46 protein-coding genes and 1 tRNA gene (1 of these 47 running past the window's edge) are annotated in these 57,671 nt (G+C 48.9%); 41 read left to right on the top strand and 6 right to left on the bottom strand.

The window, feature by feature from the left end; all coding sequences use genetic code 11:
* The 17 genes from CHK_RS12880 to CHK_RS12805 form a co-directional block, all read left to right on the top strand.
* Positions 1 to 2, top strand: partial view of a MerR family transcriptional regulator gene (locus CHK_RS12880; RefSeq protein ID WP_046444483.1) — a 2-nt sliver only. Its footprint begins 742 nt before the window's first position; only 2 of the gene's 744 nt are visible here; its start codon lies beyond the left edge, outside the window; only part of the stop codon is in view: it crosses the left edge, with 2 bases visible at positions 1 to 2.
* 188 nt (positions 3 to 190) lie between these two features.
* On the top strand, positions 191 to 1,261 hold the full coding sequence (locus tag CHK_RS12875; RefSeq protein ID WP_046444482.1) for a Gfo/Idh/MocA family protein: 1,071 nt from the start codon (positions 191 to 193) through the stop codon (positions 1,259 to 1,261).
* A gap of 43 nt (positions 1,262 to 1,304) precedes the next feature.
* Entirely contained in the window at positions 1,305 to 2,357 is a 1,053-nt protein-coding gene (locus tag CHK_RS12870; RefSeq protein ID WP_046444481.1) for a sugar ABC transporter substrate-binding protein, read from the top strand.
* A gap of 110 nt (positions 2,358 to 2,467) precedes the next feature.
* Positions 2,468 to 4,297, top strand: a complete 1,830-nt coding sequence (locus tag CHK_RS12865; protein WP_046444480.1) for a sensor histidine kinase — start codon at positions 2,468 to 2,470, stop codon at positions 4,295 to 4,297.
* Positions 4,275 to 5,864 (top strand): response regulator, encoded by a 1,590-nt coding sequence (locus tag CHK_RS12860; protein ID WP_046444479.1) that lies wholly within the window; start codon positions 4,275 to 4,277, stop codon positions 5,862 to 5,864. Before CHK_RS12865 ends, CHK_RS12860 begins: the two co-directional genes overlap by 23 nt.
* Positions 5,865 to 6,035: 171 nt before the next feature.
* Positions 6,036 to 6,869: a chemotaxis protein CheW gene (locus CHK_RS12855; RefSeq protein WP_046444478.1), complete on the top strand. Its 834-nt coding sequence runs from the start codon at positions 6,036 to 6,038 to the stop codon at positions 6,867 to 6,869.
* 245 nt (positions 6,870 to 7,114) lie between these two features.
* Positions 7,115 to 7,603, top strand: coding sequence for a complex I 24 kDa subunit family protein (locus tag CHK_RS12850; protein ID WP_046444477.1), 489 nt, complete (start codon positions 7,115 to 7,117; stop codon positions 7,601 to 7,603).
* A gap of 186 nt (positions 7,604 to 7,789) precedes the next feature.
* On the top strand, positions 7,790 to 9,664 hold the full coding sequence (locus CHK_RS12845; protein ID WP_046444476.1) for an NADH-quinone oxidoreductase subunit NuoF: 1,875 nt from the start codon (positions 7,790 to 7,792) through the stop codon (positions 9,662 to 9,664).
* A gap of 29 nt (positions 9,665 to 9,693) precedes the next feature.
* Positions 9,694 to 11,412: a [FeFe] hydrogenase, group A gene (locus tag CHK_RS12840; protein ID WP_046444475.1), complete on the top strand. Its 1,719-nt coding sequence runs from the start codon at positions 9,694 to 9,696 to the stop codon at positions 11,410 to 11,412.
* Positions 11,409 to 11,651: an NAD(P)H-dependent oxidoreductase subunit E gene (locus CHK_RS12835; RefSeq protein ID WP_046444474.1), complete on the top strand. Its 243-nt coding sequence runs from the start codon at positions 11,409 to 11,411 to the stop codon at positions 11,649 to 11,651. Before CHK_RS12840 ends, CHK_RS12835 begins: the two co-directional genes overlap by 4 nt.
* Before the next feature lie 158 nt (positions 11,652 to 11,809).
* The gene (locus CHK_RS12830) at positions 11,810 to 13,528 is read left to right on the top strand and encodes a [Fe-Fe] hydrogenase large subunit C-terminal domain-containing protein (RefSeq protein WP_046444500.1); all 1,719 of its coding nucleotides are present in this window, start codon (positions 11,810 to 11,812) and stop codon (positions 13,526 to 13,528) included.
* The gene (locus tag CHK_RS12825) at positions 13,512 to 14,684 is read left to right on the top strand and encodes a SpoIIE family protein phosphatase (RefSeq protein ID WP_046444473.1); all 1,173 of its coding nucleotides are present in this window, start codon (positions 13,512 to 13,514) and stop codon (positions 14,682 to 14,684) included. The genes CHK_RS12830 and CHK_RS12825 overlap by 17 nt, the downstream gene beginning before the upstream one ends.
* Positions 14,685 to 16,253, top strand: a complete 1,569-nt coding sequence (locus CHK_RS12820; RefSeq protein WP_046444472.1) for a hypothetical protein — start codon at positions 14,685 to 14,687, stop codon at positions 16,251 to 16,253.
* Positions 16,254 to 16,488: 235 nt separating this feature from the next.
* Positions 16,489 to 16,614: a hypothetical protein gene (locus CHK_RS17015; RefSeq protein WP_268904089.1), complete on the top strand. Its 126-nt coding sequence runs from the start codon at positions 16,489 to 16,491 to the stop codon at positions 16,612 to 16,614.
* A gap of 213 nt (positions 16,615 to 16,827) precedes the next feature.
* Positions 16,828 to 19,464 carry a response regulator gene (locus CHK_RS15855; RefSeq protein ID WP_052740588.1) on the top strand — a complete coding sequence of 879 codons (2,637 nt, stop codon included), beginning with the start codon at positions 16,828 to 16,830 and terminating at the stop codon, positions 19,462 to 19,464.
* Positions 19,465 to 19,491: 27 nt separating this feature from the next.
* Complete coding sequence (locus CHK_RS12810; RefSeq protein WP_052740587.1) at positions 19,492 to 19,830, top strand: Hpt domain-containing protein; 339 nt, start codon at positions 19,492 to 19,494, stop codon at positions 19,828 to 19,830.
* 14 nt (positions 19,831 to 19,844) lie between these two features.
* The gene (locus CHK_RS12805; RefSeq protein WP_046444471.1) at positions 19,845 to 20,897 is read left to right on the top strand and encodes a response regulator; all 1,053 of its coding nucleotides are present in this window, start codon (positions 19,845 to 19,847) and stop codon (positions 20,895 to 20,897) included.
* Positions 20,898 to 20,954: 57 nt separating this feature from the next.
* Here the strand turns inward: CHK_RS12805 and CHK_RS12800 are convergent, their stop codons facing one another.
* A complete protein-coding gene (locus CHK_RS12800) occupies positions 20,955 to 21,668 on the bottom strand; it encodes a hypothetical protein (RefSeq protein WP_046444470.1) in 714 nt (237 codons plus the stop codon).
* A gap of 164 nt (positions 21,669 to 21,832) precedes the next feature.
* On the opposite strand from CHK_RS12800, the gene CHK_RS12795 reads away from it, so the two are divergent.
* The 5 genes from CHK_RS12795 to CHK_RS12775 all read left to right on the top strand — a co-directional run bounded on the left by CHK_RS12795 (position 21,833) and on the right by CHK_RS12775 (position 27,027).
* Positions 21,833 to 23,074, top strand: a complete 1,242-nt coding sequence (locus CHK_RS12795; protein WP_046444469.1) for a deoxyguanosinetriphosphate triphosphohydrolase family protein — start codon at positions 21,833 to 21,835, stop codon at positions 23,072 to 23,074.
* Positions 23,075 to 23,382: 308 nt separating this feature from the next.
* Positions 23,383 to 24,315, top strand: coding sequence for a hypothetical protein (locus CHK_RS12790; RefSeq protein WP_046444468.1), 933 nt, complete (start codon positions 23,383 to 23,385; stop codon positions 24,313 to 24,315).
* On the top strand, positions 24,312 to 25,745 hold the full coding sequence (locus CHK_RS12785; RefSeq protein ID WP_046444467.1) for a VanW family protein: 1,434 nt from the start codon (positions 24,312 to 24,314) through the stop codon (positions 25,743 to 25,745). Before CHK_RS12790 ends, CHK_RS12785 begins: the two co-directional genes overlap by 4 nt.
* Positions 25,746 to 25,780: 35 nt before the next feature.
* The gene (locus CHK_RS12780) at positions 25,781 to 26,476 is read left to right on the top strand and encodes a PRC-barrel domain-containing protein (protein ID WP_046444466.1); all 696 of its coding nucleotides are present in this window, start codon (positions 25,781 to 25,783) and stop codon (positions 26,474 to 26,476) included.
* Positions 26,477 to 26,643: 167 nt separating this feature from the next.
* On the top strand, positions 26,644 to 27,027 hold the full coding sequence (locus CHK_RS12775) for a desulfoferrodoxin (RefSeq protein WP_046444465.1): 384 nt from the start codon (positions 26,644 to 26,646) through the stop codon (positions 27,025 to 27,027).
* A 172-nt stretch (positions 27,028 to 27,199) separates the two neighbouring features.
* Here the strand turns inward: CHK_RS12775 and CHK_RS12770 are convergent, their stop codons facing one another.
* The 4 genes from CHK_RS12770 to CHK_RS15850 form a co-directional block, all read right to left on the bottom strand.
* Positions 27,200 to 27,763: an acetate uptake transporter gene (locus tag CHK_RS12770; protein ID WP_046444464.1), complete on the bottom strand. Its 564-nt coding sequence runs from the start codon at positions 27,761 to 27,763 to the stop codon at positions 27,200 to 27,202.
* An 81-nt stretch (positions 27,764 to 27,844) separates the two neighbouring features.
* Positions 27,845 to 28,498, bottom strand: a complete 654-nt coding sequence (locus tag CHK_RS12765) for a class I SAM-dependent methyltransferase (RefSeq protein WP_046444463.1) — start codon at positions 28,496 to 28,498, stop codon at positions 27,845 to 27,847.
* A complete protein-coding gene (locus CHK_RS12760; protein ID WP_046444462.1) occupies positions 28,495 to 29,106 on the bottom strand; it encodes a hypothetical protein in 612 nt (203 codons plus the stop codon). Before CHK_RS12760 ends, CHK_RS12765 begins: the two co-directional genes overlap by 4 nt.
* 14 nt (positions 29,107 to 29,120) lie before the next feature.
* Positions 29,121 to 29,747 carry a DUF4004 family protein gene (locus CHK_RS15850; protein WP_052740586.1) on the bottom strand — a complete coding sequence of 209 codons (627 nt, stop codon included), beginning with the start codon at positions 29,745 to 29,747 and terminating at the stop codon, positions 29,121 to 29,123.
* Between the two features lie 329 nt (positions 29,748 to 30,076).
* Between CHK_RS15850 and CHK_RS12750 the strand changes: the two genes are divergently transcribed.
* The 6 genes from CHK_RS12750 to fliB all read left to right on the top strand — a co-directional run bounded on the left by CHK_RS12750 (position 30,077) and on the right by fliB (position 38,344).
* The gene (locus CHK_RS12750) at positions 30,077 to 31,567 is read left to right on the top strand and encodes a sugar ABC transporter ATP-binding protein (RefSeq protein ID WP_046444461.1); all 1,491 of its coding nucleotides are present in this window, start codon (positions 30,077 to 30,079) and stop codon (positions 31,565 to 31,567) included.
* A 17-nt stretch (positions 31,568 to 31,584) separates the two neighbouring features.
* The gene (locus tag CHK_RS12745; protein ID WP_046444460.1) at positions 31,585 to 32,595 is read left to right on the top strand and encodes an ABC transporter permease; all 1,011 of its coding nucleotides are present in this window, start codon (positions 31,585 to 31,587) and stop codon (positions 32,593 to 32,595) included.
* Positions 32,596 to 32,672: 77 nt separating this feature from the next.
* Complete coding sequence (locus tag CHK_RS12740; protein WP_046444459.1) at positions 32,673 to 33,845, top strand: substrate-binding domain-containing protein; 1,173 nt, start codon at positions 32,673 to 32,675, stop codon at positions 33,843 to 33,845.
* Positions 33,846 to 34,154: 309 nt separating this feature from the next.
* Entirely contained in the window at positions 34,155 to 35,912 is a 1,758-nt protein-coding gene (locus CHK_RS12735; RefSeq protein ID WP_046444458.1) for an L-fucose isomerase, read from the top strand.
* Between the two features lie 115 nt (positions 35,913 to 36,027).
* A complete protein-coding gene (locus CHK_RS12730; protein ID WP_052740585.1) occupies positions 36,028 to 36,813 on the top strand; it encodes an SDR family oxidoreductase in 786 nt (261 codons plus the stop codon).
* A gap of 256 nt (positions 36,814 to 37,069) precedes the next feature.
* Positions 37,070 to 38,344 carry a flagellin lysine-N-methylase gene (fliB, locus tag CHK_RS12725; RefSeq protein WP_046444457.1) on the top strand — a complete coding sequence of 425 codons (1,275 nt, stop codon included), beginning with the start codon at positions 37,070 to 37,072 and terminating at the stop codon, positions 38,342 to 38,344.
* 9 nt (positions 38,345 to 38,353) lie between these two features.
* On the opposite strand, the gene CHK_RS12720 is transcribed toward fliB, so the two are convergent.
* A complete protein-coding gene (locus CHK_RS12720) occupies positions 38,354 to 39,007 on the bottom strand; it encodes a DUF2271 domain-containing protein (protein ID WP_082103554.1) in 654 nt (217 codons plus the stop codon).
* A 363-nt stretch (positions 39,008 to 39,370) separates the two neighbouring features.
* Here CHK_RS12720 and CHK_RS12715 point away from each other — a divergent pair, with 363 nt between their 5' ends.
* The 13 genes from CHK_RS12715 (at position 39,371) to CHK_RS12655 (ending at position 57,516) form a co-directional block, all read left to right on the top strand.
* Entirely contained in the window at positions 39,371 to 44,362 is a 4,992-nt protein-coding gene (locus tag CHK_RS12715; RefSeq protein WP_131925039.1) for an FILTED domain-containing surface protein, read from the top strand.
* Between the two features lie 173 nt (positions 44,363 to 44,535).
* Complete coding sequence (locus CHK_RS12710) at positions 44,536 to 45,606, top strand: DNA recombination protein RmuC (protein WP_052740584.1); 1,071 nt, start codon at positions 44,536 to 44,538, stop codon at positions 45,604 to 45,606.
* Between the two features lie 90 nt (positions 45,607 to 45,696).
* A tRNA-Pro gene (locus CHK_RS12705) sits at positions 45,697 to 45,773 on the top strand.
* Between the two features lie 234 nt (positions 45,774 to 46,007).
* Positions 46,008 to 47,612 carry a phosphoenolpyruvate carboxykinase (ATP) gene (gene pckA, locus CHK_RS12700; RefSeq protein ID WP_046444454.1) on the top strand — a complete coding sequence of 535 codons (1,605 nt, stop codon included), beginning with the start codon at positions 46,008 to 46,010 and terminating at the stop codon, positions 47,610 to 47,612.
* Positions 47,613 to 47,832: 220 nt separating this feature from the next.
* On the top strand, positions 47,833 to 48,339 hold the full coding sequence (locus tag CHK_RS12695) for a hypothetical protein (RefSeq protein ID WP_046444453.1): 507 nt from the start codon (positions 47,833 to 47,835) through the stop codon (positions 48,337 to 48,339).
* A gap of 177 nt (positions 48,340 to 48,516) precedes the next feature.
* Positions 48,517 to 49,566, top strand: coding sequence for a site-specific integrase (locus CHK_RS12690; protein WP_046444452.1), 1,050 nt, complete (start codon positions 48,517 to 48,519; stop codon positions 49,564 to 49,566).
* 536 nt (positions 49,567 to 50,102) lie between these two features.
* Positions 50,103 to 51,071: an ABC transporter permease gene (locus CHK_RS12685; RefSeq protein ID WP_046444451.1), complete on the top strand. Its 969-nt coding sequence runs from the start codon at positions 50,103 to 50,105 to the stop codon at positions 51,069 to 51,071.
* Positions 51,068 to 52,009, top strand: coding sequence for an ABC transporter permease (locus CHK_RS12680; RefSeq protein WP_052740583.1), 942 nt, complete (start codon positions 51,068 to 51,070; stop codon positions 52,007 to 52,009). The genes CHK_RS12685 and CHK_RS12680 overlap by 4 nt, the downstream gene beginning before the upstream one ends.
* A 55-nt stretch (positions 52,010 to 52,064) precedes the next feature.
* Positions 52,065 to 53,087: a sugar ABC transporter substrate-binding protein gene (locus CHK_RS12675; protein ID WP_200896538.1), complete on the top strand. Its 1,023-nt coding sequence runs from the start codon at positions 52,065 to 52,067 to the stop codon at positions 53,085 to 53,087.
* A gap of 120 nt (positions 53,088 to 53,207) precedes the next feature.
* Positions 53,208 to 54,731: a sugar ABC transporter ATP-binding protein gene (locus tag CHK_RS12670; protein WP_131925034.1), complete on the top strand. Its 1,524-nt coding sequence runs from the start codon at positions 53,208 to 53,210 to the stop codon at positions 54,729 to 54,731.
* A gap of 14 nt (positions 54,732 to 54,745) precedes the next feature.
* On the top strand, positions 54,746 to 55,567 hold the full coding sequence (locus tag CHK_RS12665) for a sugar phosphate isomerase/epimerase family protein (RefSeq protein WP_160295677.1): 822 nt from the start codon (positions 54,746 to 54,748) through the stop codon (positions 55,565 to 55,567).
* Between the two features lie 22 nt (positions 55,568 to 55,589).
* Complete coding sequence (locus CHK_RS12660; protein ID WP_046444448.1) at positions 55,590 to 56,630, top strand: LacI family DNA-binding transcriptional regulator; 1,041 nt, start codon at positions 55,590 to 55,592, stop codon at positions 56,628 to 56,630.
* Positions 56,631 to 56,721: 91 nt separating this feature from the next.
* The gene (locus CHK_RS12655; protein ID WP_046444447.1) at positions 56,722 to 57,516 is read left to right on the top strand and encodes an SDR family NAD(P)-dependent oxidoreductase; all 795 of its coding nucleotides are present in this window, start codon (positions 56,722 to 56,724) and stop codon (positions 57,514 to 57,516) included.
* Positions 57,517 to 57,671 lie beyond the last annotated feature (155 nt).

Raw genomic sequence — 57,671 nt, 5'->3', positions numbered from 1 at the left:
AGCGCGTTGGCATGGTAAAATTACAGGATTGAAAAAACAGGTTGGGATTCCGGCCTGTTTTTTGTTTGATCAAAATCCATCCGCGTGTAAAAATAGTTCTTTTTTATAAGAATTCTTTTTTTATTCTATGTATTGCGGGAAAACAAATTTTTATAATAAAAGCATCAAAACACGAAAAGGAGAATGACGGATGGGGAAAGTAAAACTGGCGCTTGTCGGCTGTGGATTTATTTCCGACGTTCACGAAAAAGCGTTTCGTGAGTTGCAGGATAAAATTGAAGTGGTGGCGTGCTGTGATATTGTAATCGAACGCGCACGGAAAATGGCGGAATTTTTGGATTGTCCGCTGGCTGTTGAGGATTACAGGGAGCTGATGGATGTAGCGGACGCTTTCCTGCTGGCACTGCCGCATGACCTGCATTACGAAATTGGTATGGACTGCCTGAACCATAAAAAGCACGTGCTGATGGAAAAACCGCTGGCGCTCAGCGAGGACGAGTGCCTGGGGCTCATCCGGGCCGCGGAAGAAAACCACGTAAAGCTGATGGTCGCCTATATCATGCGGTATCATCCGATGATCGCAAAGCTCAAGGAAATCATTGACCGGAAGGAGTACGGGGAGCTGTTCCAGATGTCGATCTGGACGGAACAGTACACCTATTATGAGGATGAGTGGACAACCTCGGCGGCACGCCTTGGGGGCGGGCAATTTTTCAGCCACGGCTGTCATTACGTAGACCTTTTGCTGTGGTATCTCGGCAAACCAATAAAGGGCGCGCATATGGGAACAAACCTGTGTACGCCATGGATGGAAATGGAGGGCACCAGCAATGCGATCTTTGAGTTTGAAGGAGGCAGGCTCGCCTATCATTTCGGGACATGGGGAGCAAAAGGGACGCGCCACAGTTATGCAATTAATACATTTTTTGAAGATGGTATGGTAGAATGTTGTTTAAACGAAGGTAAAATGTATCTGCACAAAAGCAGTAACCTTACGAAATATTTCGAAAAATCAGATCAGGAAATCCTTATTTTTGAATGCGAACCCACAAGCCATCTTCCCAAATATGAAATTGAACATTTTGCGGATTGTATCCTTGAAGACAAGGAACCGCTTACTTCAGGCGCGGCAACCTTACAGGGGCATCGCGTAATCTGGCGTATGTATGAAGCGGAAAAAAAGAATGTAATCGCCGACCTGCGGGGCTTGGCGCTTGACGATCCATGGGACAGGACAGGAGCGGGAAAGCTCCCTGTGTGAAGAAAAGCAAACCGAACAGGAAGGGAAAGTGAGGAAAATAGATATGAAAAGAATTGGTGTATTGCTGCTTGCCGTTTTGATGGCAGCTATGTTATTTGCGGGCTGCGCGCAGCCCGCAGCGGAAGCCTCCGCGAGTGAGCAGGCGCAGTCCTCCGCGGACGGAGCAAAGGAAAGCGCCTCTGAAAACAGCGGCGGCGAAACGGACGGAAAACGGCTCAAAATGGGGCTGTCGCTTTATTACCGTACGGATGAATATTATACGGATATCGAAAACTGCATGAAGCTGGAGGCAGACAAACTTGGGATTGATTTGATTGTGCAGGATGCGAACGCAGACCTTTCCAAGCAAATCCAGCAGGTGGAGGATTTTATTTCGGAAGGCGTGGACGCGATTATTATGTCGCCTGTAGATCCGGTTGGGAGCGTAGCGTGCGTGGAAGCCGCCAAGGCGGCGGGAGTGCCTGTTTTCACCTATGACGGCATTATGGAAGACAATACGGACGTTACCGCGTATACCATCTGCGATTTTTACGCGGACGGATACAGCATGGGCGAATGGGCCGCCGATTATATCACCGAGAACCTCGATGGCAAGGCAAACGTAGCGATACTCGACTATCCCACGTCGCCGGTTGTCTGCGGAGAGCGCGCCAATGGATTCTCGGATGCAGTTTCAAAGCTTGAAGGCGTGAACGTCATTTCCCGTCAGGATGGCAAAGCGACCAGGGCGGACAGCATGGCGGTAGCGGAAAATATTTTGACCGCAAACCCGGACAATGTAGATTTGTTCTTTGCAATCAATTACGAGTCGGGAGCGGGCGCCGCCGCTGCGATCGAGTCTATGGGATCGGATGCTGTGGTAACGTGCGTAGGCTGGGGCAAGGAAGCGCTTGAAAAGCTTTCCTCCGGCGATAAGCTGATGAAAGCATACCTGCTTGGCAATCCGATGGACCATGCAAAGATTTTGGAGGTCGCCAAGGATTTCATTGAAGGCAAAGAGATTGAACAGGAAGTAACCTATCAATATATCGCTGTGGACAGCGAAAATCTGGACAGCAAGGTGGACTGGAAGAGCATTATTGAATTACGCCAGTGATTTTTCTTCCTCCTGGGGGCGGGGCGGACGCGCTGCCTCCGGGGGAAACTCCTATGGTTCCGGAAGCAAAGTGGGTTCGTAAAACAGAATAAGGAAAACGCACAGGGTGAATGGATTTATTTCTGTCGCCCTGTTCGGCTATGATCGAAATGGGTGGGGAAAACATGCGAAAAATTCATACCTGGTATAATAATCTGGAGTTCCGTAAAAAGCTTGTTATTTGGTTTTTGCTGCTTGCGTTGCTGCCGATTTTATTTCTTGGCGCGTTTACCTTTCAAAATTCCCTCCAATCAGGGGAAGAGCGTTATATGAAGGACATGGCTTTCGACCTGCGGCAGGTGCAACAGCAGGTGCAGGAACAACAACGCGGGATTGAGCTGCGGGCTATTGGGCTGGGCAGCAATAAACGCATGATAGAAGTTTTGTCGGAGGCGGACGCAGGGACGGAATACATGAATGTCAATTTCCAGGTGGAGAAGATGCTCTATGAGGATTCTGTAACTTCCGTAATGGATGCGGCTTATATTTTTTCGCGCGGGGAAGCTTATACGAACCAATCCGGCCGTAAATATGAGGAGGCCCTTGCGGGCAATCTTGGGGAATACCAATTAAGGCTTGCAAACGGGGAAAACGGCTTTTGGGGAAAACCGATTGACGCGGGCGGCGCCTATACCCTTCCGTTTATACGCGGAATCAAAGATTATGGCACAAAAACGCAGCTTGGGCTTGCAATAGCAAATTACGATGAAAGCAGGATCAGCGGCATTACTTCAAACGGAGTACGGTTTGCGGATAATGTCCTTGTGGTAGGCCCGGATGGAACCGTTTTATCCTCCTGGGATAAAGCTCTCATTGGAAGCAACGTGCAGGAGCTGTTTGGTTTTTCCATGCCGGATGAGGAAGAGAGCTCCTTTTACCAAACCGTAGACGGACGAAAAAAATTATTCTCCTATTATGCCGCGCCGCCGTCGGGATGGAGATATTTGGGCGTTGTGGATTACGCGAGGGTAATTGCCGCGAGCGATTCCATCATCGTCATAACGATAGCCGTCCTGATTTTTGCGGTATGCCTGTGCGCGCTGCTTGCATTTGTGGTATCCAAAAACATTACAAAACCGATCAAAAAGCTGATTCGTATTATGGACGCGGTAGAGGATGAAAACCTCACGCCGCGTTTTATCCCGCTTTATACGGACGAGATCGGCAGGCTGACGCAGAGCTTTAACAATATGACGCAAAGGCTGCGGGTATCGCTCGCGAAAACGATCGAAATGCAGCTGCAGCACCAGAAAGACCAGTACGACGCGCTTACCTCACAAATCAATTCCCATTTTTTCTATAATACACTGTCCTCCATTATCTGGCTTACCAACAGGGGCAAAAAAGAAGAAGTCATTGAACTCGTGAACGCGCTTTCCCGTCTTTTCCGTATTACGGTCAGCGAAGGTGCGGAATTTATCCGCGTGCGGACGGAGGTGGAATGCGTCAGGAGCTACCTCGAGATACAGCAGATACGGTATCAGGACCGTTTTAAATTTATATTTGATGTAGAAACAGGCGTGCAAAACGGCTTTATGATCAAAACCGTGCTGCAGCCTCTTGTGGAAAATGCGATCTACCATGGAATCAAGGACGCCGGAGGGAAAGGAACGATCCGCGTGATTGGCAAGGCGGAAGGAGAGAACCTCGTTTTCGAAATCTGGGATAACGGCAGGACGGCGAAGGAGGCCGGATTTGAACGGATCAATTATAATCTGGAGCACGGGCTTCCGATTGAAGGAGACCACGGGATCGGACTGAAAAATGTCAACGACAGGATACGGTTCCATTTTGGCCGGGGATATGGCGTTACACTGCACCGTGTGGACAACCAGACGGTTTGCATGGCGCGCATGAAGCAAAGAAAGGGGGCGCCGGATGTACAGGATATTGGTTTGTGACGATGAATGGCTGGTAAGAGAGGGGATTGTAAAGGAGGCCGAAGCGTTTCCTGAACTGGAAATATCCGCTGTAGAAAACGGGGAGGAGGTGCTTTCGGTTCTCAGGGAAAAGCAGGTGGACGGACTGATTCTTGATATTTGTATGCCAAAGGTGAGCGGAATCGACGTCCTGCGTGAAATGAGCAATATGCAGGGGAACAATACGGCAGTTATTATCCTGAGCGGCCATGATGAATTTGAATACGCACAGGCGGCGATGGCATACGGCGCAAGCGAATACATTCTAAAGCCCGTAACGCCGCAGGCAGTAAAAAAAGCCCTTCGGACGCTGGTACGCCAGATTGAGAAGCGCAGGGCTCTACAGGAAGAAATAATGACGCTGACACAGCAGTTACAGAAGATACGGCCGGCTATCCGCGACCGGTTTTTCCAGGATTTGTTAGACGGAAAGATCGAAATGGAGCGTATTGCAAATGTAAAAAGCTTTCTTGGAATTGACGAAGACGCGGCGCAATACCAGGTGGTTTTATTAGGTGCGGCAATCGAAAACGGAAGTGATTCCAAGGGGGAGGAAGAATACCAGTTAAAACTTTTTGCGCTTGGAGAGATCATTGAAAAGAAGCTTTCCGGGCTCAGGGAATGTATTCTTTTCCATATTTCAACAAAGCTGTTTGCATTGCTTGTTACGGACTGCGGCGGGATCGCTGCGCTTATGACTGAGGTGGAGGCGCTTCAGGAAACCTTTGGAACGGATTACGGTGTGTTGCTGCGCGCGGGCATCGGCAGCAGTGTGGAAGACCTGCGAAATTTAAGGCAATCATATTCCGACGCGCAGCAGGCACTTTTTTATGCGGAGGAGATCGATGCGGGCAGCATCGTTGGAATCAAGGACATCAAAACCAACCCCGATCCTTTGTCCTTCCAGATTGACCGGGAAAATATCATGACTCAGATCAAATACCAGAATATTCCGGAGGCAATCACAATCCTGGAGAAAATTGGCAAAAGGCTTCAAAGCGAGGCGGGCTTTGTTTCCTTTGACGCGCTGCAGCTTTTATGTGTGAACGCAGTTGCGGGCGCATTGGGCGTTTTGGAGGAAGTATGCGGGAATCTGGAAAACTATTACAAAGCGTCGGGCGGTTATCCAGTCGCGGTTTTGGCGGATCAACTCACTGCGCGCGAGTTGATGAAAAAAACGACGGAATACCTTCTTGAAATTCAGCAGTATACGAAAACGAATACAAGGCAAAAAAACAGGGCGATCATCGAAAAAAGCAAGGCCATACTTGCCGAAAGATGCTGTGAAGCGCTTGGCGTTGGAGATGTGGCGGAAGCGCTTGGCCTGAGTAAAAACTATTTCGGACAGCTCTTCAAGAGCGAGACGGGCAGCACGGTAAGCGAATACCTGAACCTGCTGCGTATCGATCAGGCAAAAAAGCTTTTAAGGCAGACCAATTTGAAGATTTATGAAATTGCTTATAAAATTGGCTTTTCCGACCACTTTTATTTCAGTATCGTATTTAAAAAGCTTGTCGGAATCTCGCCTAAGGAGTACCGCGAGATGTAGCCGCGGGTAACGCTGCCCAATAAATGACGCGCGTTACCCGAAAAAAGTAAGAAAAAATCAAAGCCGGAGCTTAAGTTTCTATTGTGTTCAGGCGCTACAACGACTATAATAGAGAAAATAATACCAAACATAACAGGTAAATATAGAATAAAACCGCAGGAAGGATACGCGATGGAAACATATGATGAAAACAAGCTATGGGTCACATTTAAGCTGAACAATGCGGATTACTGCATTACCAGTGAATTTGTCGATTCGATTGTGATTCCGGAAAAGATTACGGAGATGCCGGGAAACCCGCCGTATCTTCTGGGCGTGACAAATTATAATCACCGAACCATTCCGGTGGTGGAGATGCGTACGCTGTTCAATATGATGAACCTTACGGAATATGTCAATCGATTTGCTGAAATGAAGCAGATGCACGTGGATTGGATCGAAGCGCTGGAGGAAGCTGTGGAAAAGCGGGTAACCTTTACAAAGGCAGTTGATCCGCATAAGTGCAAATTTGGCATATGGTACGATCAGTTCCATACGGATAATATCAGCCTGAATTTTGTGCTGAAAAAGATTGCCGCGCCGCATGAGTTTATCCATTGCTGCGGCGGGGAGATCAACCAGCTTATGGCCAGGAAGGAATGGGAATCGGCAGAAAAAAGGCTGGAGGACGCAAAGCGCACCTGCTATAACGAGGTCATCCCGCTGCTTGATCAGCTGATCGAGACGTATAAGGAAGTAAACCGCGGAGTTGTAATCGTGCTCAACAGGAACAACCAGTATACAGGTATTATGGTGGATGAGATCACAACGCTTGTCGCTTACTCCAAGACAGAGCTGCAAAGTATTCCAAGCGGGGTTGAGCGCAGCGAATATGTTGATTTTATCGTGCTGTATGACTCCAAAACAATGATGGGCGTGGATGCGGAGCGTATTTTGGATATCACCGTTTCCGAAGAAGAAAAAGAGCAGCTTCGGGAAGCGGCTCTTGCAGAAAACGCAGGATAATCAAAAAGGATTGGAATATGGCCGGTTTTCGCAATTTGCGAAAACCGGTTTTTTGTTGTTAATCGGCTTTTTGGGAGGCGTCTGCAAATGGAAAAAACTCCAGAGTATAATTTAACAAAAAGTTCTTAGAAATTCCTATAATAATGATTGAATATTTCCCGTAAAACAGATACAATATAATAGTATGTGTTAAATATTTAACAAAGTATGTAAAATCGTTTTGCAAGAATACAGTATCTGGGAGGATGGGACACGTGGAGAACGCGGAAGTAAAGCAGACAGTTGACAGGATTTTGTCAGAGTACACCAAAAAATCGGAGGTTATACCGATTTTGCAGGAAATTCAAAAGGAATACCGTTATTTGCCTGTGGACGCGCTTTGTTATGTGGCGGAGAAGCTTGGCGTAGGAGAGGCCAAGGTTTTTTCAATCGCTACATTCTATGAAAATTTTTCTTTGGAACCCAAAGGGAAATATGTAATCAAAATTTGTGATGGAACTGCATGCCATGTCAGGAAATCGATTCCGATTCTGGAAGCGCTGCGAAAAAAGCTGGGGCTTACGGAAAAGAAAAAGACGACGGAGGATATGCTGTATACGGTTGAGACCGTTTCGTGCCTCGGAGCATGCGGGCTGGCGCCTGTCCTTACCGTAAACGACAAGGTATACCCGGCAATGACGCCGGAATCGGCGTGCAAATTGATAGACGATCTTGTAAATAGCGAACCTGCTTAATAGATGTCGTCAGGAATAAATTGGTTTCGTGAGCGGGAACGCGAAACGAAACATCTTTAAACGGGGGGATGCCCAAAGGGGGAACGTATTTCCCCCTTTGGAAGCACCGGCAGGTGCGCTATTCAGAGGATACGCTGAAATAGGCCGTCGCGCCGGATCGATGAATGCAAGGGAGCTTAAATAGATATGATACAAAATATAAAGGAATTAAATGATTTTAAAGATCAATATAAAAAGTCGCTCGACGCGCAGTACAAGAAGGTGCTGGTATGCGCGGGTACAGGCTGCGTCGCCGGCGGCTCGCTGGAAATCTACGAGCGCTTGAAAGAGCTTGCCGAGGAGCGTGGATTGCCGGTTTCGGTGGAGCTCAAGGAAGAGCCGCACGAGGAGATCGCTTTTAAGAAAAGCGGATGCCACGGTTTTTGCGAGATGGGGCCGTTGCTGCGGATCGAGCCGCATGGATGGCTGTACCTGAAGGTGAAGCCGGAGGACTGCGAGGAGATTCTCGAAAAAAGCCTTGTGGGCGACGAAGCGGTAGAGCGTTTGCTATTCACACGTGATGGGAAAGCATATGCGGCGCAGGAGGACATTCCCTTCTACAGCAAGCAGACGCGGATGGTGCTTTCCAACTGCGGGCATACGGATACGGAATCAATCGAGGAATATATTGCGCGCGGCGGCTACCAGGCTGTTGCGAAGGCGTTGTTTGAAATGCAGCCGGAGGAAATCATACAGGAGATACTTGACAGCGGCCTGCGGGGCCGTGGCGGCGGCGGTTTCCCCACAGGGAAAAAGCTGCAGCAGGTAGCCCGCCAGAAGGAGCCGCAGCGTTATGTGGTGTGCAACGGCGACGAGGGAGATCCGGGCGCGTTTATGGACCGCAGCATTATGGAAGGCGATTCGCACCGTATGATCGAAGGAATGATGATCGCGGGAATCGCCGCAGGGGCGCACGAGGGATATATTTACGTGCGTGCGGAATATCCGCTCGCGGTAAAGAGGCTGCAGGTGGCGATTGCGGCAGCGCGCAGGCTCGGCCTTTTGGGCGACGACATTCTGGGAAGCGGCTTTGCGTTCGACCTCAAAATCAACCAGGGAGCGGGCGCGTTCGTGTGCGGCGAGGGAAGCGCGCTCACAGCTTCTATCGAAGGAAACCGCGGTATGCCAAGGGTAAAACCGCCGCGCACGGTGGAGCATGGGCTGTTTAATAAGCCGACGGTGCTTTCCAACGTGGAAACCTATGCAAATGTGCCGATGATCATTTTGGAGGGCTCCGGGGAGTACCGTAAAATGGGAACGGAAAACAGCCCGGGAACGAAGGCTTTCGCACTCACGGGGAACGTAAACAATACGGGCCTGATCGAGGTGCCGATGGGTACGACGCTCCGCGAGATCATATTCGATATCGGCGGTGGTATTAAAAACGACAAGAAATTCAAGGCTGTGCAGATCGGCGGCCCGTCGGGAGGATGCCTCACGGAAGAGCATCTCGATCTTCCGCTTGATTTTGATTCGCTTAAAAAAGTTGGCGCAATGATTGGCTCCGGCGGCCTTGTGGTGATGGACGAAGACACCTGCATGGTTGAGGTTGCGCGGTTCTTCATGAACTTTACGCAGAACGAATCCTGCGGGAAGTGCGTTCCCTGTCGCGAGGGTACGCTGCGGATGCTTGAAATTTTAGAGCGCATCGTTGCAGGCAAGGGAGAAAAAGAAGACCTCGATATGCTGCACGAGCTTGCGGATACGATTTCCAAAACGGCGCTTTGCGGACTTGGGAAAACGGCTCCGTCGCCGGTAATCAGTACGATGAAGTACTTTGAGGACGAATACATGGCGCACGTTGTGGATAAAAAGTGCCCGGCGAAAAACTGCCAGGCCATGAAGCAATATGTGATCATAGAAGAAAAGTGCAAGGGCTGTAGCAAATGTGCGCGCCAATGCCCTGTAAACGCGATCACAGGCGTGGTGAAGAGCCCTTATACGATTGATGCTGAAAAGTGTATCAAATGCGGCGCATGCGAAGAGGCGTGCAGCTTCGGCGCAATCGCAGAGCAGTTTTAATTACCGGCAAACGAAAGGAATTTAGTGTGATGACAGATAAAAAGCACATGATTATAGATGGTCAGATTGTAGAGTTTGACCAGGAACAGAATATTCTCGCGGTGATCAGGAAGGCGGGAATCGACCTGCCAACCTTCTGCTATTATTCGGAGCTTTCCATCTACGGTGCGTGCCGTATGTGCGTGGTGGAAGACGAATGGGGCGGAGTAATCGCATCCTGCTCTACGCCTCCGCGCGATAAAATGAAGATCAAAACCAATACGCCGCAGCTCTTCCGTCACAGGAAAATGATTCTGGAGCTATTGCTCTCGAGCCATTGCCGCGACTGCACCACCTGTCCGAAAAACGGCAAGTGCCGCCTGCAGGAGCTGGCGCTGCGGTTTGGCATCGATAACGTCAGGTTTGAAAACACCAAAAAGCAGACGGAGATCGACGATTCGTCGCTGTCTATTATCCGGGATGCGTCCAAGTGCATTCTCTGCGGAGACTGCGTGCGGATGTGCACGGAAATACAGAATGTGGGCGCGATTGACTTTGCGTACCGCGGCTCGGAGATGACGGTCTCTACTGCGTGGAACAGGCCGCTTGCGGAGACAAACTGCGTGAACTGCGGACAGTGCGCTTCTGTGTGCCCGACAGGCGCAATCGTGATCAGGAACTGTACACAGAAATTCTGGGATGCGATTTACGACGACACCAAGCGCGTTGTGGTACAGTTTGCACCGGCGGTTCGCGTGGCACTGGGCGATGAATTCGGCCTCGAACCGGGGACGAACGTCGCGGGCAAGATTGTCGGCGCGCTGCGGAAAATGGGCGTGGATGAGGTTTACGACACCACAATGGGTGCAGATCTTACCGTTATGGAGGAATCCAAGGAGTTTTTGAAGAAATACAAAGAGGGCAAAAAGCTGCCCCTCTTTACATCCTGCTGTCCGGCATGGGTGAAATATGCGGAGCATAAGCATCCGGAGCTGATGGAGCAGGTTTCCACCTGTAAATCGCCGATGCAGATTTTTTCCGCAGTCATCAAAGAGCACTTCAAGCAGGTACAGGAGGTGGACGGTAAGGAAACGGTCGTATTTGCGATTATGCCGTGCACAGCCAAAAAAGACGAACAGGTCCGTCCGGAATTTGTCCGCAGCGATGGCGTGCGCGATACGGACGGCGTTATCACAACGCAGGAATTTGCCAGTATTCTGAAGCAGGCGGGTATCGTATTTGACGATATCGATCCTGAAGCTGCGGATATGCCGTTTGGTATTACATCCGGTGCAGGCGTAATTTTTGGCGTAACCGGCGGCGTTACGGAAGCTGTTATTCGCCGTGTGGTGGACGATAAGAGCAACAATATGCTGCATAATATCGCATATACCGGTGTGCGCGGCATGGAAGGCATAAAGGAAGCGAGCCTTCCGTTCGGGGATGGAAGACTGCGGATTGCCGTTGTAAACGGCCTTGCAAATGCGGAAAAGCTGATTGAAAAGCTGGAGAGCGGAGAAGCGGAATACGATTTTGTAGAAGTAATGGCATGCCCCGGGGGATGTATCGCGGGCGCGGGCCAGCCGTTTGCGCGCAAGCAGGAAAAAGAGGACAGGGCTAAGGGCCTTTACGATGCGGATAAGCTTTCGCAGGTGAAGCGTTCTGAAGAAAACCCTGTAATGATGGCGCTTTATGGCGGTGTTTTGAAGAATAAGATTCATGAGCTGTTGCACGTGGATTATAATAAAGGGGAGGAAACAGTAAAATGATGGTGATCAATGTATGTATTGGGAGCGCTTGCCATTTAAAGGGGAGCTACAATATTGTCAGCGAGCTGCAGGAGATGATCGAGGAAAACAAGCTGGGCGACAAGGTGGAGCTTACGGGCGTATTTTGTCTCGGGCATTGCACGGACGCGGTTTCGGTGCAGATCGGTGAAGAGATTTTTTCCGTCAACACAGATAATGTAGGCGAGTTTTTCAAAAACCAGGTGCTGGCAAAGGTTTGACACTGCTTGAGAGATAGTATTATTTTCTGAATTATGATAACCGTGGCGGAGCGGCAAGCTCTGTCGCGGTTTTGGTCTATTTTTTATTACTGACAGGGAGAGTCCACGAGAGGGAAGTAATCCCTTTCGTGAAGCGACCGAAGGGAGCGCTGTATAAAGTGAGTATTATTCAATTTAAAGAAGCAAATTGTAAAAATTGCTATAAATGTATCAGAAGCTGCCAGGTGAAATCGATCGCCTTCAAAAACGAGCAGGCAGAGATCACGGAAAAGGAATGTATTTTGTGCGGACACTGCTTTCTGGTTTGCCCGCAAAATGCGAAATATATCAACAGCAGCATCGAAAAGGTAAAGGGTTACCTCAAAAACGGGGATAAAGTATACGTTTCGGTTGCGCCTTCGTTTGCAAGCTGCTATAAAGACGCGACGTTTCCGAAGATTTCATCCGCGCTCAAAAAGCTTGGTTTTGCCGGTGTAGAGGAAACATCCATTGGCGCCGCGCAGGTGTCGCGGAATTTTGGCGAGCTGATGAAGGAACACAAGATGAAAAACATCATCACCACCTGCTGCCCGACGATTGTTTTGCTGGTGGAAAAGTACTATCCGGAGCTTGTGCCATACCTTGCGCCGGTGGACGCGCCCATGACGGCGCATGGCAAGATGATGAAAGAGGTCTATGGGAGCCGTATCAAAACGGTTTTTGTCGGCCCGTGCATCTCCAAAATCCATGAAGCGCAGGATGAAGCGGGCGGCGGCGCGATTGACGCAGTATTGCTTTTTGACGAGCTGATGAAGTGGCTGGAAGACGAAGGGATCGACCTTGAAGCGGAGGATCCGGACGTACGGGAAATGAAAGCGACGATCAACAGGCTGTATCCAATTCCGGGCGGTATCATCAAAACCATTGATAAGCCGGTCCGCAAAAATTATAAATGCGTGGCGGTGGATGGAGTAGACCGCTGCATGGAAATACTGGATTCGTTGAAATCCGACGATATGAAGGACTATTTCCTTGAAATGAACGCATGCACCGGCAGTTGCCTTGGCGGGCCGGGGCTAAAGGAAATCAACCATCCGTTCCTTCAGGTAAAGGACCGCACGTTGCGTTATGCCAAAAACCGCAGCACGCCGCATGCGCCGGTTTCGGAGGATGTAAAGCTTGATTTTTCGCATCCGTATAAAGACCGCAGCGCGCACAAGCGCCAGCCCTCGGAAGAGGAGATCGAGCAGATTTTTGTCAAAATGGGCAAAACGTCTGAGGATAAGAAGCTGAATTGCGGCGGCTGCGGATACCCGACCTGCCGCGATAAGGCGATTGCCGTGCTGCAGGGAAAAGCGGACATCAAAATGTGCCTGCCCTTTATGCGTGAGAAGGCGGAAAGTATTTCCAACGTGGTGATCGACAATACGCCGAATGCGATTGTAATACTGGACAGCGACTTTAACCTGATGGAATACAACAGCATGGCTGCGGAGCTTTTTAAGCTGAATGAGAAGAACTATGTGGGCAGGCCTGTTTCCATGATCATCGACTGCGACGACATCGACGAGGTGAAACAGAGCGGGGAAAATATTTACGACCGTAAGGTGTACTATAAGGATCTTGGCATCACAGTGGAGCAGTCCACCATCTATGTGAAGGAAAACTCGATGTACCTGCTGCTCATCAAGGATATCACCGAGGATGAGAACCAGCAGAAAAAGATCAATGAGATGCGTGCGGAGACGGTAGAGGTAACGCAGGAGGTTATCAACAAGCAAATGCGTGTGGCACAGGAGATCGCGAGCCTCCTGGGAGAGACGACGGCGGAAACAAAACTGGCGCTTACCAAGCTGAAGAATTATATTCAGGAGAGCGAAGATGAGCGTATATATTGAAACCAGTAATGAAAGCCTGTTCAAATACGGCGAAGAGCTGTGCGGGGATAAGGTGGAGATTATTCGTAAAGGAAACTTTACGACCATCGTACTGGCGGATGGCCTGGGCAGCGGGGTAAAAGCGAATATCCTTTCCACGCTTTCGAGTAAGATTGCGGCAACGATGATCTCCGAGGGCGCGGATATCTATGAAACGGTGGAGACAATGGCATCCACACTGCCGGTATGCGCGGTGCGGGGGCTCGCGTATTGTACCTTTACCATTCTGCGCGTACATGAAAACGGCGAAGCTCACCTGATGGAGTTCGATAATCCGCAGGTTATCATTTTACGTGACGGAAAAGAACTGCCGGTTGATAAAACGGAAATTGAAATCGGTGACAAAAAGATACTGGAAAGCCATTTTGTGATGAAGGAAGGCGATATGTGCATTGCCTTTTCGGACGGGGCGATTCACGCGGGCGTCGGACAGACGCTGAATTTTGGCTGGCAGCGCGATAATATTGTGGAATATGCCTGCCGTGCTTACCGCAAGGAGATGCCCGCACGGGCAATGACCAAGCTGATGCTTTCGGCCTGCAACTCGCTTTACGATAATAAGCCCGGCGACGATACGACCTTTGTAACCACGCGGGTGCGGCATTCCTGCCCGGCGCACATCATGGTCGGGCCGCCGGTAGACTGCGGGCGCGACGAAGAAATCGTGGGACGGTTGCTTGATGTGGATGGTATCAAGGTGGTGTGCGGGGGGACGACCTCGCAGATCGTAAGCCGTATTTCCGGCAGGGAGCTGCGTGTTAAGATTGACTATAAAGATCCGGGAGTCCCTCCAATCGGCATGATCGACGGCATCGACCTTGTGACAGAGGGCGTGGTTACGCTCGCGAAAACGTTTGAGATCATGCAGACATATCTTTCCGAAGAAAGTAAAATGGAAGAGATATTCGATATTTTTAAACAGGACGGAGCGTCAAAGCTTGCAAAGCTGCTTCTGGAGGATTGCACAAAGGCACACTTCATTGTAGGGCGCGCTGCAAATCCGGCGCACCAGAACCCGGACCTGCCAATAGATCTGAGTCTGAAGCTTCGTATGGTAAAGGATATTTCAAGGCTTCTGAAGAAAATGGGAAAAGATGTGGAGATTGAGTACTGCTAAATGGTGATCAAGACGGTTGTCCTGAAACTGCATAATCTTTCGGGCGCGAAAAAAGCGGTAATCGACGATGCGATAAGCCGCTATAATCGTGCGCTTACCTACCTGTTCGGGCATACAAGGGAAAACGTCGGGCCAATCGCCAGCGAAATGAAGTCCGGGAGCGGGTTCCTGACGCGGCGTATTACGGCGCTGCTCAAAAAGGAAGTCATGGATGAGTTAAACCAGTTTGGAGTACAGCCTTTTAAGGATGCGCTGAAGCTTGATTATGCGATGACAATGGTTGGCTGGCTCTCCCTGCGTAAAACGCAAAAGACGGCTCGCTACCCGCATGGGGCATTGGACGAGGAGGCGTTTCAGGAGCGATTTACAGAGCTTGTGGGGGAGTTTGACGAACGGAAAATATGCCGAAAGGAATTTGAAGCCCAACTGGGAAGGCTGTATTCCTCGCTGCATATGCAAAAGCCGATCCTGTTTGGCCGTTATGCGAAAAACAGGGATTACTGTTTGCTTTATGATGAAGAGTCCGGCCGGTTTTATGCAAAAATATACCTGATGAGCGTTAAGGACAAGGCGCGCAGGGGCGGCATAGCGCGCGGTGATACAAAACTGAGGTATGTGTATGCGGGCAATGAACCCCTCGAAACAGACAACCGGCAGGAGCGGTATCTTGTCGTTCCGCTTTCCTTTGGCAAAAGGCAGCACGAGATTTTGCTCCAGGGCCTTAAAAATCCAAAAATGTTTAAAACAGCACGTTTGTCCTGTAAGGAAGGCGAGTATTATCTTTCTGTCAACGTGGCCTGCGAATATCCGCAGACAATCAGGAGCGAAACTTATCTTGGCATTACGCGCGGTCTCAGCTGTGCGGTATGTTACGCGGTCACGGACCGTGACGGGACGCTTGTTGCGGAAGGAAGGATACCAAAAGGGAAAAGCTTTCGCAGTAAAAACGGCATGCACGCCCTTGCAAATGGTCTTGTAGGCATTGCGCAGCAGTATAAAAGCACGGTAATCACCTACAAGCTGGGGAGCATCGGCGACAGGCTCACAAGCGGTGAGGAGCATGCACAGCTGACCTCCGGGGAATTTAACAAGCTTGTGGCTGTGGTTTTGTATAAAACGGAAGCGGCAGGACTGGAAAAGCCCGTGCTCGTAAGCCCGCGTGGGATATTTTACACTTGTCCGCGCTGTGGCAGGAATTCCTTCCGGAACCGTTTTTTTGGAGGCAGGATGATTTGCCTGAAATGCGGCTTTTCGGATACGCTCGAGCATATTGGGCCGCGGAACGCCGCCCGGCGCCTGATACAGTACGGATCGGCGGCACTTGTCTTCTATGCAACGCAGGGAAAGGACGATATCCTGATTGAAAATAAAATGCTGGAGGTAAAATACCACGCAAAAGCTTCTCGTGAGGCGGTGGAGCATTTTTATGATTATGTGGAGCAGCTGGCTTGTGATATGCGTGAGGGAAGGCTGCCGCTTGCAAAGAGGGATTCCAAAAAAATAAGTTACCAGAAGCGCTTTATGCAGGTAAAAGACGCGCGCAGGGAAGTTGTAATTATTGATCGATAAGGTTTACGGTGCATTTTGCTGCCGCATCGTCACGCTGGCGCTTGCCATATGACAAGCGCCGGGTGGACATCCGCCGAGCGGAACGCTATTGCGTAAAAGAGCAGCTATCTGACTCGAAGACACAGGTCTCCTGTGTCTTCTTTTATTGTAAAATAATAAAAAAATGTTTTTTATTCATTGCGACGGTTTACAAATATCTTGGCATTGTATTTATTTACCTGTCAAAGAGGGAAAGATGAAGCATTTTATTGCGGGATCAACAGGAAAATCAGCAATAATGGCGGTAACCATTATACCGGCCTTTCAGGTTGTTGCACAAAAAATTATACAGGGGAAACCCACGGTTTGGAAAACAGAATAAGCAGGCATATCCTGGCGCAGGGCCGGAAGTGTCTGCTTTTATTTTTTTAAAAAACAGGAACCAAACAAACATGTCTCGAAATAAAATGATATGGGGTGAATTTTGCACGGCTGGTCACAATAAAATGCAAAATTCAAGATTTTTTATGAAAATACGACTGAAATGGGAATATTTATTGAATCCAGAACATATATACATTAATAGAGGGAAGTTATGAAGCAAAAGAAACAGTGGAGCCCCAAAAATATTAATGCGCTTTTGGTCATAACAGTGATCATAATATCAATCCTGGTCACAGCTTTTGCATATATGACGATTGGAAACACAGATAATCTGGCAGAGTATACCAGCCAGATTTACCAGAAACCGTATGCAGTAAACGATGCCGCGTGGAGGATGCGGCTGGAAATATTATATGCGCGTAATACGATGCTCGATTTGCTCAACTCGGATGGAAACCGCCAGCAGCAACAGGATGCGCTTGATAACATGTATCGGTACAGGGCGTTGCAGCAGGAACTGAAGAACACCCTGATGACGCAGTATGAGGGCGATAAAGCCACGGTAGAAAAGCTTTATGAGGATTTTGACCAGATACAGGCTCTTCACGACCAGGGAATTGCGTTGATTAAAGCCGGTCAAAAGGATGCTGCCACCACATTGCTGATGGATGAAGCATATCCGTTGTACCTTGAGGCGGAGGAGCTGGTACAGGAGATTATTGACGATTCACAGCAGGCTATGAGCGGCTATGTTCAGGAATCCTATATACTCAACGAGCAGACCAACCAGGCGGCGGTTGTATGGGGAATTGCGCTTGTAGCGCTTACCCTCCTGCTTTCAGTGCTCAGTGTGCGGACGATCAGCAAACGCAATGCAAATATTTATCACAACGACAAGCTGTTCAGCATAATCTCGGAAAATGTAGACGCAGTTTTTATGGTGTATGACTGTAAAGCGCAGAGAGTGGAGTATATCAGTGAAAATGCAGAGCGCATTTTGGGATTTGCCGCGGAAGATTACAAAAAAAATATGGAAATTTCCCGCGCCTATTTTGAAGAAACCGAATTTTACAAAACAAGGGATTTTTTCAACACGAGCCCTGGTGAAATTCTGGAATATGAGTATCAGATAAAAGATCCGGATACAGGGCTCCAGAAGGATATTGTAACCAAGCGCTACCCGATCATTGAAGGTGGAGAGGTAGTTAAATACGTTCTGATGACAAGTGATCTTACAGAATTTAAAGAGTCGCAGAGCGCGCTGAAGGCGGCGTTGGAAAACTCGGAAAAGGCCAATTTGGCAAAGCGGGAATTCCTGTCAAGAATGAGTCATGAAATCCGTACGCCGATGAACGCGGTGATTGGTATGACGCGCATATTGGAATATTCCATGGACGATCCTGAGAAGGCGCAGGGGTGTCTCAGAAAAATCAATATGGCCTCTATGCACTTACTGGAACTGATCAATAATATATTGGATATGTCCAAGATTGAGAGCGGGAAGCTGGAAATCGAGAACAAGGAATTCAGCATTAATAAAATGCTCAGCGATATTGCGGTCATCATACAGCCCAAAGCGGAGGAGAACAAATTGCAGTTTGACGTTGTGCTCAAAAACGTTGTGCATGACAGGGTAAAAGGAGACGAGATGCGCATCAAGCAGGTGATGCTCAACTTTCTATCCAATTCTGTCAAGTTTACAAAAGAAGGCGGTATGATACGGGTTACAGTCCGGGAGCTTGAGAAGCGCGGCAATCAAATCTGTCTGAAATTTAAGGTGAAGGATACCGGAATTGGCATGAATGAAAAATTTATGGCGCGCATTTTTGAACCGTTCGAGCAGGAAGAAGCGTCCACTTACCGGAAATATGGCGGCACTGGTCTTGGAATGGCACTGTGCAAAACGCTTGTAGAGTCCATGGGCGGAACGATCGAGGTGGAAAGCAGAAAAGGAGAAGGAAGCGCGTTCTATTTTAACCTCTGGCTGGAGGCGCTCGCGGAGCAGGAGCCAGAAGAGCAGTTGTCCGAACATCTGAGGGAGCTGAACGTGTTGATCATTGACGACGACATCGAAGTCCGGGGCCATCTGGAGCTGTTATGCAGGCAGATGGGCGTTCAGACCAAAGCGGTTGCATCCGGATTTGACGCAGCGTTGCTTTTTAAGGAAAACGCAAACAGGTTTGACGTATGCCTGATCGATCTGTATATGCCGGATGTGGATGGAATCCATACGGCTGAGTGGATCAGGGAAAAGGCAGGGAATGACATTTACATTGTGTTGATGTCGGCGTATGATTACAAAAATATTGAAAAAGAGGCGCTCATGGTGGGCGTGAACGATTTTATGCTGAAGCCCGTGATGATCGAGGATATTTCGAGCATACTGCGGCGTGCGGGCGGCGAGGTAGAGGCGCTTCCTGTTTGCAGGGAAACGAAATACGATTTCAGTGGCAAGCGCTTACTGATTGCAGAGGATAACGCGCTCAACCTTGAAATTGTGGAAGAACTCACAAAGCGTGTCGGGTTTGAGGTAGAGACTGCCGAAAATGGGAAAAAGGCCCTGGAAAAATTTCTGGAATCAGAGCCGGGGTATTACGATGTAGTACTAATGGATGTGCATATGCCTGAGATGGACGGATATGAAGCGACAAGGCTGATTCGTGCAAGCAACCATCCGCAGGCAAAGGATATTATTATTGTAGCAATGACGGCGAACGCTTTTTACGAGGATGAATTGGAAGCGTTGAAAAACGGTATGAATCTTCACATGTCAAAGCCCATCGAACCGGAGATTATATTTGCAGCTTTGCAAAAAATTTTGTATGATAAGAAGAGTAGGGGAATTTAATGAACGGCAGGGTGAGGAGGTTCACGAATGAATCGGGAAAAGTTAATTGCAGCGGGAATCGATTATGACGACGGTCTGAAACGCATGAGCGGGAATGAAGCTCTGTATGAAAAGTTTTTGATTAAATTCCTACAGGATGACAATATCCATATTCTGGGAAAGTCCGGACAAGTGGATACGGATACGGTATTTCGCGCGGTGCATACGCTTAAAGGTGTGAGCGCAACGCTTGGAATCAAAGAACTTGCCGAAGCCTGCGATGTGATTTGCAAGAAAATCAGGGCAGGCGAAACGGATTACGAACTGAACGAGGTTTACCGCCGTTATGGAAACGTGGCACAGGCAATCGAAGCGGAAGTAAAGTAAAGCGGGGGCGGCCTATGAAAGAAAAATTATTAATTGTCGACGATGTCGAGCTCAACCGGGCTGTGCTTGAGGAACTGTTAAAGCCTGAGTATGACACGGTATGTGCGGCGGGAGGCAAAGAAGCCGTAAGGCTTTTGGAAGAGAACGAAAATGAATTTGCGCTGGTTTTACTGGATGTTGTGATGCCCGATATGGACGGTTACGACGTGCTGCAATATATGGGCTTTAACAACATGATTCAAAATGTGCCTGTAATCATGATTACCGCTGAGGATTCTGCAGAAGCGGAAGAAAAAGGCCTTTCGATGGGCGCGGTTGATTTTATCAGGAAGCCTTTTGTACCCGAGGTCGTTTTGCGTCGCGTCAAAAATATGATTGCGTTATTCCGGTACCAAAATGATCTTGAAAACGTACTGGAAGAAAAATCAGAGACGCTGTCCAATATCAATGAAATTATTGTGGCGGTACTGACTTCCGTACTGGAAACGAAAACGCCGGAAACAAAAGAACATATGCAGCGTGTGAGGCTTTATACCAAAGAGTTGCTGAAATATCTCTACGAGTATTACGACGATAAGTATGGATTGACGCCGCAGGTGATCGATACGATTTCCATCGCGTCGATCCTGCATGATATCGGGGAGTTGCTGATCCCGGAATCGATTGCGAATAAGACGGGCGGATTATCTCCTGAGGATACGCTGATCTGGCAGCAGCATACGATCAAAGGATGCAAACTCATAGAGCCGCTTGGCAGTATTGAAAATAAAACGTATGTCAAATATTGCTATAATATCTGCAGGTATCACCACGAGAAGTGGGACGGTTCCGGTTTCCCGGATAATTTATCCGGCGATGATATTCCAATATGCGCGCAGGCAGTAGCGATTGCCCACAAATACGATTATCTTACAATGACAAAAAATTGTTCTCATGAGACGGCGATGCGTAAAATCAAAGAAGGCGAATATCATGCTTTTTCACCTGTACTCACAGAAACGTTTATGCTTGTGGAAGATGAAATCTGCGCGATTCGCGAAAGGAATCCAAACAGGACGAACGGATGATTTATTTGAATCAAAACAAAAAGCTCCCGATCAAACAGGAGCTTTTTTATTGGTTTTTTATTTTGCCTGCGCGTCATGCACAAGGATTGTCTGTGCGTTAGCCTGCGGGGGAATTGAGAAAGTCATACGTCCGTCCGTAGAAACCGTTACCTTTTGGCCGACCGCTAAATCCGCCACAGCCATGTTACTTCCAGTGTCTTCCGAAGTGATTTTTGTATCGGAAGAAACGACTGCACGCAAATCGTTGACTGGCTCGCCATCCGGCTCGTTTTGCACGTATACCAGATAGTAGTCCTTATCTTTGGTGATTTCCGTAATCTCACCGGTAACGCTCGTTTGTCCGGTTGAGCCTTCAAGCAGCGTTCCGCCGGACTGTGCAACGATAACGATAGAAACGGGAGTGGCCTGCGGCGGCTCGGAAGCGGTCACAGGAGTGGTGGGGGAGAGGTATACCTCAATCGCGTCGCCGACTGAAATAGCGCCCTCTTTAAAGTTTTCAGTCTGGCCGTCCAGCGTAACGGGCACGTTTTTGTCGACATTCAGTATCATGAGCGAATAATTTGACTGGCTGCTGCCGTCTTTTCCTGCATCCACCGTGATCTGCGTTACATCGTCGGAAGGAACGATCTCCGTTACCTCTCCGGTAATTGCAAGAATAAGATCCTCAGTGGGTACGGGCGATTCCGAAGCCGGTGCGGGCGCGCAACCCGCAAATAAAAACAGCGAGCTTACAGTGACCGCTAATATTCCAAGAAAGCTTTTTTTCATCATGTTTATCCTCCATTGATTTTCATCACTATAATAATACACTCTTGCCGGGCCGGTCAAACCTTGCCCGTCAGCCGATCAATATTTTTAATGATAATGGCCGCTACGCGAAAATACTGGATTTTTTTGATTTTATGGTATAATAAGGCTGTAAAGGATGAATGAGCATGAAAAAGAAATACATTGAACTCGATCCGCAGGTACAGGCAGCGGTAAGCGCGGATCTGGAACGTAAGCAAAATGAAATGTGCGCCTATGCAACACGTGATGAAAGCTCGATGCGCAGGGAGGAAGAAAAATTCCGTATACAGCGGCCTAATTTCTCCAAGGACAGCGAGAGGATTTTGTATTGCCGGTATTTTAACCGGTATGCAGACAAAACGCAGGTGTTTTCTTTGTACAAAAACGACGACATCACGCGGCGTATTTTGCATGTTCAACTTGTGTCGCGCATTGCGCGCAATATTGGCAGGATGCTGAATTTGAATCTTGACCTGATTGAAGCAATCGCTCTGGGGCACGATTTGGGGCATACGCCCTTTGGGCATGCCGGAGAACGGTTTCTGTCCGCGCTTTATTATGCGCATACGGGCCGCTATTTTAATCACAATGTGCACAGCGCGCGCATACTGGACAAGGTGTTGTCGCTCAACATCAGCCTGCAGGTGCTGGACGGCATACTGTGCCATAACGGGGAAAAGGTCAGCGGGGAATACCGCCCGCACACATATGGCACCGATAAGCCGGAGGAAGCTTTTGGCAAATTTGACGACCTGATGGAGGAATGCTATACCGACGAGAGCATGGTTGGAAGGCTCGTTCCTTCCACACTGGAAGGATGCGTGGTACGTCTTTCCGACGTTATTGCTTACCTTGGAAAGGACAGGCTGGACGCGGAAACGCTCAAGATCGGCGGTGTGCAGCCGTTTTCTGAGAATAATGTGCTTGGTTCAACCAATTCGGAGTTTATCAACAACCTGATTACAAACGTGGTGTCAAACAGCTACGCAAAACCATATATCAAGCTGGACGCGGAATACGCCCAGGCGCTCGCTTATGAAAAGCAGGTGAATTTCCAGCGGATATACGAGCCGCAGGACAAAAACGAACCGTATCCAACGATCAAAAAAATGTTCGAACGGGTGTATGAAAAGCTCCTGCAGGATTTTGAAGCCGGCGACGAACGAACGCCCATTTTCCGGCATCACATCAACCATGTATACCGTGGCTTTGCGCGGGCGGCCGGACTGAAGGAAGCTTATCTTAAGGAGGAGCCGAATCAGGTAGTGGTGGACTATATCGCCAGCATGACGGATGACTACTTTATGGACCTGCATGAATTCTTGTTCCCGGATGCTCCAAAGCTGGAATATATTTCCTATTTTTCGAAGAAAAAGGATAAAAGATAAGCGGTTCGCGAAAACGTGGATATTTGATTGCCCCTGTTGATAAAACAGGGGTTTTTTAAAAACAAGACTGAAACAGTATTGTTTTTAAAAAAGGCAGTAACCGCTGTATATATTATTGAAAATGCCAAAAAATGTGAACATAAAGGCATTTTTTCATGAATAATAGTTTGATTTTCAATCTGGATAATGATAAAAAAAATACGCATGAATATTTTTTATTACAAGATAAACGGCGCTTGGAATTGTTTTGACGCGGCTGTCACGCATGGTTTCCAAAATGCCGAATTAAGAACAGGGAATGATACCGGATGCAGTATATAATCGGTCTGGCTGTAATAGGAATCATAGTGGTCTTGGTGATCAACCGAAAGAGTCCGGCTTATCGTTTGGGCGGAATTCTGATCGTTGCGCTTGCTGCTGTTGCGGCAGCGTTGTTTTATCATTATATGCTTTCCTTTGACGATATCGGGCAGCTGATTTTGGCCGGGACGTTTACGGTTTTGTTTCTGATTGTATTATACTTTGCGATTTTCTTTGCAAGGAAGAAGGCAAGGGAATATGCTGCCGCAGCTCCGGAGCGAAGGGAATTGCGCGAAGAGAAGCAACGGCTGCGTATGCAGGAAGCTGAAAACAAACGCCAGTTAGTGCAGGCGGAAAGAAAGCCAAAAGGGGAACGGCCTTCCCGCCGCCGGCTGGATGTTGATACGCAGATGATGGAAGAGCTTGCCGGCAGGACGGTGGGCGAGGTACTGGCAAATAGTGAACCGGATGAAGCGTTGGCGGATACTGCGGAAACACATCCGGTAATGGAAGAGGAAATTGAGGTTGCGCCGGCGAAAGAGGAAGAACCATATTTTGCCGATTGGAAAGAACCTGTGGACGTACCAGTGGATGAGAAGGCAGAAAACGCAGGTGAAACGGTACAGGAAGAGGTCTTGGAGCCAGTGGAACTTGAAATAGAGCATGAAGAAGAACTGGAATATCAGGTAGAAGATGCCATGGAACCGGAAACGCGGGAGGCGGTTTTCGTGGAGGAACATCAGGAGCCGGAAGAACCGGAAACAACAGAAGAAGAGAAAAAGAATGAACAAATGAAGGAGCTTCTTGGATTGATTCAGGAAAAGCAAAAGCAACAGGCTCTGGAGAAAGTATTTATGATGTTAGGGGAATATCAGTGGAGCAGCGATGAGAAGCAGAAGCTGAAATTGGTACTGCTTACACTGGAGAACAGTAAGGAATGAGAAGGAAATCTTCCGACCGGTACCCTGGAAACAAGGGGAAGGATCAGGAAAAAAAGAATACTGGACAACACAAACTTGCGATCAATCTTCTTGTCGTATTTATTTTTGCGGGCGCAACGGTATTGCTTGGAATAGGCGCGGGGATGAAGAATATTGTGGAAGCGCCTGTTTTTGGACAGGGAGTTTGGATCGATGATGTGGACGTAAGCGGCTGGACGCGGGAACAGGCGGAAGCGACATTATGCCAGACCGTTGAACAGGAAGCGCAGGACGTTGAAATCAAGCTGACATTCAATGACAAAGAGAAAACGTTCAATGCCCAGGAGCTTGGGATCAAGTCCAATATCCATGAGATAATAGATCAGGCGTTTGAGGCAGAGAGAGATCCGGATAAATCACTTGTACAAAATTATGAAACCGCACTGGAACAAAAGGCCGGAAAACGTTACTATTCAGGCATAGAGACAGACAAGCAAACGCTTGGAAACAGCGTGGAGGAATTTATTGGGAAAAACAGCGTGCAGGCAACGGATGCAAGCACGACGTTTCATAAAGATACGCGCCGTTTTACCTATACCGCGTCAAAACAGGGAATTACAGCGGACACAGCCAGTGTGATCGCCGAGCTTTCAGAGCGTATCCAAAACAAAAATTTTGACGCGCTGCAGGTAATGGGGGAGATCGTTTATCCGAAGGTGTCTGAGGAGGATCTGAAAGAGAATACGGTTTTGATCGGCTCGTGCGAGACGATTGCTACAGATAATGCGAACAGGAACACAAATATACGTCTGATGTGCGAGGCGGTAAACGGGCTTAAGCTGGAACCGGATCAGCAGCTTTCCATTAATGAGCTGGTAGGACAGAGGACGGCTGAAAAAGGTTTTAAGGAGGCGGCGGCAATCGCAGACGGTAAACGCCTGGTAAATGAGCTTGGCGGCGGGATATGCCAGTTGTCCGGCACGCTTTATAATGCGGCGCTCAGGGCGAATATGGAAATCGTGGAGCGTGTGCACCACAGCTTTCCGTCGGAATATCTGCCGATTGGCCTGGATGCGACGCTCAACTGGGACGATAAAGACCTGATCATCAAAAACACGAGCGAATATCCAATCTATATCAGCGCCGAGCTTGACGGAAAGATCGTAAGGGTAAACCTCTATGGCCAGCCGCTACCCGATGGAACCGAAATTGAAATCGTCAATAATATTTTAAAGGAAACCGATCCGGGCGATCCGGATATTATTGAAACCGACGAGATTCCCGCCGGGACTCGACAGTTGATCCAAAAGGAACATAAGGGTTATGACGTCGAGGTATACAGGAACTATTACAAGGACGGCAAGCTGGAGAAAAAAGAACTGATATCAAAAGACCACTTCTCTGCAATCAAGGCGGAAATCCTGCAGGGAACCAATAAGGTCATTAAATAAAATGATATGAAAAATAAGATCAGGAGGATATGATCATGAAAAAAACGACACAGTTGCTCGGGTTGCCGATTATGGGAATCAAGGAAGGTATGCAGAAGGGAATCGTAACGGATTTCATGATAGATGCAAATACAAAAAAGGTAAAGTACCTGATATTGCGCGAAGGGAAATCGTATTTCTTTTCGGTTGTAAAGGTGGAGGATATCTTTGGAGTGGGTGAAAATTTTGTGACGACTCCCACGATAGAAAACATCAAAGCATTGGGTAATACGGAAAGCGAAATGATGGAAGCCTTTTATATGGAGGGGACGACAGCCGTATCCAGCAACGGAAATATTATCGGAACCATAGAGTCCTATGATTTTGACGAGAAAACAGGAGAAATTATTTCGCTTGACCTCAAGGACGGCGGCGAGATTGAAGGCGATAAAATTGCGACAATGGCAAATGATATGGTATTTATCAGTGAGGAGGGGGCAGCGTCCATTCCAGCATTTACGCAGGAAGTAAAGCAGGAGAAACCACAGGCTGACGCCCCAGAAAAAGCAGAAGAGCTCACCGATTACCAGAAAAAGCAGCGTGAGTTCCTGATTGGCCGCAAGGCAGGCGCGGATGTGCAAAGCAAGGACGGCAGCTTTAAGATCGAAAAGGGCACGGTACTCACCGACGAGCTGATTGAAGCGGCGGAGAAAGCGGATGTTGCGCTCGAGCTGACATTGAATGTGGAATAAGTAAAATCCCAAAAACGGTATTTCCTGGAAATACCGTTTTTTTTTCGGGATATCTGTGAAAATCGGGTTTATGGCCAGAAGGAAGGTTTATTAAAATAGTATACGGCGGAAAGGCCGTCAAAAACAATTACAAAAAATTTTAATGGAAGAATTCAGGGGTGAATGTGATGAAAGAAAAAGCGATATTTTACAGATGCGAATTATGCGGAAATATTGTCGGTCTCATTAAGGATGGAGGCGGAGAGCTTTATTGCTGTGGCAAACCGATGGTGAAGCTGGAAGCGAATACAGTAGACGCGGCACAGGAAAAACACGTACCGTATTTTGAGAAAAACGGAGATAAACTCCATGTCCAAATTGGCAGCGTAGAGCATCCAATGCTGGAAGAACACCATATTGAATGGATCGCTGTGGAAACGCCAAACAGGATGCAGAGATATCTCTTAAAGCCGGGCGATAAACCGGTGGCTGACTTTATAATTGATTCTGATGATTTTGTGATCTATGAATATTGTAATCTGCATGGTTTATGGAAGGCTGCTTCCAAGTAATGAATCGTTGATCGCGTAATGAAAAGCCGGTTTCCTTTTGGAGACCGGCTTTGTGTTTTATATTGATTTGTACAAAGCAACCCGGTGGAAAGCTTCCCCGGGCGCCAGGGCGATTTCACTGAAAGCAACTTATGAAAAACATACGACAAATTGCTATAAAAAGTCGTATTTTTTACAGCGGCATAACCTGCCTGCCGTGTTCGGTGTTCACCACCTGGCCCATAGCGGTATAGATTGCGCTTGCGCCACATACGATGCCGATGTACCCGGCGATTGTTTTTATCACTTCCATGCCTGTAAAGTCCGCGATAGACAGGCCCGCAAATAATAGCGCCAGTGTCAGGAAAATGACCTGCATGGAACGGTTGTGCTTCAAAGTACCAATAAACATAAACAGCGTGAATACGCCCCACAAAAGAAGGTAGAAACCCATGGACTGTCCGTCCGCCGCAGCGATACTGCCGCCTGTCGGATTACACCAGATGAAAATCAGCGACCACCAGAAAAAACCGTAGGCGGTAAAGGCCGTTCCGCCGAAGGTGTTTCCGTTTTTAAACTCCAGTACGCCCGCGATGATCTGCGCTGCGCCTCCAAGGGCAAAACCCATTGCCACAATGACGACAGACAGCCCAATGATACCCGCGTTGTGCAGGTTTAAAAGAAGCGTCGTCATCCCAAAACCAAGCAACCCCAGCGGAGCGGGATTTGCTTTTTTTGCCTCGTTATCCGTACTCATTTTTATTCCCCCCAATAAAATTGCGAATTGTGTGGCGCAAACGCGACACAAATCAAATCTTACTATATTAAAAGAAATAATTCAATCACTGAACGGATATTTTTTAGCTGCACAACACGGCGGATTTGTTTTCTTTGCTTCCAGTATGCAGACCTTGTAGCTTGGCTTGCGCCAGTCCGTCATCTCGAATCCGCTTCCTGAAAGCATTTGCCCGAATTGGCGGCGGGAATAAAACCGAAAATCCCCGCCCTCCGAAAAACGGACAAAGAAATTCATCAGCCCGCGCAGCACTGCGGGCGGGTTGGGATCGCCAATCAGCAACCTGCCGTCATGCCTGAGTACCCGGTTCATTTCGCGCAGCACATCACCGGGCCGGGGATAATGGTGAAAGGAGGCATTGCACACAATAAGGTCCATACATTCGTCCGGATAGGGCAGGCTTTGCGCGTCTGCAACGATAACCTCCGCACGTCCGGCAAGGCGTTCGCGTGCAACAAGTACCATCTCCTTGCTCAGGTCTACGCCATGAAGCGAAATTCCGGAATCCGCAAGCGGGAGCAGCAGGTTCCCGGTTCCACAGCCAACATCCAGCAGGGATGCGGGAGCGATCCCTGCAATCCGTTCGAGCATCTCCGCGTACATGGGCGCGACAAATTTTCCGTCGCTGGAGTTATCATAGTCGCGCGCCTGCCTGTCAAAATATTCCCTTGACCTGGTTTTGCTGTCAGTGCTCATTCCGATACCTGAGTATAGTTTCCAGTGATATTTTTCACTTCCGCCTTGGGATCGACGTAAAGCGTACCGTTGCAATCAAGGTTCCCGATCCTGCAATATGGCCCGATACGGACGTCCTGCCCGTTTACGGTTCCTGCCGTCACGCCGCGCAGTTCAATGGTCGTGGCTTCGATCAGCTGCACTGTGGAAAGGTCCTTTGTAAACAGGCGCAGGAATTTGCTGACATGTGACTTGATGACGATATGATCGCCAACGATCTCATTTGCGCTGATGCAGCCGTGCGCCTTGATCCGGTCGGCGGAAATCTCGCCTTCTATGCGAATAAGGCCATCGCACAAAATTTCCTCCGCTTCGATCCGTGTGCCGTTTTTCACCTTCATCATGCCGTCCACATCAATCCTGGTCGCTTTGACATACGATTCAAACTCAGCCGCACCGTCGCAATCCAAAAATTCAGTCTCCACGCTGCCCATACATTGAAAGGAACCATCCACGCTGATGTGCCTGGCTTTGAGGTCGCCCGTGCACTTTCCGCTTCCGTCAATTTTTATTTCATCAAATACGCCGCCGGTCATCGTACCGACTCCGTTCAAAAAAAAGTCATTCATTATAATATCCTCCGTTAATCTGTAAAAATTTTTTGATAATCAAGCTTCAGCTCGCTTGCAGTTTCATTCATAGAAACGCAGGCTTTTTTTTCGATGCCGTTGTCAAAGACAAGCTCGTCCGTATCCTTCGTAAATACGATATGGGGATTTCCATCCGCAAAAAATATGCAGCACATCCGATCCAGCTTTTTTTGCCTGGACGCTGCGGGGATGCACTCGCGCAGCAAGGCTTCTATCTGCGGCATTAAGAGCCCTGAGCTTTTTGCGGCCCGGGCGGCGCACAAAAGGATTACGATATCTGAAAAGTCGTACCGTTCCTTTCCAAACAGTGCAGGCAGCATGGGAAGAAAATCCTTAAGCTCGGCGATCGTGCCAAGCTCCTCGATACTGACCGAGGTATCCGAGGTTTCCGGCGAGAGTATTTTTGCAAGCTCCTCCATGGAATACTGGTCCTTCAGCTCCAATATGGATTGGATGCGGCTTAACATTTGTTCGCGAGGGAAGAAAGTTTCCTGCCCCGTATAGGACGACTGCTTCAAAAACCATTCGTCCGGAATCAGCCGCTGGCGCTTCCAGCGGTATAACTGGCCATAAGAGATGCCTGTTACTGCGAGCAGGTCTTTTTTTGAGATCAGGTTCAATGTCAGTTCACTCCTTTCGAACGCAACAATGTTATGTTCTATTGGGATCAGTGTAACATAACATTGTTACACTGTCAAATAAAACAGAAATTTCCATCATTACGCTAACCAAATTGATTTTGCAATGATTTCAAACAAAACTATGAAGAATTTGTAACAAATCATGAATTATGAAAACAAGTGTATGGAATCGTTAATGTTTTGTATGGTTTTGTTTATTATCTTTTGACGCCGATCACTCTATATTATAACTATACCAAATCGGTTCTTCCAAATTTTCATCAGTTAATAGTTGTAATTGAATTATCTGCAAAGGGGTGGTTAGTAAAATGGCTGAAGTTGTTGTAAGCATGAAAGAGATACAGAAAAGCTTTCCGGGCGTCCATGCGCTTGACGATGCACAGATCGAGCTGAAAAAAGGCGAAGTGCACGGTCTTATCGGCGAAAATGGCGCTGGGAAGTCGACTCTTATGAAAGTGCTTACCGGAATTTATGAAAGGGACAGCGGGACGGTTGTCGTAAAGGGCCGCGAGGTTCATTACAAAACGCCGGGCGATGCTTTGGAGGATGGAATCAGCATGATCCACCAGGAGCTGAACCTGATGCCGCACCTCACGGTGGCTGACAACATTTTTATCGGACGCGAACCCAAAAAGGGTTTGGTGCTCGATAAAAGGGAAGTGAACAGGCAAACAAAGGCGCTTTTGGAATCCCTCAATCTGGATATCGATCCAAATACGACGGTTAGCAGGCTTTCTGTTGCGAAGCAGCAGATGGTAGAGATCGCCAAGGCGATTTCCCTGAACTCGGATATCCTGATTATGGACGAGCCTACAGCGGCGCTCACAACGTCTGAAATCGACGAACTGTTTAAGTTTGTGAACGACCTGAAAGCAAAAGGCGTGGGGATTGTTTATATCTCCCACAGGATGGAAGAGCTGAAAATTATTACCGACGATATTACGGTTATGCGCGACGGGCAATATGTGGATACGGTGCGGACCGCAGACACGGATATGGACCAGATCATCAGCATGATGGTAGGGCGTACGATTTATGAGGAACCAAAAACAAAGAGCTCGGTTCCGGAGGGCGCGCCCACTGTGCTGAAGGTAGAACACCTCTCTTCACCGGACGTGCACGATGTTTCCTTTGAACTCAAAAAAGGCGAAATACTTGGACTTGCCGGTCTCATGGGCGCAGGACGTACGGAAACGGCCAGACTTATCTTTGGAGCGGATCCGATGACGGATGGAAAGATATTCATCAACGGCAAACAGGTCAATATCATGGCTCCGTTTGACGCGGTAGAGAATGGAATCGGTTATCTCTCGGAAGACAGAAAGGCATTCGGCCTTGCGATTGGGCTTTCCGTTGCAGACAACACGGTCATGGCGGACATGGACAACTTTGTGAACGGCGGGATTGTCAACGAAGGAAAGATCGCAAAAGTCACAAACGAATATGTGGATAAGATCAATATCAAAACGCCGTCGATTAAGCAGCTGGTCAGGAACCTGTCCGGCGGAAACCAGCAAAAGGTGGTTATCGCAAAGTGGCTGGTGAAGAACTGCGACATCCTGATTTTCGATGAACCGACAAGAGGCATTGACGTTGGAGCCAAAAGCGAGATTTACAAGCTGATGAACCAGCTGGCGGGCGAAGGGAAATCGATCATCATGATTTCATCCGAAATGCCGGAGTTGCTGCGTATGAGCGACCGGATCATCGTAATGTGTGAAGGAAAGATGACCGGCGAGATCGACATTGCGGAAGCGACACAGGAAGGCATTATGAAATTTGCCACATTGAGAAGTTAAGTGAGGGGTAGGGAAAAATGAGTAATGAAGCAAAAGCAATCAAACAAAAAAGTGGAAAGAAACTGGAGCTGCAAAAGCTGCTCGCGCTGGGCGCGCTGATTATATTATTCGCATTCTTCTTTTTATACGGGGTAATTGGAAATAACGTAGACGGCGTCCAGTTTATTACAAATATTCTTGAGTCCGCGTACTTTGTCGGATTTCTGGCTCTTGGCGTAACGTTTGTTATCATCACAGGCGGTATCGACCTTTCGATCGGTACGATCATGATGTGCGGCGCGCTCATCGGCGGATATGCGTACAACACAGGCGGCTGGCCGTTCATCGCAGCCATGATCCTGACGATCATGATCCCGGTAGCGTTCGGACTTTTAAACGGCGTGTTGGTGGCAAAGCTGAAACTGCCCGCATTTATCGCAACGCTCGGCACCATGATGATCTCCCAGGGTCTTGGCTCGATCATCACATCGGTGCAGACACAGCGCTGGCCCACAGCGGCAGAGGCGGACGGCTGGTTTAAAACAGTGTTCCTGAAAACAAGCGGGGGTTTCCCGACAGGTATCTTCTGGCTCGTTGGCTTTTTCCTGCTGGCGATGTTCCTGCTCAATAAAACAAAATTTGGTAAATATACCTTTGCAATCGGCTCCAACGAAGAAGCGGCGCGGTTATCCGGCGTGAAGACGGCAAAATGGCTGACGCTCGTGTATGTGGTAAACGGACTTTTCTGCGGCTTTGCGGCACTGATGTATGGCGCTACTTATACGACGGTATTGCCCGGAACCGGCAACGGACTCGAGTTGCAGGGAATCGCGGCAGTTGTAATCGGCGGCACATCGCTCTCCGGCGGCGTAGGCTCAATGTCCGGCACCATGATCGGCGTATTTATCATGGCGGTCCTCAAAACAGGGCTGACGGCAATCGGGCTCCAGCCGCAGTGGCAGACGTTCTTTGTAGGCGTAGTGGTTATTCTCGCGGTGCTGATGGACATCTACCGCCAGAAATCTGCAAACAAGGTGAAGGTAGCATAACAGTTCAATCAAATTGTGCTTTGTCAGGCGAAAGCCTGCTGGCAATATAAGCGACTATTCTTTAAGGAGGAATAAAAATGAAGAAAAAACTAGTTGCAATTTTAGGAGTGGTTCTCGCATGTGTATTGGTAGTTACGGCATGCGCAGGCGGAGGGACAACGCCGTCGGCGTCAGCTTCGACTGAGGCGTCCACAGCTCCAAGTGAATCGGCAGAAGCTTCTCCCGCGGCGTCCGAATCCAAAGCGGCAGGCGGAGATATGACGGTAGAGCTCGTGGCAAAAGGGTTCCAGCATCAGTTCTGGCAGGTCGTTAAGAAGGGCGCGGAAGCGGCTGCGACGGACCTTGGGGTTACAATCAACTTCCAGGGACCTCCGAGTGAAAGCGATATCCAGGCGCAGGTTGACATGCTCAACAGCGCTCTCTCCAAGAATCCGTCGGCAATCTGCCTTGCAGCGCTTGCTACAGATTCCGTTACTTCCCAGCTTGCAGATGCACAGGCAGCAGGGATTCCGATCATCGGTTTTGACTCCGGCGTTCCGGATGCACCGGCAGGACAGGTAGCTGCAACGGCGGCTACGGATAATGCAGCTGCAGCAGGCATCGCGGCGGAAGAAATGATGAAAGACGCTGCATTCATGGAAAAAGTGAAAGCTGCTACGGCAGATAAGCCTGTAAGGGTTGCGGTTCTTTCTCAGGACGCTACGTCCACATCCGTTACACAGCGTACGCAGGGCTTTATCGATACATTCAAAGCTGCTGCAGAAGAAATCTTCCCGGATCAGGTATCCGTTGAAGGACACGACCTGTATGCTGCGAAATCGGCAAAGGATCCGGCGGTCATCATTTCCGTACACATCGCTCCCACAACAGACGCAGCCGACCTGAAAAATATCGGCAGCGCAGCTCTGGGCGAAGAGAACCTGATCGGCGTGTTCTGCTCGAATGAAGGCAGCGTAACAGGCTTCCTGAATGCGACGAACGACGGCGCAGACCTCGACAAGGAAAATGGAAAATACAAAGATCTTACAGTTGCCGGCTTTGACGCAGGCAAAACACAGAAAACGGCTGTTAAAAACGGTTGGTTCCTGGGTTCTGTAACACAAGACCCCTACCAAATCGGCTATCAGGCGGTTGACCTCGCAGTGAAAGCTGCGAAGGGCGAAAAAGTTTCTGATGTTGACACAGGTGCAAAATGGTATAACGCATCCAACATCGACAGCCCTGAGATTGCTGATCTGGTCTATGATTAATTCATAGAACAACTTGGATAAGGGACGGGGCGCAATCCCCGTCCCTCATTCAAACTAAATAGGAAAATAAGGACGTAGGTTTACGAATGTAAGGACGTAGTTTTATCAGGAGCTCGAGACTATAATTCTTAGTAGACACATCATTTGGCACTCATAATTCCTGAAAAATAAATACTACGGGCAAACGCAAAGCATTTATGGTTTTGCGGATTGCTCACAGAGCAATGTGCAAAGCGATAAGGTTTTAAAACGCGGACCGGAAGGCGGTTTGCGGCAAACACACGATTTTGTGCAAAGGAGAGCAAAGCAATGGTAAAAATAGGGGTAAGACCAACAATCGACGGACGGGAAAAAGGGATCAGGGAAAGCCTGGAAGAGCAGACGATGTGGATGGCGCGCGCGGCGGCGGAGCTGATCACATCGAATTTAAAGGATAGATTTGGAAATCCGGTGGAATGCGTGATCGCGGATTCCACAATCGGCGGGTTTGCGGAGGCGCAGGCATGCGCGGAAAAATTTGCGCGCGAGGGCGTATGCGCGTCGCTGACGGTAACGCCGTGCTGGTGCTATGGAAGCGAAACGATGGATATGGACAGGCACATCCCAAAAGCGATCTGGGGGTTCAACGGAACGGAGCGCCCGGGCGCGGTGTACCTTGCGGCAGTGCTGGCAGGGCATTCGCAAAAGGGACTTCCGGCATTTTCGATTTATGGAAAGGACGTGCAGGAAGCAGACTGCACAGAGATACCGGACGATGTGAAGGAAAAGATACTGCAGTTTGCACGCGCAGCGGTAGCAGTGGGCGAAATGAAGGGGCAGTCGTATTTATCGGTAGGGAATGTGGCGATGGGAATCGCCGGGAGCATGGTAAACCCGGACTTTTTTGAGAGATACCTTGGGATGCGCTGTGAATACAAGGACATGAGCGAAATCATCCGGCGGGTGGAAAACGGTATTTACGACAAAGAAGAGTTCAAACGTGCGCTTGAATGGGTGAAGGAAAACTGCAAGGAAAACGACGATATATATAATGGAGAAAACGGTCACAGCCGTGAGCAAAAGGATGCGGAATGGGAGTACGTCGTCAAAATGGCGCTGATCGTGCGGGACATGATGCAGGGCAGCGAATACCTTCGGAACAATGGGTTTAACGAAGAGGGTATGGGAAACTGTGCGATTGCAGCGGGTTTCCAGGGCCAGAGGCAGTGGACGGACTTTATGCCCAATGGCGATTTTATGGAAGCAATGCTCAATTCGAGCTATGACTGGAACGGAATCCGGCATCCGTACATTGTTGCTACGGAAAACGACTGCCTGAACGGGGTGTCGATGCTGTTCGGACATTTACTGAGCAATACGGCGTCGATTTTCAGCGACGTAAGGACATACTGGAGCCCGGAGGCTGTAAAACGGGTAACGGGAAAGGAATTGACGGGCTATGCGAAAAACGGGATTATCCACCTGATCAATTCAGGCGCAGCGACGCTGGATGCAACGGGCGCGCAGGAAAAGGACGGAAAGCCGGCCATGAAGCCTTTCTGGGAAATCAGTGAGGGCGAGGCGCAGAAGTGTCTTGACGAGACGGTATGGACGCCGGCAAACGTGGGATATTTCCGCGGAGGCGGATTCTCGTCAACGTTCAGGACGCGCGGTGGGATGCCTGTGACGATGTGCAGGATGAATCTTGTGGCAGGGCTTGGACCGGTGCTGCAAATCGCCGAGGGATACACGTGCGAGTTGCCGGAAGACGTAAATAAGACGCTCTGGGACAGGACGGATCCGGGCTGGCCGTGCACATGGTTTGCGCCTAACCTTACCGGCGAAGGGGCATTCCGTGACGTATACAGCGTAATGGCGCACTGGGGGGCAAACCACGGGGCGATCAATTACGGACACATTGGAGCAGACCTGATTACGCTGGCGTCGATGCTGCGGATACCGGTGAATATGCACAATGTGGACAGCAAGCGGATATTCAGGCCGAGCACATGGGATGCGTTCGGGACGTCAGACCTTGAAGGTGCGGATTACCGTGCATGCAAGGCTTACGGACCGGTTTACAAATAATTTGCTTCCTCTGCTTTATGGATTGCCGGGAGCCGCCGCATTTTTGCGGCGGCTATTCTGGCGTTATGCAGCGGAAGATAAATAATTCAAACAAACAGGTAAAGGGGGCAAAAGAATGGAAAGATGTATGAAGCTAAAAGGTAAGGTGGTCGCGATCACGGGAGCGGCGCAGGGACTTGGACAGGCGCTGGCACAGCGTTGCGGTGAAGAGGGCGCGCAGGTCGTAGTAGGCGATATGAACCTTGAAGGGGCGCAGGAAACGGCGCGGATGCTGCCGGATGCAATCGCAATGAAACTTGATGTGACGGATTTTGCGGACTGCGAAGCCTTCGCAGCCGCAGCCATCGAAAAATATGGCAGGATCGACGTACTGGTGTCAAACGCGGGCATCGTTATTTCCGGTGCAATCGGGGAATTTAACCCGGACACATGGAAAAAGGTAATCGACGTGAACCTGTGCGGTTTTTTCAATGTGGCGAAGGCTGTGGTGCCCGCATTTCGTAAGCAGGGAAGCGGCGTGATCGTGCAGATCAACAGCAAGTCAGGCAAAAAAGGCTCGGCCAAAAATTCCGCTTATGCGTCGTCAAAGTTCGGTGGGATCGGGCTGGTGGAAAGCCTTGCGCTGGAGCTGGCGGCGGAAAATATCCGCGTGAACGCGATCTGTCCGGGAAATATGCTGGACAGCCCGCTTTGGGTAAACAGCCTCTACAAGCAATATGCCAAAAACCAAGGGATCACGGAGGCAGAGGTCCGCAAGAAATACGAAGCGCAGGTTCCGCTCGGACGGGGCTGCAGTTACGAAGACATTGCAAATTGTATGATTTTCCTTGCAAGCGAGGATTCCTCCTACATGACAGGCCAGGCAATCAATGTAACCGGCGGACAGCAGATGCAGCCGTAACGGGAATTTTACAGCGATATAACTGAAAGCAGGTTATGTAAAATCGTTTGCGTACGCAGTTTATACCAATAGCTTGTAACCAACCTTTTGATAAATTGCTGTAAAAAGTTCCTTCCGGAAATGGAAGGAACTTTTTTTGTTCTTTGGATGACTAATATTTTGGGGTGAAATAACGATATAAATAAAGAATCATATTGCAGTTTTCAATTTGTTCTGTGCTGTAAAATTTATCAAAATATATTGGAGAGGTATACAGATGCCCCAAAGCTTGAAAAAAGAAGTAATTTGTATTGCGCCGGATTTTCTGGGAGAATTTGAATGTATTGGATCGAAATGCCTGCATACGTGCTGCTCCAGCGCCTGGAAAATCAGTATCGATAAAAGAACCTATCAGAAATACCTGCGTGCGCCGGTCTGTGAGGATACGAGACGGTTGCTCGAACGGTATACCAGGAAAAACAACTCCAAAAACGTTGCGGATCCGGTCAACGAGTATGCCGATATTGTATTTGAAGAAGGAAACTCCTACTGCCCGTTCCTTGACGGGGAAAGGTTATGCAGGCTTCAAAGGGAATTGGGAGCGGAAGCCCTGGGCAGCGTCTGCAGGACGTTTCCCCGTGTCAAATATATTATTAACGGGGTGTATTACCGTGGGCTTTCGCTTACGTGCGAGGCCGCGGCGGCGATAACGCTTTCAAAAAAGGATGGAATCTGCTTTGTGAGGATTCCTTTTGAAAACGATACGTACCATGCGCCTGCAAGTATTATCGATAAGCAGAATGAAAAGATTGTGGATACGCCGCTTTTTTACTTTGAGGACATCCGTTTTTTCATCCTCTCTCTTTTGCAAAACAGGGATTACAGGGTGTGGGAGCGCGTCGTGATTCTTGGGATGTTTATGAAGGCGCTTGACGATTGCGGGAAGGAAGGGGCTCTTGCCCTGGTCAGGAAGTATGGCGCGATGGCAGGCGAAGGTTTCTTCCGGGAAGAGCTTAAAAAGCTGCCCCGGCGTTTTGATATCCAGCTCCAGATGTCCAGCATCATCAGTAGTGTGCAAATCGTATCTGAGGAAGAAAAAGAGCAGCCGTCTATGGAATTTTTGGAATTTATAGACAGGGTATCAAAAGGGCTTATGATTTCCGATGAGCTCTCTCCTGAAGAGGAAATACAAAATTACCAAAAAATATTTGAGCAATATTATGCACCATATATGGAAAAAAATGAATTTATTCTGGAAAATTTTCTTGTGGCTACTGTGTTTAACGCCGCTTTTCCAATCTCTATGAAAAAGAATAATGCGTTTGAAGAGTTCGGACGTCTTGCGATGTTTTTTGCACTTGGCCGCTTTTTTCTGGTGGCAATGGCGGGCGCGCACAAGGGACTTGATGATAAGCTTGTGATAGATACGCTTACAACCACTGCCCGGCATTACGACATCAGGCACACTACAAGCATCAATGGAAGTGGTAGAATATTGAAAAAGCTTTCGGCAGATTCCCTTGCATGGTATGCGGGACTTCTGCGGGAATAGCAACCGCCGTCAGGGGGTATAGACTGCCTGCACGCTGCCGATCATATCGCATTCCTTTGAACCGTGACCAAAATATTGCGGCTTTGCCTTTGAGGAAGCCGCTTTTTGATTGACTTCGATCGTTCCCGTATACAGTACGCGGCTTTCCCAGCGAAGCGTACCCTCCACAAAATACCGGTAAACGCCCTGAGGAACAGGATTACCGTCTTCATCTGTGAGATCCCATGTGTAGGATAGTTCCCCGGAGGACGGCGTAGCGCCGGTCACGGCGTCGATATCGCGCGGGCCGTCATACCCGATACCGGATTGCGCCACCCAGTTGGGGAGAGCGTCCTTTCGTTCAAGATACCCGATATCAGCAGTAAATTTTGTTACAAATAAAGTTTTGATATATTCACCGGACTCGTTTTCGATCCATACGGCAAATTGATTGGTAGCCACCCCATCCTGGCTTGTAAAGGGGAAGGAAATGGTTACGCTGCCGCTTGCCGTGGCAGCCGTGCCTTGCGCGGACGGAAGCGATGGAGCGGCGCATGATACGCAACCTACAGCCGGTAACAATGCCAGTAAAATCAGTAAAAGTCTTTTTATGCGGGACATAAAATTGCCGCCTTTCCGGTTCCCGGGACACATGTCCTTGTTTTTGCCCCGATCAATATCCATATTAAAACAATTATATTATAAACGAAACAAAGCGCCGATGAAACCATGAATTTAAGATTTGGAGCTTTCTTCAATTTGTCACACTACACTCACACATGCCGCGTGAAAATAGTACTGGCCTGTCGATGAAAAAACAACAATATGAGATAATAAAATAGCCCGGAAACAAGATGATTTGCAGACCGGAATATCGTTGGTTTTGATCTTGAAAACAGCATGAAACGGGCGTCCAGAGTGATTTTAGAAAATGGAAAGATATAGATTTCACACGGCCCCAAATGCTGTGTGGCGAAGATATGAAAGGATGGTTTGGTGACAAAGAACAGAAGAAATTTGATTAGCGTGATATGTGTCCTGCTTTGTATGGTATTAATTGTGTCCGCACCGGTTACGGTGTTTGGAGAACCGCTGCATGATACGCAGGCCGAAGTGGCAAATGATAGTGCGGAAACGAACGAACCGCCGCTTGAAAGCGGAAACGGCAGCTCCGGCAAGGAACAGGAGGCGATGGAAGAACCGGCAGGAGAACCTGAAGAGCTGCCTGAACCAACGCAGAAAGCGGAGCCTGAAGCAAACAGCATTCAGGGCAGCGGCAGCCTGCTTGGGGCGGGCTCGGTTGGCCTTGGGTGGCTGAAAAGCGGAACACTTTCCTCTACGATAGAGGTAGGCCTTGCCGATTCTTTACAGTTTTCCCTTGTAAGGGACGGCTCGGACGAAGCGGTGGGCTACAAAATTGTAGCGGTTTATTATAACAATGATCCGGGCGAAACAGAATCAGGCTTCCGTGTGGCAAACAGTGGCAAATTTATTGCCGGAAGCCCGGTTGACGGAAATCCATCGCTTGTTTATGACGTGGCTCCGGGAACCGTGAGCGCTGAAACAAGCGTCACGTTTGAGGCGGCTCCCCAAAAGGTATACCCAGACGAAAAGCTGCGCGTGGATGTGAAGCTCTACCGCGTTGTTGATGGGCTGGATGACGAACTGGTTGAAAGTAAAACCGCATATCTGGACGCCTTCTTCAAGTCGGCTGGCCTGAGCAACATGGTTTCCATGAAATCACCGGTCAGCATTACGGAAGGGGCGTCGACAGGTTTATATGAAGCGGGGTTTGCGGTTGTTTCAATGAAAACCGCGGGCGTGGAAACGAACGGCGGCGTGTGGGCAGGCTATTTCGGAGCAAACTATATCGGCTATGACCAGGTTGAAGTAACGCTTGATTTCAGTAAGGTAAGTGTGACTGCCGGCGGGAATACGCACACGTATCTGGAGTGGCAGAACCCTGCGGTATACGGCAGCTACGGTTTTTTGGCGCCGCCGGTCACTTTTTACCGCGACGACCAGGGACTTGATCCTGTGGAGGAGGATAGCCCGGCATTAACTTACACGCAGAGCGGAACGAAAAAGAGCGCTGACTATAACCCGGGATATCACCCCTTTTATTTCAAAACGACGGAGGATTTCAGCGGGGAAAATACATCCATCGATTTTCAGGATATGGAGATACTGCGGACGATGGAGATTAACGGAAAGCGTTATACGTTTGCGCCGGACAAAGGAATGGCTGCGGAATTTACAGATTTCAATGACCGCGGCGTTCCGCTGATTAATGTAAATATACCCTCATCGATGATCATAAAGCCTGTAACAAGCGATGAAGCGAGCGTTGTGATGCGGCGCGCCGTCGCGGACGGATCGGCAGGTTACCTGCAATATAATTCAGCGCAGTATGCGGGCACGGGAGCGAAAACGGAGCATCTTTATTATCAGGAGCTTTTTAAAACGGAGATTATTTTACCCGGTATGAAGGGAGATGTGGAGCTTACGTTTAATATACCGGCAAATACCAAGGTGACGCACCTGCGTATTCCCGGTACAAACGGAAATAACCAGTACGACAGCGTTACGGTCAACGGCGTTACAAAAATGGCTCCGCAGGACAAAAACTACGATACCATTGACGTGCAGGGGCACAACTTTGGGGAACCGCTTATTGTTACGGTCAATGGGATACAGGCAATTAAAAGCGCTTCGGGAAGGCCGGTTGAATATCCGAAAAACCTGCTGCAATTTGCCGGTGTGACCAATGACAATATGGCTGTGGGCAGTACGGCAACCTTTACGCTTGCATCCGCGGTGAACGGGAACGGGGAGCCAGTTAACCTGAAAGGAACGCTTTCTGCAAAGGCTGTGGTGGCGGACGATTATTGGGTGGACGTATATACGGATGGAACGACGCTTGCGTTTGCGCAGCCAAACAGCACCCAGAATCCTGTAAGCTCAATCGAAAAGGGCGAGCAGTTTTACCTGACCATGCAGTTTTATCCGTCGCATTACCCGTATTCCGCAACGCTGCGCTCGGATGGGAATGATCCGCTCAATACGACGCTTTTGCCAAACCCGGTGGTATATTTCCTGCTGCCGGATGGAATGGAGGCAGACCTCGACAATATACAGCTTTTTAAGAACACGACGGGAGGCAGGGGCTTTAAGCTTTTGGGAGACGATCCTGCAAATCTGCAATATACGGCGAAAAGCCTTGGAAAAAACAGCGACGGCAAGGAAGTCATCGAGGTGAAAATCCACGGGGAGTCCGGTGCGGACGTGTGGATAGAGGGCCACTATGCCAGCAGGCTGCGCGTGAGCGTACCAGTCAATATGCCGCCGGAAGCATCGGCAAGTTATATTGAGATGACGGCAAACGACGTGTTTGTCGGCACATGGGGCGACAAGGCGGCGCGCGTCTATATGAGCGGTGCAGGAGGAGCGACAGTCAACACAAGCGGAGTATTGCCTGAGGGAGCGATCCTCAACGGCAGCTATGCAGTGCGTTCCAACAACTCGCGTACAACGTCAATCGACCTGACCGCTTCAAAAAACGCACAGGTATATGCCGCAGTCCGCACAGACGCACAGCGTGACCGGTACCAGTCCTACAACAGCAACGTTGCGGGTTCTTTCCCGCAGATAAGGGCAGGCAGCCGCAGCGAGCAATTTTTGGTACAGCTTTATAACGGTATGGGCAGTAACCTTACGGATGCACAGGCATATTTTATCCTGCCCGCAAGGAACAACCATTCTGATGAAAAATGGCGTACAATGCTGACAGGACAGCCGGTATTCACCGCGGGGGCGGGAACCTCTTACGAGGTCTATTACACGACGCAGGACCTGCTGTGGGAGAAATCCGCATGGACGCTCGACGAATTAAAAACGCTTGGAACCTGGACGAAAGTAAACGGGCCTATCCCGGACGGAGACCTTGGAAAGGTGACTGCGTTCCGCTATGAGTTCAAAACTCTGGGCGACAAAGAGCAGTTCAGGATGACTGCACAATTTGGCGTGCCGGTGGTCGTGGAGAATACAAAGCCGGAATACGGCTCTACGGCGATTGGACAGATGCTGTTTGATTTTGGCGGCGAAATGAAAGGCGAGCGTGCAAACACTGCCGCAGTCAAGCTGAGAAAGTCAGACGCACCGATTTTAGCCGCACCTGACGGTATGGGTGAAAAGCCCATCGAACAGGAGACAACTGTAGCGATGCTGGAGGAGGGCAATATTCCCGTATGGGATAGCGTGATCGCGTATGACGACTTTACAGAGCTTGCGATCGATTCCGTGAAGGTGGAATTCACCCCGGCAGACGGACAAAAGACGACAGTCGCAGAGTTCAATGGAAACGGAGACTTCCAAAACAGCGGTTACAATGCGCCGGGTATGGTTCCGGGCCTTGATATCGGCTATGCACAGGGAACCAGAAGCAGCATTGATTTTGGCATCAAGCAGGCGCTCGATTACGTCAATGCCTCAAAAGCAGGTACCTACGTGATTACGTATACGACGCAAAGGGATGGCGACGCGCAGGCGACAAGCGTTACGCGTACGATCCATATTGAACGGCCGGAGAATACGCTTCAAAAGACGGATGCGGAGCTTGAGCTGTTTATGGGAGAGGCTTTTCCGGACAGCTTTACTGGCTGGCAGGAGTACCTGCGCAGTCTTGTTTCCATCACGGACGGAGGTATTGAGGTATCGGGAGCAGATGCCCGCCTCAATGGATTTGATGCAAACGTTCCGGGAACGTATCAAGTAACGTTTACTTACGTGAACAGCTACGATTACAGCGTTACGGCAACGGTCAAAGCCGTAGTCAAATATAAAGGAACGGTCAGCGGAACGGTCAGCTCAAACGGAAAAAACATCGAAGGGGCTGTTCTCTACGCAACCGGACTTGAAACGGGCTCTGCCACCACGGATGAAAACGGCGCTTACCGCTTTGAAATCCGTGCGACGAAGGATGAGCCTGCAAGCAAGGGCTATACGCTCCTGCTCGACCATGCAGCATTGCCGGACGGAGTGAAAAATCCTGACGCTGCGTTTGTTGGAAGCAACGGCACGGGGAATGCGGCCAACCCCAATCCGGTACACGATTTTGTACTTGAGCCGATAAAGATCGCCGTGGAGTTTGATAACGGCGCGGCCTACAGGTCGCATGACATCGGGCTTTACGTAGACGGCGCGCAGATTATGACGCAGCCGGTAGGCGAAGCGGGTAAATACCGTTTCAGCCCTGAAAACGGCGAGGGTTGGTTTGCGGCAGATGCGGGAGATTATCAGGTGAAAGTAAGGCCGGACGAAGGCATGGCGGACGACATTGAAAATCTGGGCGACGATTTCGGCGCGGACAGCAATGGATTTTCTTCCAATACGCTCACGCTTGCCGCAAGCGATATTCACCTGCGGGCACAGGCGCAGCTTCCGGCTGGAGAGGCCGGGGACAACAAACCGGAGAACTCTGTAAATCCTGGGAATCCGGAAAATCCGGAGAAACCGGCAGCGGGAAGCGACGGAACGCAATCTGCGCAATCCGGGACGGACGACGTGGAAGCAGGAACAGATCATGTACGTCAGCCGGATGAAAAGACAAACAGCGCATCCAAACCGGCGGGGAAAGAAGCGGTTCAGGCGACCGGGGACTCAGAGGTTCCCGCAATCGGAGGCTCTGAAAACAGTATGCCGCTGCACGGCGTAGCGAAAGTACCGACATGGTCGCTTCTGAACCTGATACTGATGATCGCAGGCGCGGCGCTTTCTATCGTTCTTGCGCTCAGGATATTCCTTAAAAAGAGGAAACAGCAGGAAGAGCAATCAGGAAAGAAGCGCTGGATTTACAAATTGATTGGAATCCTGGCGGGCATCGCCCTTGTGGTACTGTTCCTGGCGACACAGGATATGTCGGCGCTGATGGCATTGCTGGATGCGTGGTCATGGCTGTTTGCAGTACTGCTTGCACTGCAGGCGGTAATGGCGTGGTTTGGACTCAGAAAAAAACAGAAAAACGAAGACAATGCGGTTTGATGATAAACCGATGAAAAGAAAACAACGGCTTTCTTCTGAAAGCCGTTGTTTTTTGTTGCTTTTGCTGCCGGGCGGGCAAACTGGATTGCAGGAGAAAAAGCCGCAGGAATAATTCATTGTATTTACCATTATTTTGCGGATGGGTATGGTATCATAGAAAAGAGGTGTTTATTATGAATGAAACTGCAATGATTTTAACAGGATTTGGAATACTGATCGTACTGTGCATCGTATTGATCGTGCGTCAGGGGAAAAAGACGACGGACGAAACAAAGCTGCGGCTGGAAATTTCGAATCAGTTTCAGATATTGTCCGGTATGATGATGGATATGGTCAATAAAACGGCAAGCGCGAATAACGGGAGCGTAGAGCTTTTGCGGCGCGCCGTGGAGAAAAAACTGGGCGAGATACAGCATTCGGTAGACCAAAAGCTGGATACGACGCTGAAAAGCGGGCTCACAACCTCGTTCCAGCGCGTGAACGAACAGCTCCGCCAGGTTTATCAGAGCATGGGAGAGGTGCGCGCCCTTACCGACGGGATCGGAGATTTGAAGGGCATACTCGCAGGGGTTAAGACGAGGGGCATATGGGGGGAAGTGCAACTGTATAAGCTGCTGTCCGATTTTCTCTCGCCGTCTCAGTTTGAAGAAAATGCACGGATAGAACAGGACAATTCCGTTGAGTTTGCAGTGCGGATGCCGCGCGAAGAGGGCGGGGACGTGCTGCTTCCCATCGACTCAAAATTTCCGATGGACCGTTACGCAAGGGTGCTTGCGCTGAGCGACGCGGGAGATCAACAGGCTCTTGCCGCGGCGCAAAAGGATTTCGTGCAGGCGGTACTCGCAGAAGCCAAAAAAATCAGCGATAAATATATCCATCCGCCAAAAACGACAGACTTTGCAATTATGTTCCTGCCATCCGAGGGGCTGTACTCAGAGATCATTCGCCTGGGGCTTGTGGATAAGCTGCAAACTAAATACCGTGTGATGATCACCGGGCCGACTACGCTGAGCGCTTTTTTGACCAGCCTGCAGACCGGCTTTCGTACGTTGTCCATCAAGCAGCATTCCGCAGCCATTATCGACATGCTGGGTGGAATAAAAACCGAATTTGAAACCTTTGCGGCAATGATACAAAAGACGCAAAACTCACTCAATGCTGCGCAAAACCACCTGGAGACCGTACAAAAGCGGTCCATCCGTATCCAAACCAAACTTTCGGATGTGGATGGCCTTGAATTATAAGAAAAATTGTCTTAAATTATAAGAAAAAAGGATTGTATCTTTGATTAAAATTTGATAAAATATTATGGTGCCGGAGAAGGCATCATATATCTGGGTGTGGCGCAGTTTGGTAGCGTGCTTGAATGGGGTTCAAGAGGTCGCAGGTTCAATTCCTGTCACCCAGACCATACTGATCGGCGGTAGCAGTTCTGAACATTTTTATTTGGATAGTGGAATTGTTACCGTTTTTTGATACAGTAAACAGGTTTTTATATATGCTTTCGGCAACTCCGCAAAGGGTGCGTTATTTCCGGTTTTATTGGGAATTCAGGCTGTTTGGGAGTTGACATTATATTCACAAAGTTAGATAATAAAAAGACTACAATATTTTATTAAGCTATTAGGAAAGCGAGGGTGTAATAATGGCAAATATTGATTTAAGTAAGTATGGAATTACAGGCGTGAAGGAGATTGTTCGCAATCCTTCATATGAGATGCTATTCGAAGAAGAGACGAAACCGGGCCTGGAGGGTTTTGAAAAGGGCCAGGAAAGCGAGCTTGGCGCGGTAAACGTTATGACCGGTATCTATACTGGGCGTTCACCGAAAGACAAATTTATTGTCATGGATGAGAATTCAAAGGACACTGTATGGTGGACCTCTGATGAGCAGCCCAACGACAATCGCCCGCTCAGTGAGGAAGCATGGAAAACAGCAAGAGAAATTGCTATGGAAGAGCTTTCAGGCAAAAGGCTGTTTGTGGTAGACGCATTCTGCGGCGCCAATGCGGATACCCGTATGTCAATCCGTTTTATTATGGAGGTTGCATGGCAGGCGCATTTCGTTACGAATATGTTTATTACGCCTTCGGCAGAAGAATTGGAAAATTTCGAGCCGGACTTTATTGTATATAACGCTTCCAAGGCAAAGGTAGACAACTACAAAGAGCTGGGCCTGAATTCTGAAACAGGCATACTGTTCAACCTTACCAGCCGCGAGCAGGTTATTTTGAATTCATGGTATGGCGGCGAGATGAAGAAGGGCATGTTCTCCATGATGAATTACTATCTGCCGCTTAAGGGTATTGCTTCGATGCACTGCTCGGCAAACACCGATTTGAATGGTGAGAATACCGCAATCTTCTTCGGACTTTCCGGTACAGGCAAGACCACGTTGTCCACGGATCCGAAGCGCCTTCTGATCGGAGACGACGAGCACGGCTGGGATGATAAGGGCGTCTTTAACTTTGAAGGCGGCTGCTACGCAAAGGTGATTGATCTGGACAAAGAATCTGAACCGGACATCTACAATGCAATCAAACGCGATGCGCTTCTGGAGAACGTTACGCTTGACGCAAACGGCAAGATCGATTTCACAGATAAGAGCGTGACGGAAAATACGCGCGTGTCCTATCCGATCGACCACATCAAAAACATTGTAAAACCTGTTTCTGCGGCTCCGGCGGCAAAGGATATCATTTTCCTGTCGGCAGATGCGTTCGGCGTTCTTCCTCCCGTATCGATCCTGACTCCGGAACAAATGCAGTATTACTTCCTGTCCGGGTTCACGGCGAAACTTGCCGGTACGGAGCGTGGAATCACAGAACCGACGCCGACCTTCTCGGCCTGCTTCGGCAAGGCATTTCTGGAGCTGCATCCGACAAAGTATGCGGAAGAACTTGTTAAGAGGGCAAAACAGAACAATTCAAAGGCATACCTTGTTAACACTGGCTGGAATGGTTCAGGAAAACGTATCTCCATCCGCGATACCCGTGGCATCATTGATGCGATCCTGAACGGCTCTATTGCAAAGGCGCCGACGAAAAAGCTGCCTTACTTTAACGTTGAGATTCCAACAGAGCTTCCAGGCGTAGATACGAACATTCTTGATCCGCGCGACACCTACGCAGATGCTGCCGAGTGGGAAGCAAAAGCAAAAGATCTGGCACAGCGCTTTATCAAGAACTTTGCAAAATATGAGGGAAATGAAGCAGGAAAAGCACTTGTTTCCGCTGGCCCCCAATTATAAGATTAAAACAAAAAAACATATCGCAATTCAGCGGTATGTTTTTTTGTTGCTTTAAAAACACTGCCCGTAGTAATGGCACAAGGCCAAGACGGGCGCTGTAAGCAGGTACCGGTATTGGCCTGAGAACCAAAAGGCAAACTATGCGTATGCCTGTGGTTATGTTAAAATGATATTGACATCAGGGGTTGCTGTGAAAAGAATGCGGGTAAGGGAGCAATAGATGAGAAAAGACAGTTTTGAAATTGAAGGCAAACGATACGTTACAACCAAAGTAATGGCCGGGTTTTGGGACGTTAAGCAGGGGACGGTTGCGGATTATTGCAAAAACGGGCTCGTGAGCGGAGCATTTAAAGATTCGAGCAACCGCTGGATGATTCCGAACGACGCGAGGAAACCGCCGGATAAAAATGCTCTTGCACAGATTTTATGGCTCGTACTGCAGTTGAAAAATAATCCCGCGCAAACAGCGGATTTTACCGGAACAGGAGTAAGGGCGGAAAACGTTCTGGAGTTGTTCCGTTATCTGGAAAGATTATCGATGGTAAATCCGGGCTTTGAAAAGTACGATGCTGATGAAATTCCTTACAAAGTCTCCCTGACGCAAAAGGGAATGGATTTTGCGCGTATGGCTTCCGGCAAACAAAGCAGCGTGAAAGCAAAGGATATTTTGCAGCTCATAACGGCGTTTGCCAAACTGGCAGGCGATATTGCCGGGAAACTGTCATAAACCGAAAAGCGGAGTTTGCGTGAAACCCGGATATTAAAAAAGGCAGGAACATACAGGCGCCCCTTGCATTTTTGGTACCTCCTGATTGAACTTCTTATATTTATGATCGAAAAAACAGTATCAAACCAGTATCGGACAAAAAAGTCCGACTATTTGAGTTGCCCAAGGAGGAGTAGTATGCCGGTTTATAAGGATAAGCAGCAAAATACATGGTATTGTAAATTTTATTATACAGACTGGAACGGAGTCAAAAAGCAGAAGATGAAACGCGGCTTTATGAGGCAAAAGGATGCGCGCAGCTGGGAGCGGGCCTATTTCGACAAGCTGCAAAAATCACCACAAATGACCTTTTCTTCCCTGACTGAGCTTTATTTGTCGGATATGAAAAACCGGTTGAAGCATTCCACAATGGAAAACAAGCGCCTGCTTGCAAGGACAAAGCTGTTGCCCTATCTTGGAGATATGCCCATCGGCGAGATCAAGCCAACGACCATCAGGCACTGGCAGAATGAACTGATCAAAAAAGGCTACGCGGCGACATACCTCAAGACGATCAATAACCAGCTTTCCGCGATTCTTAATTATGCGGTGAATTATTACGGACTCAGGGAAAACCCGTGCAGGCGGGCCGGAAGCATTGGAAGAAAAAGCGCGGACGCTATGAAATTCTGGACGAAGGATGAGTTTCTTGCGTTTAACAGCTTTTTTGAAAACGATAGCAGGACGCATCTGGCGTTTGCGCTTTTGTATTGGACGGGAATGCGTGTCGGAGAGCTTACCGCACTCACTGCAAAGGATGTGAAGGACGGGTATATCGACGTCAATAAAACATACCAGAGGCTGAACAAAAAGGACGTGGTCACCGAGCCTAAAACACCGAAAAGCAAACGGATGATTGCAATTCCGGATTTTTTGGAAGAAGAACTGAAACAATATATGGGCAGGCTTGAAAAACCGATGCAAAAGGAGCGGCTGTTTGCATTTACAAAATACTACCTGTATCATAAAATGGACATCGGATGCAGGGAGTCGGGAATCAAAAAAATCAGAATTCACGATCTTCGGCACTCGCACGCGTCTCTTTTGATCGAACTTGGATGCTCGCCGGTTTTGATCGCCGAACGTCTCGGCCATGAGGACATCAGGACAACGCTCAATACCTATGCGCATCTCTATCCGAACAAGCAGAGCGAAATCACAAAAAAGCTCGAATTATTAGTATCATAGCAGTATCAAAAAAACAGAAAGAAGCTGAAAAAACGCATTTTAAATGTGATTTTTCAGCTTCTTTTACTATTCCTTTACAATAGAATTAATTTATGCCTCCTTCTATCCAAATGATAGAATTTTTTTGTTTTTGATTTTTTATGATGCGAATAAAACGAAGAATGCCTGATAAAATAATTAATTCGATTTAACAACGGTTAAAAAAATAAACAGAGTAATAAACTTCAACAATTCATATAGTTTTTATCATAAAAGCGTGGAAACTAAGCATGATTTAGAGTTAATTATGCTTTTCATTAAGTTGGATTTAATATAACACAGCAGTAATACAATGTCAATAGATAATTTTAACGATTTAATAAAATTATTTTGGGATATATTGGAAAATATAGATAATAAGAAACACAATAATCATTTTAAGTAGAAATATCTGCTAAATCTATTTAGCGGATATTTTGCCTTTTGGGGGAAATCCGGCACCATTCCGGGATAAATTTCGTTAAATTTCAGCAACCGTGGTAAAGGAGTAGTGGGGAATGGATTTGCAAAACAGCAACAAAGCATGGACGGTTGTGAAAAAGCAGGGAATCATATTTGCACTGATTATTATTGTGCTGATATTTTCCTTTGCGGCAAAAGAATTTTTTACAGCCGACAACATCATTTTGATCCTGCGGCAGATTTCGATTGTGGGGATCATGGCGTGCGGAATGACCTATGTAATCATCGGGGGAGGAAATTTTGATTTATCGGTCGGCTCGCTTCTTTCGCTGACCTGCGTTCTGGCCATCAGCCTGCACGATACGCTTGGCCCGGTTCCCGCGATGCTGATTGCCGTTGCGGCAGGGCTCGCGAGTGGAATTGTGTCCGGATGGCTGGTAGGGTATTTAAGGCTCAATTCCATGATTGTTACGCTTGGTATGATGGGTATCCTGCAGGCGGTTGTATTGATTTATTCCGGAGGGAAGTACAGCTCGCTCAGCAACCCGGACGCTACATGGTTTTCCATGCTGGGAAAAGGCAGCCTTGGGGGAATCCCCGTGCCAATTATCATCTATGCGGGCTGCATCATTATTTTTGAAATAGTCCTGAAAAAGACGGTCTTTGGCAGGCAGCTTATGGCTGTGGGCGGGAACAGCACCGCCTGCCGCTTTACGGGGATCAATGACAAAAAGATTGTTATGATGACTTTCGTGTTATCCGGGCTGATGACTGCGGTTGCAGGAGTAATTTTGGGCGCAAGGGTTGGAGCAGCACAAAGTACGATTGGCGAGGGTTATGAATTTGACGTAATCACAGGCGTAATCCTTGGGGGGACGAGTCTTTTGGGCGGCAGCGGCAGCGTTGCGAAAACCTTTATCGGAGTGCTGATCATGGGCGTTTTGAAAAATGGATTTGTTATGATCGGATTTCCATATTACACACAGTGGATCGCCCAGTGGGTAATTATCATTCTGGTGGTATGGATTGATATCGCAACCAAAAGAAAGAAGGTGCTGGTATGAGTATGGCGTCGGTAAAGCAGTTTGCAAAAAGAAATACAATCCTGCCGATCATTGCGGTTTTTATCATTGCTTTCTCTATTTTTGTAAACGGATTCTTTAACGGGAACAATTTTGTCAATATTATCGAACAGAATTCTGCGGAAGGCATCATGGTGATAGGGATGACATTCCTGATTATCAACGGCTATTTTGACCTTTCGGTTGGAACGCTTATGGGGCTTTGCGCTTCGCTCGCGGTTGGACTGCAGCCGCTTGGCGTACTGCCGGCTGTGCTGATCGCTCTGCTGGTTGGTTTTGCGGTCGGCATGATCAACGGGCTTTTGGTGGCAAAGGTGGGCATTAACGCCTTTGTCGTAACGCTTGCCTCCATGCTCGGCGTAAGAGGCTTCCTGTACCTTTATACCCAGGAGCAGGCGATTGTGGGGATCAGCGACGCGTTTGGCGATTTTGGCTCCGGGAATTTTCTTGGAATTCCCAACCTGATTATTGTTTTCGCAGTACTTCTGGTAATCGCCCAGCTTGTGCTGCGGTATACAAAACATGGGAGGAACACCTATGCAACCGGCGGAAATGAAAACTCTGCTTCAAATGCGGGAATCAATACGCAAAAGACGACGATTATCAATTTTGTAATCTGCTCGCTTTGCGCTGCTGCGGCAGGCATTCTGTATGCGTCTAAAATGAACGCCGCAACGCCTACGCTCGGATGGCCGGATACAAACGTTATGGTAATCGCGGCGGTTGTACTCGGAGGAACAAAACTGGTCGGCGGATATGGAAATATGTGGTTTTCGCTTGGCGGGGTCATGACGATCGGAATCATTGAAAACGCGATGAATCTGCTGAATGTGCAGTCCTACTATAATACGCTGATTACTGGTGTGATACTGATTGTGGTGCTGTATCTGGATAAGATACTAAAGCCCAATACTGCTTAATTTTGCTTTGCCGGTATAAAACCGGTAAGGAATAAAAAATAAAAGGAGGGAGAACATGAAAAATTTGAAAAGGCTCGCTTTGGTGATTGCAATCGTTATGCTGATGGGGGTATTTGCAGCCTGCGCAGAAAGCCCCGAGGCGCAGGGCAGTACGGCTGCAAATACGGCGGAGGCAAGCGCTACGGTGCAGGAGGGCGAAAGCGGTGCGGGATCGTACAAAATCGGAAGCACTGCAAACAACGTCGGAACAGACACGTACCAGACGCAGCACGACAAAACTTTGCGGGAATACGCAGCGGAAAAAGGCGTTGACCTTGTGCAGCTTGACGCAACAGGCGACGTAACCAAGCAGATCAACCAGGTGGACGACCTGATTCAGCAGGGCTGCGACGTAATCATTATATGGCCCGTAAACGGTAAAGCGCTTGTGCCTGCGGCCAAAAAGGCGAGCGAGGCGGGCATTCCGGTAGTCATTGCCAATTCCAATATTGACGAATCCGGCTACGACTACATCAAGTGTTTCGTCGGGCCGGATAATGTGAAGGAAGGCGAGCTTGCCGGCGAAATGATGATGGAAGCATTTCCAAATGGGGCAAAAATCGTAGAAATTACAGGGCTGCCCGGATACACCACCGCCACGGAACGTTCGGAAGGATTCAGAAGTAAAATCGAAGGCAGCAACATTGAGATCGCAGATTCGCAGCCGGGAGACTGGAACAGGGAAAAGGCACAGCAGCAGATGGAAAATTTCCTGTTAAAATTCAGCGATATCGACGCGGTATACTGCGCGGACGACAATATGGCGATTGGTGCGATCAACGCGATTAAAGAAGCGGGCAGAATGGATCAGATCAAAGTAATCAGCTGTTGTTTCTTCGGAGACGACGAAGCGAAGGGGTATCTTGAAAGCGGAGAAATTGCAGGCTCAGTCCTGCAGTCGCCTATGACCGATGCAAAAACAACGCTGGACGTTGCTTTGCAGGTAGCGGCAGGGGAGGAAGTCGAGTTTTTCAGCTATATCGACACGCCAAAGGTAACGCCGGAAACGATCGGAACGATCGATCTCCCGGCATGGTAAGAAACTGAAACAGGGCAAAAAGCCGCCGGACGCGTTCCGGCGGCGCTGCCTGAATGAATTGGCATATAAACGGCAAGAGCCGGATGATAATAGATCGATAAGAAACCGGAGGAAATGGATATGAGCGAGAATACAGGAAATGGTTATGTGCTCGAAATGAACGACATCAGCAAAACGTTTCCGGGCGTTAAGGCATTGAGCCACGCCCGCCTGAACTTAAAATATGGCGAAGTACTGGCGCTCTGCGGGGAAAACGGAGCGGGGAAGTCAACGCTTATGAAGGTGCTTTCCGGCGTGCACCAGGCAGATGCGGATTCCGGAGAAATATTATATCAGGGTAAGCCGGTTCGTTACAGGAACCCAATGGAGGCAAAAGAGGACGGAATAATCCTGATATTCCAGGAGCTGTCGCTTGTGATGGACCTTTCCGTGGCAGAAAATATTTATCTGGGAAGCCTGCCGATGAAGCATGGCGTTGTAGACTGGAAAAAACTCAATACGGATGCGAAAACCGTACTGGAAAAGCTTGGATGCGAGGTGGATCCGAAAGCACCCGTAGCGGCACTGCCGATTGCCCAGCAACAGCTCGTAGAGATCGCGCGCGGAATTGCACTTGGGGCAAAAGTACTGATTCTTGACGAACCAACCTCATCGCTTACGGAAAAAGAAAAGGATTCGTTGTTCGAGAATATCAACAGCCTGAAAGCGCAGGGTGTTGGAATCGTCTATATTACCCACAAAATGGACGAGGTATTTGAAATCAGCGACCGGGTGCTTGTATTCCGGGACGGACAGCCTACGGGCGAGTTTAATACGAAAGATATTACGCTCGAGGATATCGTGCAAAGCATGATCGGGCGTACGCTTGACGATTATTTTCATAAAAGCCACGCTGTGCCGGGCGATGAAGTGATCCGTGTGGAAAAGCTTTGCCTGAAAGGCGTATATCAGGACATCTCCTTTCATGTTCGCAAAGGTGAAATCGTTGGATTGTACGGACTTGTGGGAGCGGGCCGTACAGAAATTGTAGAAACGATTTTTGGTATACGCAGGCCGGATTCAGGCGAGATTTACCTCAATGGAAAACAGGTGAAGATCAGGAACAGTGTCGACGCGGTACAAAAGCACCGCATTGGTTTTGTACCGGAGAACCGCAAGGAGGAAGGCCTCGTCCTCGATATGACATGCAGGGAAAACATCAGTATGGCAAAGCTTCCGTGGATTCGCAGGCACGGCTTTATCGATAACCAGAAAACGAAGGAAATTTACAATGAGTATCAACAAAAAATGAGCATAAGCTCCCCAAGCCCGGAGCAAAAGGTGGTCAACCTCTCCGGCGGCAACCAGCAAAAAATCGTAATCGCCAAATGGATGAGCATTTCACCGCAGCTGTTGATTCTCGACGAACCAACAAGGGGTATCGACGTCGGATCGAAGGCAGAGATACACAAGCTGATTGCGGAGCTGGCGGAGTCGGGAATCGCCGTGATTGTCATTTCGTCGGAGATGCCCGAGGTTATGGGCATCAGCAACCGGTTGATCGCGATCACACAAGGAGAGATCACTGCGGAATTCACGGGTGACGAGATTACAGAGGAAAACCTGATCAAGGCGATCACAATTACAGGCACAAAAGCGGTATGACGGAGGAAAAGGACATGAAACGATTTCAATTCGGGTTATGCGAATGGGCGCTTAAAGCCCGCGGGGCGGCGCTGTGCAAAATCGTATCCGAAGCAGGCCTTGAAGCGATCCAGCTTGGGATTGGAAAAGAGGCCTTGCGCGGGCAGGGCTTGCTTTGCAGGGAGCTTCAGGACGAATATATGGAAGCCGCGGAAAAATACGGATTGACGTTTACGTCGATTTCCATGACGGTGCTGGACCATATCAGTATGTGCGATCAAAATGATCCGGCTTCGCGCGAAAAAGCGATGGAACTCATTTTTGAAGGGATACGTATTGCCAAGCGCATGGGTATGCCCATGCTGATGTGTCCGTCCTTCAACAAAAGCGAGATCAGCGGAAAAAGCGCCTTTGAGATGACGGTGGAAAATTACAGAAAAATTTGCCGGGAGGCCGCGGCGCAGGGCCTTATGGTGACCACCGAAAACAATATGGGCGCGGAGGATATGCTTTCGCTGGTCAGGCTGGTGAACGCGGACAATTTCGGGATCTATTTCGACTCGCAGAACCATTACCTGAAATACAAGCTGTCCACGCCGGATTTATTTGAGATGCTCAAGGACGAGGTCTATGAAATCCATGTGAAGGACGGCAGGGGGAACGATCTGAGCGGAGCGCTTCTCGGAACGGGCGACACAGAGTTTTTCAAAACTGCGGAGAAAATTGTGAAGAGCAGCTATCGTGGATTTATTGTGATCGAAAATTATTATACGCAGCCACCCTTATCAACAAAAGGAAATTCACCCAAGCGGCTTCTTGCACAGGACGTAGAAACGCTGAAAAAAGCATTTGTATAAAAGCAGAAAGACTGGAAGCTTTATGGATAAAAACGTGGATGGCAAAAAAAGAATTACGATCAAAGACGTGGCGATGAAGGCCGGGGTAACGTCCGCCGTGGTGTCGCGCGTGTTCAATAAAGATAAAACGCTTAACATCAGGGAGGAAACGCGGCGCGCGGTAGACCAGGCCATTTTGGAATTGAATTACGCCCCAAACTCGGTTGCGAGAAGCCTGCGTATGCACTCCAGTAATATGATAGGCGTTGTGATCGCGGATGTTATGAATCCGTTTTTTACAGAGATCGTCAAAGGTATTCAGCTGGCAGCGCGTGAGGCGGGGTACGGAATCGTCCTGTGCGATACGGGAGATAATCCGGAGGAAGAAAAAGAGTATATACGAATCCTGCAATCACAGTTTGTGGAAGGTATTATCCTTGGATCAAGCTACGTTGAGGACGATGTGGTCAGGGTATTTGAAAAAAGCGATATCAAATATGTCATGGTGAACCGCGCCTCGGCGAACGCCAGCGCGCCTTATGTCCGCACGAACGATATAGGCGGAATGATGGATATGGTAGAGCATCTGGTGCAGATGGGGCACACAAAGATCGCCCACCTTTCCGGGCCGCTCTTTGTGGATACGGCAATCAGGAGGCTGGAAGGCTACCGCAAGGGACTGAAAAAAGCAGGAATCGAATACAATTCCGGATATGTGCTTGAAACAAAATATGACGAGGAGTCGGGCTACCGTGCATGCAAGGAGCTGCTGAAGCTGGAGGAAAGGCCCACGGCAATCTGTGCGGGCAACGATATGGTGGCGATCGGCGCGATGAGGGCAATTAAAAGCGAGGGGCTCTCAATCCCGGAGGATATTTCGGTGGCGGGATATAACGATATTTGGGTGGCGCCGCTGCTTGCCCCCTCCCTTACGACCATGAATACGCCATTGCTTGAAATGGGAGGGATTACGTTCAGGATGTTGCGGGATTTGATTAAGGGAGAACTGGACGTACAAAAGAAAATAACCCTTGAGCCGGAGCTGGTCGTGCGGGAATCCACAGGCCCCGTCCGGGAAAAATGACAGGAATATAACAATGACAGGGAACTAAAAAATACGGCAGCGGCATGCTGCCAAAAATCAAAAATAAAGAAAGTAAAAAGGAGGCAAAAAGATGAGTGAATTCAGGAGCGTGGAAGGCAAGGTAGCAATCGTAACAGGAGCGGCGCGGGGAATGGGCCGGGGCTGCGCGGAGGCAATGGCAGCGGAAGGCGTACATGTGGTAATCGCAGACCTGCTGCCGGAGGTACACGAGACATGGAAGGAAATCAAGGAGCAGTTTCCGGGAAACGAGGGGTACGGCGTGCAGCTTGACGTGTCGGATGAAGAAGCGGTAAAGGAAATGGTGGAAGGCGTAGTAAAGAAATTTGGCAGGCTGGATATCATCTACAACAACGCGGGGATGCACGCGGGAGCGGCGCATGTAGCGGATACGGACATGAAGGACGTTGACCGTGTGCTGGCTGTGAACTTCAAGGGGATATTCCACGGGTGCAAATATGCGGCGCAGCAGATGAGGAAACAGGGCTATGGGACGATCGTGAACACGGGCTCGTTCTTTGGAAAGGTGGGGCACGCGGGGAGCGCGACCTACGGAGCGTCAAAAGGAGCGGTGCACACGATGACGCAGGCGCTGGCGCTTGAAATGGCGCCGTACCATGTGAATGTGAACGCACTGTGCCCGGGGCTTGCCGCGACGGAAATGCACTGGGGGTTCATGCGCGAGGAAGCGCAGGAACGTGGAATGACGTTCGACGAGCTGAAGGAAGAGGAGCTTGATACGATCCCGCTGCACCGTTACGGATACGGGAAGGATTATGCAGGGGCAATTATGTGGCTGGCGTCGGAATCGGGCTCGTATGTGACGGGGCAGCTGATTAACATCAACGGCGGGATCGACTTTACCTGATCCGGCGCAGAAAAGGAAACAAAGGGAGGAAAAAGAAATGACATTAGGGACAATGGCGGTAGACCATGAGCAGAGGATCGATTACGACAAGCTGAGGAAGGACCGCCTGGAGAAAACGCGGGAGCAGATGAAAAAGGACGGGCTTGGAGCGGTGC

The organism is Christensenella hongkongensis, assembly GCF_000981035.1.
GTDB classification, from domain to species: Bacteria; Bacillota; Clostridia; order Christensenellales; family Christensenellaceae; genus Christensenella; species Christensenella hongkongensis.
Note: the sequence above shows the minus strand (reverse complement) of the source record. Positions and strands in the feature narration are given on the sequence as shown.

What these genes read in the sequence shown, in the direction of transcription:
- CHK_RS12875 (WP_046444482.1), top strand. Translation starts at nt 191, where the DNA reads ATGGGGAAAGTAAAACTGGCGCTTGTCGGCTGTGGATTTATTTCCGAC.
- CHK_RS12870 (WP_046444481.1), top strand. Translation starts at nt 1,305, where the DNA reads ATGAAAAGAATTGGTGTATTGCTGCTTGCCGTTTTGATGGCAGCTATG.
- CHK_RS12865 (WP_046444480.1), top strand. Translation starts at nt 2,468, where the DNA reads ATGGATTTATTTCTGTCGCCCTGTTCGGCTATGATCGAAATGGGTGGG.
- CHK_RS12860 (WP_046444479.1), top strand. Translation starts at nt 4,275, where the DNA reads ATGTACAGGATATTGGTTTGTGACGATGAATGGCTGGTAAGAGAGGGG.
- CHK_RS12855 (WP_046444478.1), top strand. Translation starts at nt 6,036, where the DNA reads ATGGAAACATATGATGAAAACAAGCTATGGGTCACATTTAAGCTGAAC.
- CHK_RS12850 (WP_046444477.1), top strand. Translation starts at nt 7,115, where the DNA reads ATGGGACACGTGGAGAACGCGGAAGTAAAGCAGACAGTTGACAGGATT.
- CHK_RS12845 (WP_046444476.1), top strand. Translation starts at nt 7,790, where the DNA reads ATGATACAAAATATAAAGGAATTAAATGATTTTAAAGATCAATATAAA.
- CHK_RS12840 (WP_046444475.1), top strand. Translation starts at nt 9,694, where the DNA reads ATGACAGATAAAAAGCACATGATTATAGATGGTCAGATTGTAGAGTTT.
- CHK_RS12835 (WP_046444474.1), top strand. Translation starts at nt 11,409, where the DNA reads ATGATGGTGATCAATGTATGTATTGGGAGCGCTTGCCATTTAAAGGGG.
- CHK_RS12825 (WP_046444473.1), top strand. Translation starts at nt 13,512, where the DNA reads ATGAGCGTATATATTGAAACCAGTAATGAAAGCCTGTTCAAATACGGC.
- CHK_RS12820 (WP_046444472.1), top strand. Translation starts at nt 14,685, where the DNA reads ATGGTGATCAAGACGGTTGTCCTGAAACTGCATAATCTTTCGGGCGCG.
- CHK_RS17015 (WP_268904089.1), top strand. Translation starts at nt 16,489, where the DNA reads ATGAAGCATTTTATTGCGGGATCAACAGGAAAATCAGCAATAATGGCG.
- CHK_RS15855 (WP_052740588.1), top strand. Translation starts at nt 16,828, where the DNA reads ATGAAGCAAAAGAAACAGTGGAGCCCCAAAAATATTAATGCGCTTTTG.
- CHK_RS12810 (WP_052740587.1), top strand. Translation starts at nt 19,492, where the DNA reads ATGAATCGGGAAAAGTTAATTGCAGCGGGAATCGATTATGACGACGGT.
- CHK_RS12805 (WP_046444471.1), top strand. Translation starts at nt 19,845, where the DNA reads ATGAAAGAAAAATTATTAATTGTCGACGATGTCGAGCTCAACCGGGCT.
- CHK_RS12800 (WP_046444470.1), bottom strand. Translation starts at nt 21,668, where the DNA reads ATGATGAAAAAAAGCTTTCTTGGAATATTAGCGGTCACTGTAAGCTCG.
- CHK_RS12795 (WP_046444469.1), top strand. Translation starts at nt 21,833, where the DNA reads ATGAAAAAGAAATACATTGAACTCGATCCGCAGGTACAGGCAGCGGTA.
- CHK_RS12790 (WP_046444468.1), top strand. Translation starts at nt 23,383, where the DNA reads ATGCAGTATATAATCGGTCTGGCTGTAATAGGAATCATAGTGGTCTTG.
- CHK_RS12785 (WP_046444467.1), top strand. Translation starts at nt 24,312, where the DNA reads ATGAGAAGGAAATCTTCCGACCGGTACCCTGGAAACAAGGGGAAGGAT.
- CHK_RS12780 (WP_046444466.1), top strand. Translation starts at nt 25,781, where the DNA reads ATGAAAAAAACGACACAGTTGCTCGGGTTGCCGATTATGGGAATCAAG.
- CHK_RS12775 (WP_046444465.1), top strand. Translation starts at nt 26,644, where the DNA reads ATGAAAGAAAAAGCGATATTTTACAGATGCGAATTATGCGGAAATATT.
- CHK_RS12770 (WP_046444464.1), bottom strand. Translation starts at nt 27,763, where the DNA reads ATGAGTACGGATAACGAGGCAAAAAAAGCAAATCCCGCTCCGCTGGGG.
- CHK_RS12765 (WP_046444463.1), bottom strand. Translation starts at nt 28,498, where the DNA reads ATGAGCACTGACAGCAAAACCAGGTCAAGGGAATATTTTGACAGGCAG.
- CHK_RS12760 (WP_046444462.1), bottom strand. Translation starts at nt 29,106, where the DNA reads ATGAATGACTTTTTTTTGAACGGAGTCGGTACGATGACCGGCGGCGTA.
- CHK_RS12750 (WP_046444461.1), top strand. Translation starts at nt 30,077, where the DNA reads ATGGCTGAAGTTGTTGTAAGCATGAAAGAGATACAGAAAAGCTTTCCG.
- CHK_RS12745 (WP_046444460.1), top strand. Translation starts at nt 31,585, where the DNA reads ATGAGTAATGAAGCAAAAGCAATCAAACAAAAAAGTGGAAAGAAACTG.
- CHK_RS12740 (WP_046444459.1), top strand. Translation starts at nt 32,673, where the DNA reads ATGAAGAAAAAACTAGTTGCAATTTTAGGAGTGGTTCTCGCATGTGTA.
- CHK_RS12735 (WP_046444458.1), top strand. Translation starts at nt 34,155, where the DNA reads ATGGTAAAAATAGGGGTAAGACCAACAATCGACGGACGGGAAAAAGGG.
- CHK_RS12730 (WP_052740585.1), top strand. Translation starts at nt 36,028, where the DNA reads ATGGAAAGATGTATGAAGCTAAAAGGTAAGGTGGTCGCGATCACGGGA.
- fliB (WP_046444457.1), top strand. Translation starts at nt 37,070, where the DNA reads ATGCCCCAAAGCTTGAAAAAAGAAGTAATTTGTATTGCGCCGGATTTT.
- CHK_RS12720 (WP_082103554.1), bottom strand. Translation starts at nt 39,007, where the DNA reads ATGGATATTGATCGGGGCAAAAACAAGGACATGTGTCCCGGGAACCGG.
- CHK_RS12715 (WP_131925039.1), top strand. Translation starts at nt 39,371, where the DNA reads ATGGTATTAATTGTGTCCGCACCGGTTACGGTGTTTGGAGAACCGCTG.
- CHK_RS12710 (WP_052740584.1), top strand. Translation starts at nt 44,536, where the DNA reads ATGAATGAAACTGCAATGATTTTAACAGGATTTGGAATACTGATCGTA.
- pckA (WP_046444454.1), top strand. Translation starts at nt 46,008, where the DNA reads ATGGCAAATATTGATTTAAGTAAGTATGGAATTACAGGCGTGAAGGAG.
- CHK_RS12695 (WP_046444453.1), top strand. Translation starts at nt 47,833, where the DNA reads ATGAGAAAAGACAGTTTTGAAATTGAAGGCAAACGATACGTTACAACC.
- CHK_RS12690 (WP_046444452.1), top strand. Translation starts at nt 48,517, where the DNA reads ATGCCGGTTTATAAGGATAAGCAGCAAAATACATGGTATTGTAAATTT.
- CHK_RS12685 (WP_046444451.1), top strand. Translation starts at nt 50,103, where the DNA reads ATGGATTTGCAAAACAGCAACAAAGCATGGACGGTTGTGAAAAAGCAG.
- CHK_RS12680 (WP_052740583.1), top strand. Translation starts at nt 51,068, where the DNA reads ATGAGTATGGCGTCGGTAAAGCAGTTTGCAAAAAGAAATACAATCCTG.
- CHK_RS12675 (WP_200896538.1), top strand. Translation starts at nt 52,065, where the DNA reads ATGAAAAATTTGAAAAGGCTCGCTTTGGTGATTGCAATCGTTATGCTG.
- CHK_RS12670 (WP_131925034.1), top strand. Translation starts at nt 53,208, where the DNA reads ATGAGCGAGAATACAGGAAATGGTTATGTGCTCGAAATGAACGACATC.
- CHK_RS12665 (WP_160295677.1), top strand. Translation starts at nt 54,746, where the DNA reads ATGAAACGATTTCAATTCGGGTTATGCGAATGGGCGCTTAAAGCCCGC.
- CHK_RS12660 (WP_046444448.1), top strand. Translation starts at nt 55,590, where the DNA reads ATGGATAAAAACGTGGATGGCAAAAAAAGAATTACGATCAAAGACGTG.
- CHK_RS12655 (WP_046444447.1), top strand. Translation starts at nt 56,722, where the DNA reads ATGAGTGAATTCAGGAGCGTGGAAGGCAAGGTAGCAATCGTAACAGGA.